At 63.9% G+C, this 57,270-nt stretch carries 50 protein-coding genes (2 of these 50 running past the window's edge); 24 read left to right on the top strand and 26 right to left on the bottom strand.

The window, feature by feature from the left end:
* Positions 1-1,473 carry the 3' portion of a TonB-dependent receptor gene (locus HWE04_RS07010; protein ID WP_241811951.1) on the top strand. Its footprint begins 699 nt before the window's first position, so only the last 1,473 of its 2,172 coding nucleotides appear in the window; the start codon falls outside the window, past its left edge; its stop codon occupies positions 1,471-1,473.
* A 36-nt stretch (positions 1,474-1,509) separates the two neighbouring features.
* Here the strand turns inward: HWE04_RS07010 and maiA are convergent, their stop codons facing one another.
* From maiA to HWE04_RS06995, 3 genes are read right to left on the bottom strand one after another with little or no spacing between them, the layout of a single operon-like run.
* Positions 1,510-2,145 (bottom strand): maleylacetoacetate isomerase, encoded by a 636-nt coding sequence (maiA, locus tag HWE04_RS07005; RefSeq protein ID WP_182994247.1) that lies wholly within the window; start codon positions 2,143-2,145, stop codon positions 1,510-1,512.
* Between the two features lie 51 nt (positions 2,146-2,196).
* Positions 2,197-2,358, bottom strand: coding sequence for a hypothetical protein (locus HWE04_RS07000; RefSeq protein WP_241811950.1), 162 nt, complete (start codon positions 2,356-2,358; stop codon positions 2,197-2,199).
* Between the two features lie 53 nt (positions 2,359-2,411).
* A complete protein-coding gene (locus tag HWE04_RS06995; RefSeq protein WP_241811949.1) occupies positions 2,412-4,187 on the bottom strand; it encodes a cytochrome c biogenesis protein DipZ in 1,776 nt (591 codons plus the stop codon).
* 393 nt (positions 4,188-4,580) lie between these two features.
* Between HWE04_RS06995 and HWE04_RS06990 the strand changes: the two genes are divergently transcribed.
* The 4 genes from HWE04_RS06990 (at position 4,581) to HWE04_RS06975 (ending at position 8,718) form a co-directional block, all read left to right on the top strand.
* Positions 4,581-5,321: a response regulator gene (locus tag HWE04_RS06990; protein WP_234295891.1), complete on the top strand. Its 741-nt coding sequence runs from the start codon at positions 4,581-4,583 to the stop codon at positions 5,319-5,321.
* Positions 5,318-6,667, top strand: a complete 1,350-nt coding sequence (locus HWE04_RS06985) for a sensor histidine kinase (protein ID WP_446719211.1) — start codon at positions 5,318-5,320, stop codon at positions 6,665-6,667. The genes HWE04_RS06990 and HWE04_RS06985 overlap by 4 nt, the downstream gene beginning before the upstream one ends.
* Positions 6,668-6,863: 196 nt before the next feature.
* Complete coding sequence (locus tag HWE04_RS06980; protein WP_241811948.1) at positions 6,864-7,931, top strand: alpha/beta fold hydrolase; 1,068 nt, start codon at positions 6,864-6,866, stop codon at positions 7,929-7,931.
* A gap of 40 nt (positions 7,932-7,971) precedes the next feature.
* The gene (locus tag HWE04_RS06975; protein WP_241811947.1) at positions 7,972-8,718 is read left to right on the top strand and encodes a 3-oxoacyl-ACP reductase family protein; all 747 of its coding nucleotides are present in this window, start codon (positions 7,972-7,974) and stop codon (positions 8,716-8,718) included.
* A 26-nt stretch (positions 8,719-8,744) separates the two neighbouring features.
* Here HWE04_RS06975 and rsgA read toward each other — a convergent pair whose 3' ends face one another.
* Genes rsgA through HWE04_RS06960 form a run of 3 tightly spaced genes read right to left on the bottom strand, consistent with a single transcriptional unit; the run spans position 8,745 to position 11,389 of the window.
* Positions 8,745-9,686: a ribosome small subunit-dependent GTPase A gene (gene rsgA / locus HWE04_RS06970; RefSeq protein WP_077237827.1), complete on the bottom strand. Its 942-nt coding sequence runs from the start codon at positions 9,684-9,686 to the stop codon at positions 8,745-8,747.
* Positions 9,686-10,042 carry a 4a-hydroxytetrahydrobiopterin dehydratase gene (locus tag HWE04_RS06965; protein WP_077237828.1) on the bottom strand — a complete coding sequence of 119 codons (357 nt, stop codon included), beginning with the start codon at positions 10,040-10,042 and terminating at the stop codon, positions 9,686-9,688. The genes rsgA and HWE04_RS06965 overlap by 1 nt, the downstream gene beginning before the upstream one ends.
* Before the next feature lie 57 nt (positions 10,043-10,099).
* A complete protein-coding gene (locus HWE04_RS06960) occupies positions 10,100-11,389 on the bottom strand; it encodes a M48 family metallopeptidase (RefSeq protein WP_077237829.1) in 1,290 nt (429 codons plus the stop codon).
* On the opposite strand from HWE04_RS06960, the gene HWE04_RS06955 reads away from it, so the two are divergent.
* Together HWE04_RS06955 and orn are read left to right on the top strand one after the other, a co-directional pair.
* Positions 11,358-11,627: a hypothetical protein gene (locus tag HWE04_RS06955; protein WP_241811946.1), complete on the top strand. Its 270-nt coding sequence runs from the start codon at positions 11,358-11,360 to the stop codon at positions 11,625-11,627. The two genes, HWE04_RS06960 and HWE04_RS06955, sit on opposite strands and share 32 nt — an antisense overlap.
* Entirely contained in the window at positions 11,585-12,154 is a 570-nt protein-coding gene (gene orn / locus HWE04_RS06950) for an oligoribonuclease (protein WP_006465640.1), read from the top strand. The genes HWE04_RS06955 and orn overlap by 43 nt, the downstream gene beginning before the upstream one ends.
* A 106-nt stretch (positions 12,155-12,260) precedes the next feature.
* Here the strand turns inward: orn and HWE04_RS06945 are convergent, their stop codons facing one another.
* Positions 12,261-12,968, bottom strand: a complete 708-nt coding sequence (locus tag HWE04_RS06945) for a UPF0149 family protein (protein WP_006465639.1) — start codon at positions 12,966-12,968, stop codon at positions 12,261-12,263.
* A 135-nt stretch (positions 12,969-13,103) separates the two neighbouring features.
* Here HWE04_RS06945 and HWE04_RS06940 point away from each other — a divergent pair, with 135 nt between their 5' ends.
* The 3 genes from HWE04_RS06940 (at position 13,104) to HWE04_RS06930 (ending at position 17,904) form a co-directional block, all read left to right on the top strand.
* Positions 13,104-14,123 (top strand): serine/threonine protein kinase, encoded by a 1,020-nt coding sequence (locus HWE04_RS06940; RefSeq protein ID WP_241811945.1) that lies wholly within the window; start codon positions 13,104-13,106, stop codon positions 14,121-14,123.
* 42 nt (positions 14,124-14,165) lie between these two features.
* A complete protein-coding gene (locus tag HWE04_RS06935) occupies positions 14,166-14,735 on the top strand; it encodes a DNA-3-methyladenine glycosylase I (protein ID WP_077237832.1) in 570 nt (189 codons plus the stop codon).
* A gap of 160 nt (positions 14,736-14,895) precedes the next feature.
* Positions 14,896-17,904, top strand: a complete 3,009-nt coding sequence (locus HWE04_RS06930; protein WP_241811944.1) for a DNA translocase FtsK — start codon at positions 14,896-14,898, stop codon at positions 17,902-17,904.
* Positions 17,905-18,032: 128 nt separating this feature from the next.
* Here HWE04_RS06930 and HWE04_RS06925 read toward each other — a convergent pair whose 3' ends face one another.
* Positions 18,033-19,466, bottom strand: coding sequence for an NAD-dependent succinate-semialdehyde dehydrogenase (locus HWE04_RS06925; RefSeq protein WP_241811943.1), 1,434 nt, complete (start codon positions 19,464-19,466; stop codon positions 18,033-18,035).
* 323 nt (positions 19,467-19,789) lie between these two features.
* On the opposite strand from HWE04_RS06925, the gene HWE04_RS06920 reads away from it, so the two are divergent.
* The gene (locus HWE04_RS06920; RefSeq protein WP_241811942.1) at positions 19,790-21,304 is read left to right on the top strand and encodes a YihY/virulence factor BrkB family protein; all 1,515 of its coding nucleotides are present in this window, start codon (positions 19,790-19,792) and stop codon (positions 21,302-21,304) included.
* Here HWE04_RS06920 and HWE04_RS06915 read toward each other — a convergent pair.
* The 4 genes from HWE04_RS06915 to HWE04_RS06900 all read right to left on the bottom strand — a co-directional run bounded on the left by HWE04_RS06915 (position 21,268) and on the right by HWE04_RS06900 (position 24,467).
* Complete coding sequence (locus tag HWE04_RS06915; protein WP_241811941.1) at positions 21,268-21,981, bottom strand: glycosyltransferase; 714 nt, start codon at positions 21,979-21,981, stop codon at positions 21,268-21,270. The genes HWE04_RS06920 and HWE04_RS06915 overlap by 37 nt on opposite strands.
* A 61-nt stretch (positions 21,982-22,042) precedes the next feature.
* Positions 22,043-22,627, bottom strand: a complete 585-nt coding sequence (locus HWE04_RS06910) for a methyltransferase domain-containing protein (RefSeq protein WP_241811940.1) — start codon at positions 22,625-22,627, stop codon at positions 22,043-22,045.
* A complete protein-coding gene (locus HWE04_RS06905; protein WP_241811939.1) occupies positions 22,624-23,418 on the bottom strand; it encodes a PIG-L deacetylase family protein in 795 nt (264 codons plus the stop codon). The genes HWE04_RS06910 and HWE04_RS06905 overlap by 4 nt, the downstream gene beginning before the upstream one ends.
* Positions 23,406-24,467, bottom strand: a complete 1,062-nt coding sequence (locus HWE04_RS06900; RefSeq protein ID WP_241811938.1) for an acyl-CoA dehydrogenase — start codon at positions 24,465-24,467, stop codon at positions 23,406-23,408. The genes HWE04_RS06905 and HWE04_RS06900 overlap by 13 nt, the downstream gene beginning before the upstream one ends.
* 316 nt (positions 24,468-24,783) lie before the next feature.
* Here HWE04_RS06900 and HWE04_RS06895 point away from each other — a divergent pair, with 316 nt between their 5' ends.
* The 4 genes from HWE04_RS06895 (at position 24,784) to HWE04_RS06880 (ending at position 28,931) form a co-directional block, all read left to right on the top strand.
* The gene (locus HWE04_RS06895) at positions 24,784-27,105 is read left to right on the top strand and encodes an FdhF/YdeP family oxidoreductase (protein WP_102661321.1); all 2,322 of its coding nucleotides are present in this window, start codon (positions 24,784-24,786) and stop codon (positions 27,103-27,105) included.
* A 155-nt stretch (positions 27,106-27,260) separates the two neighbouring features.
* Positions 27,261-27,515: a type II toxin-antitoxin system RelE family toxin gene (locus HWE04_RS06890; RefSeq protein ID WP_241811937.1), complete on the top strand. Its 255-nt coding sequence runs from the start codon at positions 27,261-27,263 to the stop codon at positions 27,513-27,515.
* On the top strand, positions 27,499-27,831 hold the full coding sequence (locus HWE04_RS06885; RefSeq protein WP_241811936.1) for a helix-turn-helix domain-containing protein: 333 nt from the start codon (positions 27,499-27,501) through the stop codon (positions 27,829-27,831). The genes HWE04_RS06890 and HWE04_RS06885 overlap by 17 nt, the downstream gene beginning before the upstream one ends.
* Before the next feature lie 164 nt (positions 27,832-27,995).
* Positions 27,996-28,931, top strand: a complete 936-nt coding sequence (locus tag HWE04_RS06880) for a LysR family transcriptional regulator (protein ID WP_274620067.1) — start codon at positions 27,996-27,998, stop codon at positions 28,929-28,931.
* A gap of 55 nt (positions 28,932-28,986) precedes the next feature.
* Here the strand turns inward: HWE04_RS06880 and HWE04_RS06875 are convergent, their stop codons facing one another.
* The 12 genes from HWE04_RS06875 to folD all read right to left on the bottom strand — a co-directional run bounded on the left by HWE04_RS06875 (position 28,987) and on the right by folD (position 41,814).
* Complete coding sequence (locus HWE04_RS06875) at positions 28,987-29,694, bottom strand: SDR family NAD(P)-dependent oxidoreductase (protein WP_241811934.1); 708 nt, start codon at positions 29,692-29,694, stop codon at positions 28,987-28,989.
* Between the two features lie 61 nt (positions 29,695-29,755).
* Positions 29,756-30,475 (bottom strand): carboxymuconolactone decarboxylase family protein, encoded by a 720-nt coding sequence (locus HWE04_RS06870; RefSeq protein WP_241811933.1) that lies wholly within the window; start codon positions 30,473-30,475, stop codon positions 29,756-29,758.
* 5 nt (positions 30,476-30,480) lie between these two features.
* The gene (locus tag HWE04_RS06865) at positions 30,481-30,885 is read right to left on the bottom strand and encodes a nuclear transport factor 2 family protein (RefSeq protein WP_241811932.1); all 405 of its coding nucleotides are present in this window, start codon (positions 30,883-30,885) and stop codon (positions 30,481-30,483) included.
* 116 nt (positions 30,886-31,001) lie between these two features.
* Complete coding sequence (locus tag HWE04_RS06860) at positions 31,002-31,712, bottom strand: SDR family NAD(P)-dependent oxidoreductase (protein ID WP_006465315.1); 711 nt, start codon at positions 31,710-31,712, stop codon at positions 31,002-31,004.
* A gap of 414 nt (positions 31,713-32,126) precedes the next feature.
* The gene (locus tag HWE04_RS06855; RefSeq protein ID WP_077237844.1) at positions 32,127-33,197 is read right to left on the bottom strand and encodes an asparaginase; all 1,071 of its coding nucleotides are present in this window, start codon (positions 33,195-33,197) and stop codon (positions 32,127-32,129) included.
* 275 nt (positions 33,198-33,472) lie between these two features.
* Positions 33,473-34,540 (bottom strand): GGDEF domain-containing protein, encoded by a 1,068-nt coding sequence (locus tag HWE04_RS06850; RefSeq protein WP_006465313.1) that lies wholly within the window; start codon positions 34,538-34,540, stop codon positions 33,473-33,475.
* A 550-nt stretch (positions 34,541-35,090) separates the two neighbouring features.
* Entirely contained in the window at positions 35,091-35,990 is a 900-nt protein-coding gene (lpxO, locus tag HWE04_RS06845) for a lipid A hydroxylase LpxO (RefSeq protein WP_006465312.1), read from the bottom strand.
* A 346-nt stretch (positions 35,991-36,336) separates the two neighbouring features.
* Positions 36,337-37,647 carry a D-amino acid dehydrogenase gene (locus HWE04_RS06840; RefSeq protein WP_006465311.1) on the bottom strand — a complete coding sequence of 437 codons (1,311 nt, stop codon included), beginning with the start codon at positions 37,645-37,647 and terminating at the stop codon, positions 36,337-36,339.
* A 191-nt stretch (positions 37,648-37,838) separates the two neighbouring features.
* On the bottom strand, positions 37,839-38,276 hold the full coding sequence (locus tag HWE04_RS06835) for a hypothetical protein (RefSeq protein ID WP_241811931.1): 438 nt from the start codon (positions 38,274-38,276) through the stop codon (positions 37,839-37,841).
* Positions 38,277-38,292: 16 nt separating this feature from the next.
* On the bottom strand, positions 38,293-38,712 hold the full coding sequence (locus HWE04_RS06830) for a DNA polymerase III subunit chi (RefSeq protein WP_241811930.1): 420 nt from the start codon (positions 38,710-38,712) through the stop codon (positions 38,293-38,295).
* Between the two features lie 121 nt (positions 38,713-38,833).
* On the bottom strand, positions 38,834-40,909 hold the full coding sequence (locus HWE04_RS06825; RefSeq protein ID WP_241811929.1) for a M3 family metallopeptidase: 2,076 nt from the start codon (positions 40,907-40,909) through the stop codon (positions 38,834-38,836).
* A 59-nt stretch (positions 40,910-40,968) separates the two neighbouring features.
* Positions 40,969-41,814: a bifunctional methylenetetrahydrofolate dehydrogenase/methenyltetrahydrofolate cyclohydrolase FolD gene (gene folD / locus HWE04_RS06820; RefSeq protein ID WP_077237849.1), complete on the bottom strand. Its 846-nt coding sequence runs from the start codon at positions 41,812-41,814 to the stop codon at positions 40,969-40,971.
* 294 nt (positions 41,815-42,108) lie between these two features.
* Between folD and gshA the strand changes: the two genes are divergently transcribed.
* From gshA to lpdA, 4 genes are all read left to right on the top strand, one after another.
* Entirely contained in the window at positions 42,109-43,704 is a 1,596-nt protein-coding gene (gene gshA / locus HWE04_RS06815; RefSeq protein ID WP_241811928.1) for a glutamate--cysteine ligase, read from the top strand.
* Positions 43,705-44,228: 524 nt separating this feature from the next.
* Entirely contained in the window at positions 44,229-46,925 is a 2,697-nt protein-coding gene (gene aceE, locus HWE04_RS06810; protein ID WP_241811927.1) for a pyruvate dehydrogenase (acetyl-transferring), homodimeric type, read from the top strand.
* A 190-nt stretch (positions 46,926-47,115) separates the two neighbouring features.
* Positions 47,116-48,777 carry a dihydrolipoyllysine-residue acetyltransferase gene (aceF, locus tag HWE04_RS06805; protein ID WP_241811926.1) on the top strand — a complete coding sequence of 554 codons (1,662 nt, stop codon included), beginning with the start codon at positions 47,116-47,118 and terminating at the stop codon, positions 48,775-48,777.
* A 41-nt stretch (positions 48,778-48,818) separates the two neighbouring features.
* Complete coding sequence (lpdA, locus tag HWE04_RS06800; protein ID WP_241811925.1) at positions 48,819-50,615, top strand: dihydrolipoyl dehydrogenase; 1,797 nt, start codon at positions 48,819-48,821, stop codon at positions 50,613-50,615.
* 102 nt (positions 50,616-50,717) lie between these two features.
* Here the strand turns inward: lpdA and HWE04_RS06795 are convergent, their stop codons facing one another.
* Positions 50,718-52,133: an FAD-binding oxidoreductase gene (locus tag HWE04_RS06795; RefSeq protein ID WP_241811924.1), complete on the bottom strand. Its 1,416-nt coding sequence runs from the start codon at positions 52,131-52,133 to the stop codon at positions 50,718-50,720.
* Positions 52,134-52,141: 8 nt separating this feature from the next.
* Positions 52,142-52,828, bottom strand: a complete 687-nt coding sequence (locus tag HWE04_RS06790) for an aspartate/glutamate racemase family protein (protein WP_241811923.1) — start codon at positions 52,826-52,828, stop codon at positions 52,142-52,144.
* Between the two features lie 128 nt (positions 52,829-52,956).
* Between HWE04_RS06790 and HWE04_RS06785 the strand changes: the two genes are divergently transcribed.
* From HWE04_RS06785 to HWE04_RS06765, 5 genes are all read left to right on the top strand, one after another.
* Positions 52,957-53,901, top strand: a complete 945-nt coding sequence (locus tag HWE04_RS06785; RefSeq protein WP_180670724.1) for a LysR substrate-binding domain-containing protein — start codon at positions 52,957-52,959, stop codon at positions 53,899-53,901.
* A 132-nt stretch (positions 53,902-54,033) separates the two neighbouring features.
* Complete coding sequence (locus HWE04_RS06780) at positions 54,034-54,975, top strand: dihydrodipicolinate synthase family protein (protein WP_077237856.1); 942 nt, start codon at positions 54,034-54,036, stop codon at positions 54,973-54,975.
* Positions 54,976-54,985: 10 nt separating this feature from the next.
* Positions 54,986-55,765, top strand: coding sequence for an SDR family oxidoreductase (locus HWE04_RS06775; protein WP_241811922.1), 780 nt, complete (start codon positions 54,986-54,988; stop codon positions 55,763-55,765).
* Between the two features lie 30 nt (positions 55,766-55,795).
* Complete coding sequence (gene hydA / locus HWE04_RS06770) at positions 55,796-57,268, top strand: dihydropyrimidinase (RefSeq protein ID WP_241812070.1); 1,473 nt, start codon at positions 55,796-55,798, stop codon at positions 57,266-57,268.
* On the top strand, positions 57,265-57,270 hold the beginning of the coding sequence (locus HWE04_RS06765) for an N-carbamoyl-D-amino-acid hydrolase (protein WP_241811921.1). Its footprint extends 957 nt past the window's final position; 6 of the gene's 963 nt are visible here — the first part of the coding sequence; the start codon lies at positions 57,265-57,267; its stop codon lies beyond the right edge, outside the window. Before hydA ends, HWE04_RS06765 begins: the two co-directional genes overlap by 4 nt.

Here is a 57,270-nt window from a genome sequence, read left to right as displayed (position 1 = left end):
ACCCGCCAGTATTTCGCGCCGTCGCTGAAGTGGGAATCCGGCCGTGACAGCTGGCTGCTGCAGGCCGAATACCAGGAGTTCCTGCGCACCCCCGACCGCGGCGTGCCGGCGCGAGTGACCGCGCTCTCCGCGCGCAATACGGCCACCGCCTATGCCTTGCCGGTGGCCGATGATGGCAAGTTCTTCGGTGCTGCCGGACGCGACGTGCTGCGCGATACCACGCTGGCCCTGCGCTCCACCCTCACGCGCGCCGTGGCGCCGGACTGGAGCATCCGTTACGGCGTGAGCCTGTTCGAACTCGATAGCGACTTCGACAACAGCTTCGTCTCGCAATCCTTCGTCAGCAGCACCCGCAACCTGCAGCAGGTCCAGCGTAGCCGCTTCCAGCAGGACCTGCATCAGCGCAACCTGCAGACCAATCTGGAGGTGCTGGGCAAGCTCGCCAGTGGGCCGTTGCAGCACGAGTTGCTGGCTGGCGTCGAATATGCCTGGCAGAAGCGCGACCCCCGGCTGTGGATGGGGTCGGCCACCCCGGTCTCCATCGACAATCCCGACAATCGCGACAACAAAGGCATTGTTCCCCAGCCGTGGCAGATGAACTATCACAAGGCCAGCAACCTGGGCATCTATGTGCAGGACCAGATCGATCTGGGCGGCCGCCTGAAAGGCCTGTTCGGCCTGCGCTGGGACGACTTCGACATCGATTCGCGCAACCAGTTGAAAAATCTGCGCAGCGAGCGCTCCAGCCATGCCCTGAGCCCGCGCGTGGGGGCAGTGTGGGAGGCCATCCCCGACCAGCACCTGTACCTATCGTGGAGCAAGAACTACGCCCCGGTCGGAGGGGACGTGATCGGCATCACACCCGGCGCCGAGGGCAACGCCAACGACCTCGGCCCGCAGTACAGCCGCCAGGTCGAAACCGGCCTCAAGAGCGACTGGCTCGATCGCCGGATCAGCACCACCCTGGCCTGGTTCCAGCTGGAGCTCTACAACCGCACCGTAGCCGATTCCCTCAAGCCGGGTACCTTCTACCAGACCGGGCTGGAGCGCAATCGCGGCGTCGAGTTCAGCGTGGCCGGAGAAGTGGTGCGGCATTGGTTCCTGCGTGCCGGCTGGACGCAGCAGAACGCCAAGGTGCTGCAGGCCGAACCGCAATTCACCGGCAAGCGCGCCAGCGGCGTATCGGCCCGCAATGGCAGCCTGTTCGTCTCCTACGCGCCGCCACTGGGGTGGTTCGGCGAGACCGGCCTGATCGTCGAGGGCGCGCGTTTCGCCGACCGCGACAACCTGGTCGAGTTGCCCGCCTATCCCCGGCGGGATGCCATGGTGGGTTATCGCCTGCAGCGTGCCGATTTCACCCTGGCCGCGACCAATCTGGCCGGCCGCCGCTACTACGCCAGCGCCACCGGAGCCTCCCAGATCATCCCGGGGGCGCCAAGGACGCTGTCGTTCACGGCGACCTACAGGTTCTGAACCCGAGGTCGCCCATGCCCTGGCGCGTACCCGCTGTCATGTGCGCGGGGCCGGGGCATTTTCCGCAAAGGCGGGCATGCCCGCCAGCCGCGTATGGATGCCCGCCAGCGTCGGCCATTGCGACAGGTCGATGCCCATACGTTCGGCATTGACCGTCTGCGGGAACAGCAGGATGTCACCCAGCGAAGCTTGCTGACCACCGACGAACGGCCCGGCCTGGTGGCTCTGCAGCAGGCGGTCGATGGCCTGCAGACCTTCCATCACCCAGTGCCGGTTCCAGTCGGCGATCTCCGCAGCCGTCACCCCGGGCAGGGTCGACAGCCGGCGCGCCACCCGGGGCGGGACCAGCGCATGGATTTCGGCGGCGATGGCGATGGCGACCGAGCGCGACAGCGCGCGCTGTTCCAGTCCCTTGGGCAGCAGCGGCGGCTCCGGATGCAGCTCGTCCAGGTATTCGATGATGGCGATGGATTGCGTGATCAGCCCGCCCTGATCCGTCACCAGGGCCGGCACCAGACCTTGCGGATTGATGCGCAGGTAGTCCTCGCGGCGGTTTTCCGGATCGTCGCCGAGGATGGAGACCGGCAGCACGTCGACCTCGATCTGCTTGATGGCCAGGGCAATACGCACGCGCGAGGCGGCCGAGGAAATGTCGTTGAGATACAGTTTCATGTCGGGTCCTTTTAAAGTGATGAATTGATGAAGCGATGAAGCGATGAAAAATCAGGGGGCAGGTAACCCCGCCGATGGCGCGGGCTTCCCGGCAGCGGTGGACAATGCCGCCAGGGCGGCTGCGGCCTGCGCCTGCTCCGGTGCGTGGGTATCCCAGGCACAGGGACTGGCCGAGATGGCCAATGCGGTGATCCAGCCGATCATGGTGCGCATGGTGTCTTCCTTTCTCTTGAAAACGATGTGAGGGTTCAGGCCAGCTCGGCAACTCAGCCGAAGGTGAAGGCATAGGCAGTGGCGCCGGGGTCGAGGAAGCGCACCTCGAAACGACGCGGCTTGACCCCGCCACGCTGGCGCACCAGCTGGAACAGCCGGGTGCGGCTGACCGTGCCGTTGCCGGCTGCATCGATGTCGGCACCATGCAGTTCCCCCGGCGCCTGGCCATCCACGCTGACCACGAAGCGCACCGGCCGGCCGTCTTCCCCGGGGCCGAGCACCAGGTGCAGGTCGCGTGCCGAAAAACGGTAGGCGATGCTGCCGTCGGCCTGCTGCAGGCTCACCGCTTCGGCACCGACCTTCCAGGTGCCGCTCAGGCTCCATTGATTCAGTTGCAGTGGCGCGGCGCTGTAGTGCATCGCCACATCGGGCCGCAGCCGTTCCGGCGAGACCATGCCGGTGGCCTGGCGATAGCCCAGATAGCTTTCCTGCGAAGCCAGCCGGGCCAGGTCCGGCGCGGCCTGGATGTCGGTGGCGTTGGGCTTCACGGCAGCATCTCCGTCACTGCCTTTCGCGCTCTGGCCGGCCTCCTTGAGCAGGGCCCGGATGGCCTCTTCGGTGCTCTCGTAGCGCCCTTCGCCGAACTGGTGGTAGCGCAACTTGCCCTGGGCATCGGCCAGGTAGATCGCCGGCCAGTAGTTGTTGTCGAAGGCGCGCCACAGGCGGAATTCGCTGTCGACCGCGACCGGGAAGTCGAGCTTGAATTCGTTCACGGCCTGGCGCACGTTGTCCACCTTGCGCTCGAAGGCGAACTCGGGGGTATGCACCCCGATCACCACCAGGCCCTGATCACGGTATTTCTCGGCCCAGGCCCGGATGTAGGGCAGGGTGCGGATGCAATTGATGCAGGAATAGGTCCAGAAATCCACCAGCACCACCTTGCCGCGCAACTGTTGCGCCGATAGCGGGGCCGAGTTCAGCCACTGCACGGCACCGTCCAGGGCCGGCAATGCGCCTTCGACCGGCAGGGTGCTGCGGTAGGGGCGCCTGGCCGTCTCCGCCGGATGATCGATTGCGCCGCCAGCCATGGCTGCGGCAACTGGCCCGCGTGGCGGTGCCAGCAGCTCGAGCAGGCGGGTCTCAAGACCTTCGGTAGCGCTGGCCTTCGCCGCCAGCGGCAGGCTCGCGCCCACGGCAATGCTGGCGACCCCGGCCAGCACGGCTACGCCCAGCAGCCGGCGCAGCCACTCACCCATCCCCAGCCGACGGCGCAGAACAGCCATCACACCGGCCCCAGCGGACAGGACCACGGCCAGCATGCAGGCCGCCCCGCTGGCGTAGGCCAGCAGCAGGGTGGCAGTGTGCGGCGTCGGGCCGGCCCAGGCGGCGGCCGACAGCACCAGGCCCAGGATGGGGCCGGCGCAGGGTGTCCATAGCAGGCCGGTGGCCGCGCCCAGCAGCACGGCTGCGGCTACGCTCTCGCGCCCGCCCCGTGGCGTCCCACCGCGCTCGGCCAGCGCATTGCCCAGCAGTACGCCCGGGCGCGCCAGTAGTGTGGCCAGCGTGGGCGACATCAGCGTCAGACCGAACAGGGCCAGCACCAGCATGGCAGCGACGCGACCCGCTTCATTGACATGGACGGCCCAGTTGGCGCCCACCGCAGCCAGCGTGGCCACGGCAGCAAACACCAGCGCCATGCCCGCCAGCAGCGCCAGGCGCAGCCGCCATGGCTGGTCGGCGCGGGCCAGCAGGAAGGGCAGGACCGGCAGGATGCAGGGGCTCAGCAAGGTGAGCGCTCCGCCGAGGAAGGCGGCAAGATAGAGGGTCATGATGTACAGGCCGGCAAGGGCGGTGTGATTGGCGACCCGTGCATGAGACCGCGCCGGTGTATCTGTCATGTGTAGGCCAGGGCCGGCTTGTGTATCCCTGCGTGTCCGACGACGGCGCAGCTACACGGGCTTACAATTCTTGCCAACAGCGGCGGGCTGGTAGGCTCGCGGCCTCTCAATCCGGTTGGCGGGTGGTTTTGTCGTCGTCTGTGTCCGGCATACGGCCGGATACATTGAGGTACAAATCTCCCGCCGGCAGCCCTTGCAGGGGAGGCTTGCAAGACGTAAAAGACAGGGTCGCGCACTTTCACTCGAGCCAGTTCCGCCTCCGGCCGGCTGCAAGCTCAAAGCTGAAAGCGACAACACTGAACACAACAAGGGAAGGGCAGGCAGGTGGAACACATCGATCACATCCTCATCGTCGACGACGACCGCGACATCCGCGAACTGGTGGCCGACTACCTGAAAAAGAACGGTTTGCGCGTGGACGTGGCCGGCGATGGTCGCCAGATGCGTGCCTTCGTCGCCAGTAACGCCGTGGACCTGATCGTGCTGGACATCATGATGCCCGGCGACGATGGCCTGGTCCTGTGTCGCGAGCTGCGCGCCGGCAAGCACAAGGCCACCCCCATCATCATGCTCACCGCCCGTTCGGAGGAGACCGATCGCGTGGTCGGCCTGGAAATGGGCGCTGACGATTACCTGGCCAAGCCGTTCGCCGCCCGCGAACTGCTGGCGCGCATCAAGTCGGTGCTGCGCCGGACCCGCATGCTGCCGCCCAATCTGCAGGTCAGTGAAGCCGGCCGGCTGCTGCGCTTCGGTCCCTGGCGGCTGGATACCTCGGAGCGCCACCTGCTGGCGCCTGATGGCATGGTGGTCACCCTCAGCGGCGCCGAATACCGCCTGCTGCGGGTGTTCGTCGATCACCCGCAGCGGGTGCTCAATCGCGACCAGCTGCTGAGCCTGACCCAGGGGCGCGAAGCCGAGATCTTCGACCGTTCCATCGACCTCCTGGTCAGCCGGCTGCGCCAGCGGCTGGACGATGACGCGCGCGAACCGCGCTACATCAAGACCATCCGCAGCGAGGGTTATGTGTTCTCGATGCCGGTCGAGATCGAGGAAGCCCGCCCGTGACCACGCGTTCAGCTGATGCCGGCGTACCCAGGCGCGTGCTGCGCATGCCCCGCACCCTGGGGGCGCGCCTGTTCCTGATCTTCCTGGCGGCGCTGGCGCTGGCCCATATCCTGTCCTTCGCCGTGCTGTTCCTGGAGCGCTATACCGCAGCGCGCGCGGTCATGCTCGATACGCTGGAAAACGACGTGGCCACCTCGGTCGCCATTCTCGATCGCCTGCCCGCCGCCGAGCGGCCGCAGTGGCTGGCGCCGCTGCAGCGTGATACCTATGGCTATGTCATCGGCGAAGGTCGCGCCGGCATCCCCGAACTGTCGCCCCGGGCGCAGCAGATCGCTGCGCGCATCCGGGCCGCACTGGGTGGCCGCTATCCCTTCACGATGCAGACCGTTCCCGGTCCGCGTGAACATCTGCAGGCGCATCTGCGCCTGTCCGATGGCAGCGCACTGACGGTGGATCTGCATCCGGCCATGAAGCCGCTCACCCAGTGGCTGCCCTACGTGCTGGTGGCGCAATTGCTGTTGCTGGTGCTGTGCAGCTGGTTCGCGGTGCGATTGGCCTTGCGTCCGCTGGCCGACCTCGCCGCCGCTGCCGACCGCCTCGACCTGGGCCGTCCGGGCCCGCCCCTGCAGGAGGACGGTCCGGCCGAAGTCGCCCACGCCGCGACTGCCTTCAACGCCATGCGCGAGCGCATCGCCGATCACCTGCAGGAACGCATGCAGATCCTGGCGGCGGTCTCGCACGACCTGCAGACGCCGCTGACGCGCATGCGGCTGCGTGCCGAGATGGCCGATCCCAGCAGCGAGCGCGACAAGCTGCTCAACGACCTGGCCGAAATCCAGCGTCTGGTGCAGGAGGGCATCGCCTATGCGCGCAGCGCCCACGGCAATGACGAGGCCGCCGTGCGCATCGACCTGGCCTCGTTCCTGGAGAGCATGGTCTTCGATTATCAGGACAGCGGCCAATCGGTGACGCTGGCCGGCACCCTGCCCACGCTGGCCCTGATCACCCGCAGCCATGCGCTGCGTCGCATCCTCACCAACCTGATCGACAATGCGCTCAAGTTCGGTGGGGCCGCCGAGGTGCAAGCCAGTATCCTGCCCGCCGGGCAGTTGCGCATCGCAGTGCGCGACCATGGCCCGGGTATCCCCGAGGACCAGCTGGAGGCGGTATTCCAGCCCTTCGTCCGCCTGGAAGGCTCGCGCAACCGCAGCACTGGCGGCACCGGCCTGGGTCTGGCCATCGCCCGCCAGCTGGCGCTGGCCCTGCAGGGTAGTCTGGTGCTACGCAACCGGTCGGATGTGCCGCAGGGGCTGGAGGCGGAACTGGTGATCAGTTCCCTTTCCTGAGTCGGCGGGGACCTGGGCCGGTGGCTGTTGGTTGTTGGTTGCTGGTTGCTGGTTGCTGGCGCAGGATTGCGTATCCCAATGTATCCGGCGTGGCCGCCGCTACACCGGCTTGCAAAACCAGGCTTGGCCGTACACAAGGGCGATACATCGGCGCGGCATTCTCCTTCATGTCCCATCCACATGAACGGAGAACCCGATGACACAGGAAATCAATCTTCAACGCCGCCGCCTGTTCGGTGGCGCCGCGGCCACCGCCGGCACTGCCATGGTCGCGCAACTGGGCCTGTCGGCCACGGCGTGGGCGCAGTCGCCCGGCCTCGATGAGGGCGCCCTCGGCAAGGTGATGCCGGGCGTGCACACTTCCTTCGGCCAGATCAGGCAGGTGCAGGCCGGCCTGCTCGATGTCGGCTACGCCGATGTCGGTCCGGCCGATGGTCCTGTCGTGATCCTGCTGCATGGCTGGCCCTACGACATCCATAGTTTCGTCGACGTGGCCCCGGCCCTGGCGGCGGCCGGTTATCGCGTACTGGTCCCTTACCTGCGTGGCTACGGCAGTACCCGCTTCCTGTCGGCGTCGACCGTGCGCAATGGCCAGCAGGCGGTCGTGGCACTGGACATCATTGCGTTCATGGATGCACTCAACGTTGATCGCGCCATCTTCGGCGCCTTCGACTGGGGTGCGCGCACCGCCTGCATCATCGCCGCCCAGTGGCCGCAGCGCGTCAAGGCGCTGGTCTCGGTGAGCGGCTACCTGATGACCAATGTCGATGCCGGCCGCCAACCGCTGCCGCCGCAAGCCGAGCTGGACTGGTGGTACCAGTTCTACCTGGCCACCGATCGCGGCGTGGCCGGCTATGAAAAGTACCGCAAGGCTTTTAACCGACTGATCTGGCAGACGGCCTCGCCGCGCTGGCATTTTGACGACGCTACCTATGCCCGCAGCGCCGCCGCGTTCGATAATCCGGACCATGTCGCCATCGTGGTGCACAACTACCGCTGGCGTCTGGGCCTGGCACCGGGCCAGACGCAGTACGACGCGCTGGAGCAGCGCCTGGGCAGCTTCCCCGTGATCACGGTGCCCACCATCACCCTGGAAGGGGACGCCAACGGCGCCCCGCACCTCGAGCCGGCGCTCTATCGCAAGCGCTTCGCCGGGCCGTATGCGCACCACACCTTGACCGGCGGCATCGGCCACAACCTGCCGCAGGAAGCTCCGCGCGAGTTTGCGCTGGCCGTCGTCGAGGCCGATCGCTTGTCGGCCTGATCGCTGGCCTCATCCCAACATCCAGATAAAAGGAAACATCATGCAACGTAGTCTCAACAAAAAAATAGCCTTCGTTACCGGAGGTTCGCGCGGCATCGGCGCGGCCGTTGTTCGCAAGTTGGCGCGCCAGGGCGCGGTGGTCGCATTGACCTTTGCGGGTAGTCATGACAAGGCCAGTGCATTGGTTGCCGAGATTCATGCCGCAGGCGGCCGGGCGCTGGCGATCCAGGCCGACAGTGGTGACCCGGCGGCGCTGCAGGCCGCCATTGCGCAGGTCGTCTCCGAGTTCGGACGCATCGACATTCTGGTCAATAGCGCCGGGCTGTTGCTGCGTGGGGAAGTGGAAGACTTCGCGCTGGAAGATTTCAACCGCATGTTCGAAGTCAATGTGCGCGCAGCATTTGTCGCGGTTCAGGCCACCTTGCCGCACATGGCCGCTGGTTCGGCCATCGTGTTGATAGGCAGCGTGGTGGCCGAACGCGCCGGCTTCCCTGGCAGTGCGGTGTATGCGATGACCAAGGGAGCGCTGGCATCACTGACTCGCGGACTGGCGCGCGACCTGGGGCCTCGTGGTATTACGGTGAGCAATGTGCAGCCGGGGCCGACCGTGACAGATATGAGTCGGGGCGGCGAACCGGAGATGGCCGCCTTGCTGACACCGATGATGCCCATTGGTCGCCTTGGACAGCCGGAGGAAATCGCCGATTTTGTAGCCTTCCTGGTATCGGAGGAGGGGCGCCTCATCACCGGCGCCAGTCTCACTATTGACGGCGGTTTCCTGGCCTGAACCTGATCCCCTCCGAAACCTCGCTTTCAATACAGCGTCTGTGAAGACTCATGCACCAGCTGTGCATACAGCTGATGGCGCAGGCCGGCGATCTCGCCGGCCTGAACCGCTTCCAGCACGGCGCAGCCGGGTTCGTTGAGGTGATGGCAGTTGTAGAAGCGGCACTTGCCCAGGTAGGGTGTGAAGTCACGGAAGGCGCGTTCCAGCATGCCTTCGGAGAGCTGGTACAGGCCGAATTCCTGGAAGCCCGGGGAGTCGATGATGCTGGCCCCGCCCTCCATCTGGTACAGGCGGGTGAAGGTGGTGGTGTGCTTGCCGGTGTCGAGCGCGGCCGAGATTTCGCGGGTGGCGATGTCGGCGTCCGGCACGATCAGGTTGATGATGGAGGACTTGCCCATGCCGGACTGGCCGATCAGGATGGTGCTCTTGCCGGCCAGCAGCGGCATGAAGGCGGCGCGGGTCTCGTCCGGGTGGGCCTTGGCCGAAACCTCGTGTACCGGATAACCCAGGCGCGCATAGACCTGCAGGCGTTCGCGGGTCTTCGGCAGGGCCTCGGTGATGTCGGTCTTGTTCAGGATCAGGTGGGCTGACACGCCCGCCGATTCGGCCGCCACCAGCGCGCGCGAGACCAGGTCGTCGGTAAAGCTGGGCTCGGTCGCCACCACGATGAACAGCTGATCCACATTGGCCGCCAGCAGCTTGGACTTGTACTGGTCGGAGCGGTACAGCAGGGTCTTGCGCTCGTCGATGGCCTCGATCACGCCCTGGTCCGGCGAAGTGCGCGCCAGGCGGATGTGGTCACCCACGGAGACGTCGCTCTTCTTGCCACGGGTGACGCAATGCAGTTTCTGTTCCCCTGCCTGCACAAGATAATGCCGCCCGTGGGCGGCGATCACCAGACCGGATTCCAGGTCGGCCTTGGCGGCCGGTCCGGCGCCGCGTGCTGCGGCTTGCTTGCGGCCAGCCATCAGGCGTTGGCGCGCTGGGCGAAGATGGCGTCGACCTTGGCCGCGCAGACGAAGTCGTTGGCCGAGAGACCGCCACGGCCGTCGTTGACGCTATGGGTATCGAAACGCACGCTGCAGCGGTTGTAGCTCACGCCCAGGTCGGGGTGATGGTCTTCGGCATGGATCACCCAGGCAATCGCATTGACGAAGGCCAGGGTCTCGTAATAGTTGGCGAAGGCGAAGCTGCGCGCCAGCTTGCCGCCTTCGATCTTCCATTCGGGCAGGGCGGCCAGGTGGCTGGCGAGGGCGGCGTCATCCAGGGCCTCGATGGGCTGGACGCAACGGGAAGCGGCGAGGGTGCTTGCGGTAATGCTCATGGGGTTCTCCAACGGTCAGGAAGCTGCATGCCCCTGACCTGTATGCAATGAAAGAAATCAGTGATTGCCAGCCGGCGCAGGTGCTGCCATGGCGCCATGCAGGTGCCGGATGCGCAGCGATGCAGGCGGATGCGAATCGTAGAAGGCCGAGTGCAGCGGGTCGGGGGTGAGCGTGGAGGCGTTGTCCTCATACAGCTTGACCAGCGCCGAGACCAGGTCCTGCGCATGGGTATGCTGGGCGGCAAAGGCATCGGCCTCGAACTCGTGCTTGCGCGAGGACAGCGACGACAGCGGCGAGAGCAGGAAAGTGAAGATCGGCAGCACCAGCATGAACAGGATCAGCGCCATCGCGTCGTTGCTGCCCAGCAGCAGCGGGTCCACGCCCAGCCCGGTATAGAACCAGGCCTGGCCTTTCAGGTAGCCCAGCAGGGCCAGCAGCGCCAGCGACATGGCAAACATCACCACCACCCGCTTGACGATGTGCTTGAGCTTGAAGTGGCCCAGTTCGTGGGCCAGCACGGCCTCGATCTCGTGCGGGGCCAGGCGCGCCAGCAGGGTATCGAAGAAGACGATGCGCTTGCCCGAGCCGAAGCCCGAGAAATACGCATTGCCATGCGCGCTGCGCTTGGAACCATCCATCACGAACAAGCCCTTGGAAGCGAAGCCCACGCGCTGCATCAGACCCTCGATGCGGCTGCGCAGGCTGTCGTCTTCCAGCGCGGTGAACTTGTTGAACAGCGGGGCGATGAAGCTGGGATAGATCACCAGCATCAGCAGCTGGAAGGCGCACAGCACCACCCAGGTGTAGAACCACCACAGCGCGCCGGCCTTGTCCATCAGCGTCAACACCACCCACAGCAATGGCAGGCCGATCACTGCGCCCACCAGGCTCTGCTTGATCATGTCGCTGAAGAACAGGGCGCGGCTCATCTTGTTGAAGCCGAAACCGGCCTCCAGACGGAACTGGCGGACATAGTCGAAGGGAAGGTCGACCAGGCCGGAGATGATGCCGAAGCCGGCCACCAGGGCGATCTGGTAGAGCATCCCGGGGCCGCCGGTCCAGCCCAGCAGCAGGCTGGAGAGCCACTGCAGCCCGCCCAGCAGGGTGAAGCCAATCAGTACCGCCGCATTGACCAGCAAGGTCACCAGCCCGAACTTGGTGCGCGCGACGGTGTAGTCGGCCGCCTTCTGGTGGGCCGACAGGGGAATCTTCTCGGCGAACTCGGGCGGCACGGCGGCGCGATGCGCGATCACATGGCGGATGTGGCGCGACGCCAGCCAGAACCGCACCCCCAGGCTGATCCCCAGGAACACGATGAACAAAACGGAAAACGAAAGTGAAGACATGCGTACCCTGTGCGAAAATATGAAGATTCGTATCGAAATTCGTCAAGAAGTTCGTAGCCCGACTCAAATGCTCGCCGCCGCACTGTTGGCAAGACATCGAGTCATGACGCCCGGCGTGTGCCGGGCGAGCGAACCAGGCAATGGAACCATGCAGCAGATGGGGCCAGATCCCCATCCCGTCAATAAGGAAGAATTATGTCACAAGCCCCCGCCGCGCCCGTCCGGCCCAATGAAATGAACCTGATCTGGGTCGATATGGAAATGACCGGACTGGACCCGGACAAGGATCGCATCATCGAAGTGGCCGTGGTGGTTACCGATGCAGAACTGAACATCCTGGGCGAAGGCCCGGTGCTGGCCGTCCATCAGTCCGACGAACTGCTGGACGGCATGGATGCCTGGAACAAGGGAACCCACGGCCGCTCGGGCCTGATCGACCGCGTCAAGGCTTCCACCGTCACCGAAGCCGATGCCGAGCAGCAGATCATCGCCTTCCTGAAGCAATACGTCCCGGCCGGCAAGTCGCCCATGTGCGGCAATTCGATCTGCCAGGACCGCCGCTTCATGGTGCGCGGCATGCCCAAGCTGGAAGAATTCTTCCACTATCGCAACCTGGATGTGTCGACCCTGAAGGAACTGTGCAAGCGCTGGAAGCCGGAAATCGCCACCGGTTTCAAGAAGCGCCAGATGCATACGGCCCTGGCCGATATCCTGGAGTCGATCGAAGAGCTCAAGTATTACCGCGAGCACTTCATCAAGGAATGATGCGCAGGGCAGCCATGTTGCCCGCAATGCAATAAAAAGGCGCGCCGGCTTCCCGGTGCGCCTTTTTCGTTATGGCCGGAAATGCTTGCCCCGGTGACCTTCTGGCTTATTCGGTGCCGTCTGTGCTGCTGTCCGCGCCACAGCATTTCTTGTACTTCTTGCCACTGCCGCAGGGGCAGGGATCGTTGCGGCCGGTCTTGGGCGCTTCGCGCTGCACCTGTTCCACGGCCGACTTGCGCTTGGGCGCCCAGTAGCGGTGGATGTGAGGAATGGCAGCCTCGATCTCGATGGCCAGCTTGTGGGTCTTGACCGGGTCATCGATGAGCTTGGTTTCTTCCTCTTCCAGCTCTTCCGAGCCCAGCAGGTAGATCGGGCGCATCAGCGGGGCCAGGTTGGAATGGAAGATTTCGTCCCATTGCTCGGCGCGCAACTGGATTCCTTCCCAGAAGCCCCAGGCCCAGGCCTCGGCGTCCAGCAGCGGCTTGCCTTCATGTTCACGTTCGCAGAACAGGGGCTCGTACTCCTTGGGCGCCACTTCGAAGGTGATGGCGATTTCGTTCATGCTGCGCGCGATCAGGCTGGTGATGCGCTCGGCTTCCTTGCCGTTCTTGAACTTGGGCGTGTCTTCCGGACGGCTGCCCCAGACCCGCGGCAGCCATTCGGCCATCAGCACTTCCTGCGGACCGATGGCCAGCGCCGTCAGGTAGCCGTGCAGGGTGTCCATGGTCATCACATCGTCGGCGCAGCGATCGGAGAGGAGAAAATCGTCGAGTTCGTCGAATTCGGCGTCGGAAAGGGGCTGGTCGAGTTGCATGATGGGTCCGGTTGCTGAAGATTGCTATTACCAAAGGCAGGAGTGTAAAGGCATTCAGCCAGGGGCGCGAGCATTGTCGGCGTTGGCTGCCGCAATCTGCTGCGGCGCGGGCGCCGTGGACAGTACAATAGCCGGATGAATCAAGCCGCCACTGCTGACATCCCTGACGTCCCCGACGCCACCTCCTTCGCCACGCTCTCGCCCGATACCGTGCTCGATGCCCTCGACGCCCTGGGCCTATATGGCGACGGCCGCCTGCTGGCATTGAACAGCTATGAAAACCGGGTCTACCAGGTCGGCATGGAAGACGGCCCGCCGCTGGTGGCCAAGTTCTACCGGCCTCTGCGCTGGTCGGATGCGCAAATCCTCGAAGAACATGATTTTTCGCAGGAGTTGGCCGACGAAGAGGTCCCGGTAGTGCCGGCCATGCGCCTGGACACCGGCGCCACCCTGCATCGCCATGCCGGGTTCCGCTTTGCCGTGTTCCAGCGCCATGGCGGCCGCGCCCCTGAGCTGGACGATGCCGACACCCTGGAACGCCTGGGCCGCTTCATCGGCCGCATCCATGCGGTGGGTATGCGCCGTCCCTTCGTCGAGCGCCCCGCGCTGGACCTGGCCAGCTTCGGCCATGAGCCGCGCGACTGGCTGCTGGCGCATGACTTCATTCCCATGGATGTGGCCACCGCCTGGCGTACCACGGTCGAACAAGCCCTGCAGGGCGTGCAACGCTGCTACGACCGCGCAGGCGACATCCGCAGCCTGCGCCTGCACGGGGATTGCCATGTCGGCAATGTCCTGTGGACCGATGCCGGCCCGCATTTCGTCGATTTCGACGACAGTCGCAGTGGCCCTGCCGTGCAAGATCTGTGGATGCTGCTTTCCGGCGAGCGACGCGAGATGGTCGGGCAACTGGCCGACCTGCTGGCCGGGTATGAAAGTTTCTGCGAATTCGAACCGCGAGAACTGTACCTGATCGAAGCGCTGCGTACGCTGCGGCTGATTCATTATTCCGCCTGGCTGGCGCGCCGCTGGGACGACCCGGCGTTTCCGGCCGCCTTCCCCTGGTTCAACACCCAGCGCTACTGGCAAGACCGCATCCTGGAATTGCGCGAGCAGATCGCGCTGATGGATGAGCCGCCCCTGTGGCCGGTGTGAACCGGCACCGATGAACCGCCTGACCTGTTTCCCCCATCTTCCATGAGCCAATCCCTTACCCGCTGCGGCTGGGTCAACCTTGCCAACCCTCGCTACGTCGAGTACCACGACCACGAGTGGGGCCTGCCCTGCCACGACGAAACCCGACTCTTCGAAATGCTCAACCTGGAAGGCGCCCAGGCCGGGCTGTCCTGGGAGACCGTGCTCAACAAGCGCGAGACCTACCGCGCTGCCTTCGACCAATGGGATGCCGAGAAGATCGCCCGCTACGACGAGCGCAAGGTGGCGCAATTGCTGGCCGACCCCGGCATCGTGCGCAATCGCCTGAAGGTGGCCGCCACCATCGGCAATGCCCGCGCCTACCTCAAGCTGCGCGAGGAAGTGGGCGGGCTCGATCCCTATCTGTGGGGCCAGGTCGATGGCCAGCCCATCGTCAACCGCTGGGCCTCGCTGGCCGACTGCCCGGCCAAGACCCCGCTGTCGGACGCCATTTCCAAGGACCTCGCCAAGCGCGGCTTCAAGTTCGTCGGGTCCACCATCATCTACGCCTATCTGCAGGGCGTGGGCGTGATCAACGACCACGTGCGCGATTGCCATTGCCACGGTCGCTGAGTCGACCTGTACCAAAGGGTGGCATGAAGACGGAATGAGGACGGGCGGCCGTGGTCGGGTTTGGTTTACACTCGCAGCCTGCGGCGGTGCATCAGGACTGCCGGGATAGATTCACGAGGCCGGCTGGCGCCATGCCAGGCCGGTGAAGTATGGGAGTAGCATGATTTTCGTCAAATGGTTTGGCTGGTCGGTCCTCTGGCTGCTGCCGCTGCTGCTGCGCACGGTGGCGCGCGCGCTCGGCCGCAAGTCCATCTTCGGCGGCCGCGGCGCCATCCGCCTTTGGTGTGGCAGCCTGTTGCTGCTGGCCGCCAGCGGCGCGCTGGAAGCGCTGGTGCGCGCACAACTGAGCAACAGTGATGATGGCCCCAGCGGCGACCTGGTCGGCGCGGCCCTGATGGAAGCCCTCGGCGGCAAGATCAGCAAGGGCATCGCTGCCGTGGTCTTGCTGGCGTTGCTGGCGCTGGGCCTGAAGTGGTTGCTCGGTGCCATCTTTGGTCGTAACGATGCGCAGAGCCGCGACGATCACCCGGAGCTGGACCTGGGACCACCCCGACGCGGCAGCATCGAGAGCGAACGCGTACGCCTGAGCAGTCAGCGCAGCAGTTTCCCGGCGGGCGCCGAGCGTCGCACGCCAGCGGTGCGCCCGCCCGTGCCGCCTCGCACAGCGGCCCATGCATCTGGCCATGCCGCGAACCGCTCGCCGGTGGGTTCGCCCTTCGAGCCGCGCCCGCGTCCGGCCCGCCTCACGCCGACCCCCGCCAATGAGCGCCCGCACGAGGGTGCTGCCCGTGACGACTGGAAGGTACCGCTGTCGGCCCTGACCGGCGGCCAGTCGCGCCATGCCCAGGCAGGGCAGGGCGGCCAAGGCGGGCAAGGGGGCAAATGGCCTTCGCTCAATCCCCGTCCGTCCGGCCCCGCCGCCAAGGCGCGCCCGGAATCCGAATGGGCCGCTTTCGAAACCCTGCGCCCGACCGAAGCCATGCTGGCCCGCGCCGCCGCCAGCCGCGCCATCTCGGCCGCCAGTGCCGCCGCCGACGCCAGCCTCTCGCGGGCGGCCAGCCCGGCGTTACCGATCCGCCCGATTCCGTCCTCGATTGCCCGTTCCGCCAGTGACCAGCAGGCAACGCCGTCCCCGCTCAATCCGACCCGCAGCATCCGCATCAGCAGCGTAGGCCGTGCCGCGCCGCAGGCTGCAGCGCCGACCGGGCCGACACCGCGTGCCGATGTGATTCCGACCCGCCTGATGCGCTCCCTGCACGAGGCCGATGGTCTGCAGGGGCCGACGCCACCGGCCGCGCCCATCGTGCCGATGGCGCCGATAGTGTCGATGCAGCCGCCTTCGCCACTGCCTTCCGCGCTGCAGGAGCCACTCATCCCCGACCTGCCGACCGTGCCCGAGCTGCCGCTGGCGGGGGCAAGCTGGGCACCGGCCGAACCCGCACAAGCGCCCGTCGCGCCCGCGTCGGAGCCGGAAGCGCTCTCGCCCGCCGACGACGAACCGATCGACCTCGGCACCTTCAATGCGCCCTGGTTCGACATGCTGCCCGATCCGGCATCGCCAGCATCGCCGGCGTCCCAGCAGCCGGCCTTCACCGTGCGCATGCCCGAACCGCAGCCGGCCGTGGCCGCGCCGGTGGCCAGGGTCTATCCCGAGCACGAGGACGAGCCCCGGGTGGATATCCCGCTGCCCTCGCTGGACCTGCTGGACGAAGTCCCCGAGTCGCGCATCGAGATCGATCCCGAGCAACTGCAGGAAACCGGCCGCCTGATCGAACAGCGTCTCAAGGAATTCAAGGTCCCCGTGACCGTGCTGGGCGCCGAAGCCGGCCCGGTGATCACCCGCTTCGAAGTGGAACCGGCGCAGGGCGTGCGCGGCGCCCAGGTGGTGAATCTGATGAAGGACCTGTCGCGGGCGCTGGGGCTGACCTCCATCCGGGTGGTCGAGACCATCCCCGGCAAGACCTGCATGGGCCTGGAACTGCCCAATGCGCGCCGGCAGATGATCAAGCTCTCCGAGATCGTCCATTCCCAGGCCTACCGCAAGTCGTCGTCGCACCTCACCATTGCCATGGGCAAGGACATCACCGGCACGCCCGTGGTGACCGACCTGGCGCGGGCACCGCACATGCTGGTGGCCGGTACCACCGGCTCGGGCAAGTCGGTGGCCATCAATGCCATGATCCTCTCGCTGCTCTACAAGGCCACGCCCGAGGAAGTGCGCATGATCATGATCGACCCCAAGATGCTGGAGCTGTCCATCTATGAGGGTATCCCGCACCTCCTGGCACCGGTGGTGACTGACATGCGCGAGGCCGCCCATGCCCTGAACTGGGCGGTGGACGAGATGGAGCGCCGCTACAAGAAGATGTCCAAGCTGGGCGTGCGCAACCTGGCCGGCTACAACCAGAAGCTGGACGAAGCCGCCGCCCGTGGCGAGAAGATTCCCAATCCCTTCAGCCTCACGCCGGACGCTCCGGAACCGCTGGAAAAGCTGCCCACCATCGTGATCGTGATCGACGAACTGGCCGACCTGATGATGGTGGTCGGCAAGAAGGTCGAAGAGCTGATCGCCCGCCTGGCGCAGAAGGCGCGGGCGGCCGGCATCCACCTGATCCTGGCCACCCAGCGTCCTTCGGTGGACGTGATCACCGGCCTGATCAAGGCCAACATCCCGACCCGCGTGGCCTTCCAGGTGTCTTCCAAGATCGACTCGCGCACCGTGCTGGACCAGATGGGTGCGGAATCCCTGCTGGGCCATGGCGACATGCTGTTCCTGCCGCCAGGCTCGGGCTACCCGCAGCGCGTGCACGGCGCCTTCGTGTCCGACGAAGAGGTGCATCGCGTGGTGGAATACCTGAAGTCCTTTGGCGAGCCGCGTTATATCGAGGAAATCCTGGCCCCGCCGATGTCCGAGGACACGGCCCAGGCCGACATGTTCGCCGGTGGCGAGGGGGGCGATCCGGAGTCCGATCCGCTCTACGACGAGGCCGTGGCCTTCGTGCTCAAGACACGGCGCGCCTCGATCTCGTCGGTGCAGCGGCAATTGCGCATCGGCTACAACCGTGCGGCGCGGCTCGTAGAACAGATGGAGACAGCCGGCGTGCTCTCGGCCATGTCGCGCAACGGCAGCCGCGACATTCTGGTCCCGCCCTCTGGCGGCGAGGAATAGAGGCAACGGCATCGGTGCCAGCGCCATCGCGAATATCCGGCGGCACAAGACAAAACGGCGAACCCTTGCAGGTTCGCCGTTTTGCTTGAACGCCGTCTCGGGCGATCAGACCATCAGAGCGCCAGTCCTCAGATATCCAGCTGGGTCACCAGCTTGGTATTGATGTAGGCCTCGATGGCTTCGGTACCGCCTTCGGAACCATAGCCACTGTCCTTGACGCCGCCGAAGGGCAGTTCCGGGAAGGCCAGGCCCAGGTGGTTGATGGTCAGCATGCCGCTTTCCACACGTGCGGCCAGTGCGTGCTTGGTCTGTGCCGACTTGGCGAAGGCATAGGCCGCCAGGCCGAAGGGCAGGCGATTGGCTTCGGCGATGACTTCATCGAGGGTCTCGAAGGAGTTGATCAGTGCCAGCGGACCGAAGGGCTCTTCATTCATCACGCGTGCGCTCAGCGGCACGTTGGTCAACACGGTGGGCTGGAAGAAGTAACCCTTGTCACCGATGCGCTTGCCACCGGTGCGCAGTTGCGCGCCGTTGGAGACGGCATCGTCGATCAGCGCTTCCAGTGCAGGAATACGGCGCTTGTTGGCCACCGGACCCATGTTCACGCCAGCTTCCAGGCCATTGCCGACCTTCAGTTGTTCGGCATAGGTGACGAACTTGTCGACGAAGGCGTTGAACACGCCCTTCTGCACCAGGAAGCGGGTCGGCGACACGCATACCTGACCGGCATTGCGGAACTTGGACGTCGCCAGGGTCTTGGCGGCCAGGTCCACATCCACGTCATCGAACACCATGGCCGGCGCATGGCCGCCCAGTTCCATCGTGGCGCGCTTCATGTGCTGGCCGGCCAGCGCCGCCAGTTGCTTGCCCACCGGAGTGGAACCGGTGAAGGAAATCTTGCGGATCACCGGATGCGGGATCAGGTATTCCGAAATCTCCGCCGGCACGCCATAGACCAGGTTGATGACGCCGGCCGGCACGCCTGCATCGGCGTAGGCACGGATCAGTTCAGCCGGCGAAGCCGGAGTTTCCTCGGGGGCCTTGACGATGATGGAACAGCCTGCCGCCAGCGCGGCCGACATCTTGCGTACCACCTGGTTGATCGGGAAGTTCCAGGGCGTGAAGGCAGCCACCGGGCCGACCGGTTCCTTGATCACCATCTGGTAGGCGCCCGGGGTGCGGGCCGGTACCAGGCGACCGTAGGTGCGGCGGGCTTCTTCGGCGAACCAGTCGATGGTGTCGGCGGCGCCCAGGGTTTCCATCTTGGCTTCGGCCAGCGGCTTGCCTTGTTCCTGGGTCATCAGGCGGGCGATCTCGTCGACGCGCTCACGCAGCAGGTCGGCTGCCTTGCGCATGATCTTGGAGCGATCGAAGGCGGACATGTTGCGCCAGATCTCGAAACCCTTTTTGGCGGCCTCCAGGGCGCGGTCCAGGTCGGCGCGGTCAGCGTGGGCGATCTTGCCGATCACTTCCTCGGTGGCCGGGTTGACGACATCGATGGTGCGACCGGAAGCGCTGGCGGTCCATTCGCCGTTGATGAAAAGCTGTACGTCCTTATACATGGGCAATCCTCGTTCGTCAGGTTGGGGGAAGGGCCGGCGCTGCCCGGTTCAGCCCAGCGGGCCGGAACCGGTGGCACGCGCTGCGGCCAGGGGGAATTCAGACAGACCGGATGCTGCCGATCTGGTTCATGCGCGATGTTGCCGACGAGGGCAGTGGCCGCTGCACGAAAGACTGTCTTTATACCATGCGCCCTGTTTTCGCGTCGCCTGCCGGCACGCCGACAGCGGCTTCCTACAAGGCCGGACGGGCCGATAAGGCGAAGGAACATTACTTCACGCGCATCGGTCACAATGGCATAACAATATGCCCAGCCGAGGTCCCCATGAGCAGCTCTCCCGCCCCATTGCATCCGGCCCGCCATGCTGCCGCCGCTCCCGCTGACGATTCCCCTGATGCGATGCCCTCCAGCGATGCCAGCCAGCACGCCGATGGGGCAACGCGCGCCGTTGGTTCTGGCAGGCAGAGCCCAGCGGCCGGCGCCACCGGCGGCGTCATCGCCGGTGCGTTGCTGAGTGCCGGCCTGGGTATCTGGCTGGGCCGCAAGCGGCGCCAGCGCCGCACGTCGGTGACACCAACGCCAACGCATGCAACGCCCCGCCCGCAGCCGGCCGCGACCACGCGGCGTGCCACTGGCGCGCACGCTGCTCATGACGCCATTCCGCAAGGCCTGGAGCAGGCCTTGCGCCTGATGACCCTGGCTACGCCATTGATCGCCGCCTGGCGCAAGGGGTCGGCGCGCGCCAGCGTGGCCAGGGCCCAAGCCAAGGCCAAGGCCAAGGCGGACGAGGCCTTGCCGCCGGATGCGCCAGCCCGCATGGACATCGTCAAGGCACGTCTGGAACCGGCGCCGTCGGACTATCTGGACCCGGCCGCCGAGGTCAAGATGATCAAGGGCGGCACGCGGCCCCAGCAGGCCTGGCAGATGACGGTGGCCGCCATCAATGCGTGGCTGGATGACTTCGCCCCCAGCATGGGGGCGGCGATCGCCTACTACACCATCTTTTCCATTGCCCCCATGCTGGTGATCGCCATCGCCGTGGCCGGCATGCTGTTCGGTCACGATGCGGCGCAAGGCGAGATCGTCAACCAGATCCGCGATATCGTCGGCACCGAAGGGGCTTTTGCCATCCAGGGCTTGCTCAAGTCGGTCAGCCAGCCCCGCGAGGGCATGATCGCTGCCGGCATTTCGGTGGTGACTCTGGTCATCGGTGCCACGGCGGTGTTTTCGGAATTGCAGAGCGCGCTGGACCGTATCTGGCGCATCCCGGCCGTCAAGCGCAAGAGCGGGGTATGGCAATTGGCCCGCACCCGTCTGCTGTCGTTCGGGCTGATCCTGGGGCTGGGCTTCCTGCTGATCATCTCGCTGGTGGTCAGTGCTGCGCTGGCAGCACTGGGGCGCTGGTGGGGCGGCTGGTTCGAGGGCTGGCAACTGATGCTGCAATTGCTGAACTTCGTGCTGTCCTTCGTGGTGTTCTCCACGCTCTTTTCGATGATCTACAAGTTCATGCCGCGGGTGACCTTGTCCTGGCGCGATGTCTGGATCGGCGCGGTCGCCACCACGGTGCTCTTCATCATCGGCAAATACCTGATCGGCCTGTACCTGGGCAGCACCGGCATGACCTCCGGCTTCGGTGCGGCCGGTTCGTTTGCGCTGCTGCTGCTGTGGATCTACTACTCGGCGCAGATCTTCCTGCTGGGCGCCGAGTTCACCTGGATCTATGCCAACAATTTCGGCTCACGTGCGCGCCGCCAAAAGCTGGTCAGTACCATCGAAGATCATCATGTGAGCCTGGAACAGGCTCAGCAGGTGGTGCGCGGCAACGACAAGCCGCGCTGAGGAGACAGCGCCAGTGCCGGACATTCTTCCACGGCCCACTGGCGCAAGGTGTCGCCGAAACCGCCACGGGCCTTGCTCTGCGGCCGGGTGCTGGTGCTCACACGGGGACGCGCACTCCAGGCGATATGGGCACCCATGGCCTGCAGTGCCTGGACCAGCGCGACATCTTCATGGCAGGACAAAGGCGGGAAGCCGCCCGCCTGGCGATAGGCCCGCGCACAGACGCCGAAGTTGGCACCGTGGATGTGGCGATGATCATCGCGATCCAGATAGTCACGGGCGAAGCGGTGCCGCACCTCCGGCGGATGGCCGCGCCAGTCATCGGGCATCACGGTGCCGCAGACGGCATCGGCCTGTAGCCCCAGCTGCGCCACCAGCCAGTCCGGGGCAACTTGCGTGTCCGCATCGGTAAAGGCCAGCCAGCGTGCTCCCTGGGCCAGCAGTTGATCGGCACCCAGCGCGCGTGCCACGCCGACCTTGCGCGCCTGTATCGGCAGCACGCTCACCGGGTGGCGGCGGGCAATGCTCTCGGAGCCATCGCTGCAGGCATCCAGCACCACCACGATGCGCACTTCCTCGCCCCGCAGATCACCATGCGCGGCGGCCTCGCGCACCGCTTGCAGGCAGGGCTCCAGCAGGGCTTCTTCATCGTGGGCGGGAATGACGATGCCTATCATGACGTGCTCCTCTCCTCGTTGTTTTACCGTCCGATCAATGAGATCAATGCGTCGGACGGATTCAGGTCTTGCGCCACAGGTCGACCAGGATGTCCTCGTCTTCATAGCAGGCCTGGCGTTTGAGCCGCGCATGGGCGTCGATCAACTGGTGCATGGGACGGGTGGCGAGCAGCCGGTCATCGAAATCCTTCTTCCAGTGGCAGGCCAGCAGATGGCCGCCGGGTGCCAGGCTGCCCGCGGCGAGCGTGGAGATCTCGGCCATCTGCGGCGCATCGAAGTAATAGCAGAGCTCGGAAAACAGGATCAGCTCGAACTCCGGCATGTCCTGCGCCGGTGCCGGCCATTGCTCGGGCAAGGCTTGCCGACGCACGTGGACATGCGGCAGATGCGCCGTCTTGTCGCGGGTGATGCGCACCGCATCTTCACAGAAGTCGGACGCCACCAGATGCCCGCAACGTTCGGCCAACTGCAAGGTCAGTTCGCCACTGCCGCAACCTGGCTCGAAGATGGCCGTGCAGTGCTGGCGCGGCAGCATCGCTGCGACGATGGCGCGCTTGCGTTGCTCGTACCAGCTGGTCCTGGTGTTCCAGGGATCGGTACTGGCCGCATACAACTGGTCGAAGTGTCCGCTGTCGCCGCTCCTCATAGGAAGAACACCTCGTAGGGACGCACGAAGTGCGCCAGCACGCCGGCCGGCAGCACCGGATCGCGCTCGCCATCGCGACCGATCTGGCTGTGGTAGCAACGCAGGGCGCGGCGCTTGCGCAGGGCGGTGTCGGCATCGAAGCCCAGCTTGTGTGCCCGGCCCCAGGGGAAGTCGCCCGACAGCGGCTGCGCCCAGTGCCAGCCCCAGATCGGCACTTCGACCAGCTTGCAGCCCAGTTCATGTTCCAGCTCGGCGGCGATCTCGCCCACCGTCTCATGGTCGGGATGGCCGTCCAGGCGCCACGGGGCAAAGACGATATCCGTGTGGCGCAGCTGCGCGATCAGCCAGGCTTTCAATTCCAGCCGGTGCTGGCGGATCTGGCCGTCCGGGATGCGGGCGCGCAGGATCTGGGCCTGCCCCGCGCCCAGACATTCCAGCGCGGCCATGCTCTCGGCCGGCCGCAGCAGAGGCAGCCGCTGCGCCAGGGGGGATGAAACGGGATGGCTGCGCTCACCATCGCTGACGGCCACCACCGCGATTTCCCGCATCATGCCCGCCAGCTGCGCGATCAGACCGCCGCAGCCCAGCGTTTCATCATCCGGATGCGGCGCCAGGATCACCGCCCGTGAGCGGGGTGGCACCAGCTTGCACAGTTCGATCTCGGGCAGCGCATGCAGACGCTGGCAGGATTGCCAGACCTCTTCGGCAGTGCCGTGGACGACATCGATATGGCGTGCGTGGTGTGCGGCGGCGCCGCGCCGTACGGGCGCAGGGGTATTCACAATAAGCATGGGGCGGACTCCTCTTGCAGGCAGGATGTGGCCAGGGCGGCCAGGTCGCGTTCGGCATGGCTCTGGCGCAGCCACACAGGCAGGTCGGCCAGCAGGCGCGCACTGCGCCGCTGGCCACAATAAGGATGGGGGCCCAGCGCAGCGCCCAGGTCGCTGATGATCTGCGTGCAGGCGCGTTCGACGATGAGGCGGGACCGCAAGGCATGACGCATGGCGTTCTCGCCCGGGAAGGCATCGATGCGCGCCGCGCTTTCGCGCAGCGTGGCTGCCGAGGTGGACAGCGCGCATTCGGCACTGCCCAGGCGTGCCAGGGCATGTGGGTCGGCACGTTGCGCCAGTTGCTCGCGCAGCAGCGCCACCAACGCCGCCGCCGCACCATGCCAGCAGGCCGCAATGCCGATGCCCCCCTGCCAGAAGCCGGGGCGGTCCAGATAGAAACCGGGCCCGCCCACCCGTTGGGCGCTGGCATTGTGCAGACGCAGGCGAGCGGTGCGCGTGGCGGACATGCCCACGGCCGCCCAGTCGTCCTCGATGATCTCGACCCCGCGCTGCCCCAGTTCCAGCGCCAGCAGCCAGGTCTGACCGGCGTCGTCGCGATGGCTCAGCAGCGCGTGCGTGACCGAGGCGGCGCCGGAGCACCAGGGCTTTTCTCCGTCCAGCAGGACATGCTCTTCCGCTGCCGGTGTGCGCATGCCAAGGCTGCCGGGACGGCCCTGGGCGCACCAGACGCCCCAGATGGAACGAGCCGGGCGCGCGTGTCCGGCTTCAGCCAGGATGGCCAGCGCATCGGTATGGGCTTCGTAGAGCTTGGCCAGCGACAGATCATGCGCGGCCACCGCTGCCAATGCCTGCCAGCGCGCCAGCGTTTCACCGTGGCCGGGCAGGGGGAGGCGATCCAGCCCCGCCGTCACCAGCTGGCGCAGCAGCCGCGCATCCAGCGTGGCCACTTGTTCGTGCGCACAAGCAGCCAGGGCGGGCGCGATGAATTGTTCCAGCTGCGCCGGCAGGGAAGGGCAATCGGGCAGATCAGCGAGGGCAGGGCGATTCATGATGACCGGGCCAGGTTCAGGGGATTCAGGCAGCCCGGGACGGGCCGCAACGATACCGAGTATGCGCGGCGCTGCGGAGGCCCGATGTCGGCGTGCAGCTGTGTTTGTCGTAGGACTTCATTAGGCCCGGCCAGGATCGGACCGTTTCTGTAGGAATCGTGCGCGCTGTAAATCCGTGCATCACCTACAGCCAAACCGGCCGGCAAATTCCATCATTGCTGCTATCCACGCAGCACCCATGCAAGCCAGCGCAACAGACACCCGTGCCAGCACCCGTGCGAAGGCCGCTGTCGCACGCAACGCTCAGAGAGACGATATGAAAACCAAGGACATTCCCGAAGACGCCAGATTCGATGAATACAACAATGCCGCCGGTGGTTGGGGCTCGGTCAAGGCACTGGGCGCCATCCTGCAGCAGGAACATGTGATCGCCACCGGCACCCGCATCCTGATGAAGCAGAACAAGCCCGACGGCTTCGCCTGCGTCAGCTGTTCCTGGGCCAAGCCGGCCGACCCGCACCTGTTCGAGTTCTGCGAGAACGGCGCCAAGGCCACCGCCTGGGAAATCACCGGCAAGCGCGCCACCCCGGCGTTCTTCGCAAGCCACACGGTGAGCGAGATGGAAAGCTGGAACGACCTCGAACTCGAATCCACCGGCCGCGTCACCGAGCCCATGAAATACGACCCGGCCAGTGACCGCTATCTGCCCGTCACCTGGTCAGAGGCATTCGACGACATCGCCGCCCGGCTGCGCGCGATGGATCCGAAGAAGGTGGTGTTCTATGCCTCCGGCCGGGCGTCGCTGGAGACCTCCTACCTGTACCAGTTGATGGCCCGCATGTATGGCTGCAACAACCTGCCCGACAGCTCCAACATGTGCCACGAATCCACTTCCGTGGCCTTGCCGCAGACCATCGGCGTGCCGGTCGGTACCGTCAGGCTGGAAGACTTCGAGCACACCGACTGCATCCTCTTCTTTGGCCACAACACCGGCACCAACGCCCCGCGCATGCTGCATCCGCTGGAAGAGGTGCGCAAGCGCGGGGTCCCCGTGATCACCTTCAACCCCTTGCGCGAGCGCGGTCTGGAGCGCTTCGTCAATCCGCAATCGCCCAAGGAAATGATCACGCCCGCGCATACCGACATCAGTTCGCAATACGTGCAGATCCGCATAGGTGGCGATACGGCGGCCGTGGTGGGCATGGCCAAGCGCATCCTGGAGCGCGATGACCGGGCCCAGGCCGAAGGTTTGCCGCGCCTCCTGGACCAGGCATTCATCGATGAGCACACCAGTGGCTTCGACGAATTCGCAGCCGCCGCCCGGGCTGCCTCGTGGAGCGAGATCGAGCGGCATGCCGGTGTGTCGCGCGCCGAACTGGAACTGGCCGCCGACACCTATGCCGGCGCCGGGCGGGCCATGCTCATGTATGGCATGGGCGTGACCCAGCACCGGGAAGCGGTGCGCACCATCCACATGCTGACCAATCTCTTGCTCATGCGCGGCAACATCGGCAAGCCCGGCGCCGGCATCTGCCCGATCCGTGGCCACTCCAACGTGCAGGGGCAGCGCACCGTCGGCATCACGGAAAAACCGGAGATGGTCCCCAATGACAAATTGCGCGCGCTGTATCACTTCGAACCCCCGATGGAGAAGGGGCTCAACACGGTCGAAGCCTGCGAGAAGATCCGCGATGGCGAGCTGTCGGCCTTCTTCATGCTGGGTGGTAATTTCGTGCGCGCCATCCCCGACCATGGCGTCATGGAGCCGGCCTGGCGCAACCTCCCCCTGACCGTACAAGTGGTGACGCACTTCAACCGCTCCTGCGTGATCCACGGCAAGACGGCCTACCTGCTGCCCTGCCTGGGCCGCATCGAGATCGACCGCCAGCGCGGCGGTGAGCAGGCCGTGGCGGTGGAAGACAGCACCGGCTGCATGCACGGTTCACGCGGGCGCGTCGAACCGGCCTCGCCGCATCTGCTTTCGGAACCGGCCATCATTGCCGAGCTGGCCAAGCGGCTATTGCCCTTCAACCCGCAGGTGGACTGGGACGGCTGGGTGGGCGACTATGCCCGCATCCGCGACGCCATCGAAGCCACCTATCCCGACATCTTCCGCGACTTCAACGGCCGCATGTGGACCCCAGGCGGTTTCCCGCGCCCGCTGGCGGCGCGTGAACGGCAATGGAAGACGCCCAACGGCCGCGCCAACTTCAAGACCTTCGACAGCTTCGAGCCCGACCCCGACATGCCCGCCGATGCCCCTGGCGTACTGCGTCTGATGACCACCCGTGGCGACAGCCAGTTCAACACCACCGTCTATTCGCTGGATGATCGCTTCCGTGGTGTATGGGGGACTCGCCGCGTGCTGTTGCTGAACCTGCGCGACATGCAGGCCCAGGGCCTGGTGCCGGGTGATTTCGTCACGGCCGAGACGGTCTCCGACGACGGCGTGGAGCGTCGCGTGGATCACCTGCGGGTGGAGCCTTTCGATATTCCCGTCGGCTGCGTGATGGGTTACTTCCCCGAACTGAACCGCCTCATTCCGCTGTTCCACCATGCGCGCGGCAGCAAGGTGCCGGCGGCCAAGTCGATTCCGGTGCGCTTGATTGCAGAGGTGAGTGAGCCGGTGTTGTCCTAGCTGCCCCGCGACATTATTCGAGACCAGTCCGGTTGATCGAGGGATGTGCTGGCGGGGAGCGAGAGAAGCAGGCAAGCTGCGCCTTCGGCTCTGGAAATAAGTCCAAGTCTAATAAATTCTGAATTTACTAATAATTGGACTTATAATAAAAACGCATGAACTCGATTCAGTGGCATCCACGGGCGATCAAGCAGCTCCTGAAAATCAACCGACCCGATCAGGTGAGGATCAAGGATGCCGCCGCAGGTTTGGCACTGATGCCTTATTGCCAGCAGGTGAAGGCGCTGACTCGCCACCGTTCGCAATATCGACTTCGGGTTGGCCACTATCGGATTTTCTTCAACTTTGACGGAAATGTCCGTATTGTTTCCATTGAGGAAGTGAGCAAGCGCGATGAACGCACCTACTAACATCCAGATCATCCACGGGCAGGACGGAAAGCCGGCCTTCGTCGTCATTCCTTATGCCGACTACCTCAAGGAGCATCCGTCCCAGGATGAGCAGTATGTTCCACATGAAGTGGTGGCGATGATGGTGGAGCATCAATGGACGCCCATCCGCAGCTGGCGCGAACATCTGAAGCTGACGCAGCACGAAGTGGCTGACCGTCTCGGTATTTCACAGTCGGCCTATGCGCAGCAGGAGAGCAGCATCAGGCTACGTCCGAGTTCTTTGGAAAAGATTGCCGTGGCATTGGGTGTCAGCGTCGAGCAGCTGGACTTCTGAGGTCGGGTTCGTCCAGCAATCGAAAGCTTGCGAGAGTGCGTTAAATTCCGTCCCTCCGTTGTTCGAGCTGGCCGGTGCCGGGCGCCCATGCTCGTCCTGCGAGGGTGGCGCTCATACGCCTGCCAGGGAAGGGTAAAATCCGGGAATTAGCCACAAGGTCAGGTATGCACGTCCAGACATTACGATATTTCATGATGGTCGCCACGACCGGCAGTTTCCTGGCAACGGCACGTCATTTTGAGGTGCCAGCATCGTCGGTCTCTCGTGCGATCTCATCACTGGAAACAGAACTCGGGCAGCAGCTTTTTTACCGTAGCACACGCGCGGTGCGCCTAACCGAGCAGGGGCAACGGTACTATTCGAACGTTCGACAGGCCGTAGAACTTCTTGATTCCGCGTCCGACCAGTTCGAGGACAAGAATAAAGGTATCCGCGGGCTGCTGAAGATCAATGCGCCCGATTCGCTGGGCAGACTTCATGTCTGTCACCTGGTCAACCAGTTGCAAACCAGGTATCCGGATTTGTTGGTCGAACTGACTCTGACCAATACCTTCATCGATCCGGTGCTGGAAGGCGCGGACGTCACCATCCGTGTTGGACGACTTGTCGATTCCGGTTTGATCGGAAAGAGCGTGTGCGCCCTGCGCTACGTGCTCGCCGCAAGCCCGGAGTATCTGGAGGCGCGCGGTATCCCCGAAACTCCGGAAGACCTTCTGCAGCACAATTGCCTGCTATACAAAGGCCTGCGGGAACCGCAGCGATGGCACTTCAGGCGCTCATCCAGCGAAGCATTCGAGCCATTGGTCGTGGGTGGTCCGTTACGAAGCAACAATTCCGAGGTGCTGATCAATGCCGCACTCGCGGGACGCGGAATCGTGCTGATGCCGACATGGCTTTATTCGCCGGCCAGTTTCACGGAAGGACGACTGGTGGTTTTGCTTCCAGATTGGGAGATATCGGCCTATGCCGACCCCCACTACATCCAGATTCTCTCGCCGGAAAACCGACTACGATCGCAAAAGGTACGCGAGGTATCGGCCTTCCTCGTTGAAGCAATCGGGTCGCCGCCTTATTGGGACCGCGTTTTCCCCTTCGGCTAGGCATTGCAGCGATTGCAGATCTTGCGGTCGATGCGCGACCACGCCCTCCAGCGGCTCAACGACCTGCGTGTCGACCGCCATCTACATGCAGAACTTCGCCGGTGACGAAAGTCGCCAACTCCAGAAACGTAATCGCATCGGCAATTTCGCCGGCTTCGCCGATGCGGCCCAGCGGATGAAACTTGCCTAGCATGGCGTGATCTTTCCCTGCTTGCATCGGCGTTCTGGTGGCGCCGGGTGCAACCGCATTGAAGCGAATGCGCTTTTCCGCATACTCGATCGCCAACACCCGTGTTGCCGCGTTGAGACCGCCTTTGGTCAGTGCCGCCAATCCGGAGTAGGCCCCTTTGATGCCGTTGTCGATACTGCCGGTAACGGTGACGACGTGACCGCCTTCCTGCTTTTCGATCTCGCTCAACGACAGCTGCGTGATGTGGAAAAAGCCCGCCATGTTCACGTTCATGATGGCGTTGTAGTCTTCCACCGTGTTCTCCGTGAATGGCTTGCCGATGTAGATGCCGGCATTGTTGACCAGCGTATCGATGCGACCGAAGCGAGCAAGCGCTTCTGATACGACGCGCTCTGCCGTTGAGCGGTCACCGATATCGCCGGCGACGGTGACGATGTCGGCGTCGTCTGACGGCTTGATGGTGCGCGAGCTTGCAAGCACGCGATAACCGAGCTTGCGATACGCCTTGACGATTTCGGCACCGATGCCTTGGGATGCGCCGGTAACGATGGCTACCTTTTGTGTTGACTTCATGATCTGTACCTCGAGTGAGTGGAAAGCGATTAACCAATGCAATTGGTCTTGATGAGCGCCGTCAATCCGGCCGGCTCTCAAAGACATCCTTTACTACGGCAAGCGCTGTGTATGCACTCGACCAACCCGAATAGAAAGCAACATGCGTCAAGAGCTCCGACAGCTCAGCCCGCGTCACTCCCTGATCCATCGCTCGATTGACATAAAAGGCGAGTTGCGCTGTCTGCGCGGTTGCAATGACCGAGCAAATGGTGATCAGGCAACGGTCCCGCAGCGATAGCTCAGGGCTGCGCCATACGTCTTGAAACAGGATGTCTCTGGTGAGCTGCACCAGGCCTGGGGCGACCTGGCCAAACTTGCGCATGACCACGGCATGGCGCCGCTCTTCGACCATATCATCGATGGGATGTGGTCTGGCATTGATCGGCCGAAGCTGGGCGGTATCCAGCCCGCGTAGATCGAAAACAGCGCGCACCACGTCGATCGCAGCCACTGCATTTGCCCAGCCGGAATAAAACGCAAGATGTGCCACCATTCCAGAGACTTCGGCTGGGGTCACGCCGTGATCAAGCGCAACGTTCAGGTAGTGCGGCATTTGAGCGCTCTGGTTGCGCGCAATTAATACCGACAGGGTGATGATGCTGCGGTCACGCACCGACAACGGAGAACGTTGCCATAGATCGCCCAGCAAGACCTCTTTCGTATAACGTTCGAACGAAGGCGAAACATCCTCTGCACTGCTTAATGGGGCGTCGTTTGACAGCAGGCTTGCGTTGACCATGATGTTCAGATTGCCGGAACGAGACGCATGGCCTGGAAGCCCAGCTTGCTGGCGAAGATCTCCTGAATCAGCACGGCATCGGGAAGGGGGCGCCATGCTACCTCGATATGATCGATAAGGCCGTTCTCATCAAGGTGGAGATGTTCATTTCCCTTCACGGTAATGTCATTGCACGTAAAGCTGAAAAATACGGCGACATCACGATCCGAGGCGAAGCTCAGATTAACTTCAAGCGAGTCGATGGTCGCCAGAAACCCGCCCAGGATCTGGATTACAGCCTCTTTTCCGACCGTAGGGTCGGGGAAGATCGGTCCATGCAAGACGATGTCTTCTGACAAGTGCGGAATGATTCCATTCGTATCCTTGTTGGCCAGGGCCTTGAAGTAGTCGGCTACGTGTGTGGTGTGCATTTGATAGATTCCTTGTAGAACATGGGGATTGCCATCCACCATGAGAAATATCTGGCTGTCCAGCGGAGTGGCATCGAGCCACGCGCATGGCGCGGGCCCTTCATCCGGATGGCCGCTTACCGGCCGGCATGCTGGCCGCCGTCCACGTGGATGATTTCCCCGGTGATGAACTCGGCGGTCTCGAGGAAGGTGATAGCGCTTGCGACTTCACCGGCTTCGCCAATGCGCCCCAGCGGATGATATTTACCGAAGAACTTGAGATTTTCTTCCGCGTGCATCGGCGTCTTGATGACGCCTGGTGCAACGGCATTGAAGCGGATGCGCTTTTCCGCATACTCGATGGCGAGCGCCCGCGTTGCCGCGTTCAGGCCACCCTTCGTCAGGCCGGCCAATCCGGTGTACACGCCGCCGCTCATGCCATTGTCGATGCTGCCGGTAACGGTGACGACGTGACCACCTTCCTGCTTTTCGATTTCGGTCAGGGCCAGCTGGGTGATGTGGAAAAAGCCCGCCATGTTCACGTTCATGATGGCGTTGTAGTCTTCGACAGTGTTTTCGGTAAATGGCTTGCCGATGTAGATGCCGGCGTTGTTGACCAGCGTATCGACGCGGCCGAAGCGTGCAACCGCTTCCGATACGATGCGTTGCGCGGTCGATCGGTCGCCGATATCGCCGGCGACGGTGATGATATCGGCATCATCCGATGGCTTGATCGTACGCGAGCTTGCAAGCACGCGATAACCGAGCTTGCGGTACGCCTTGACGATTTCCGCGCCGATACCTTGCGATGCGCCGGTGACGATGGCTACTTTTTTTGCTGCACTCATGATTTACCTCTTCAGGAAATGTTGTGATCGATACGAACTCGACAGGGGGAATGATAGGAGCGCCCCTGCCCGACAACAATCCGCCAGCGCGGCAATTCATTTTTGCGAAAACAGCATTCGAAGCACCTCCGGCCATGCCGGGAGAGGTGCGCCCAGAGAGAGCAAGCTGACGAAAGAGCGTCTGCACAAGTCTTGTCCAACGTATTTGTGCGAACGGAAAAAGCCGCTCTATCGCCACGACAAGGAACAGACGACCGGATTCTCGTTTCACTGCGCCAGAAAAAAAGGCCCCGCCTAAGCGGGGCCCGGAGCAACAGAAGCAGTTGATATCCTGAATCGAAAAATGATTTATATCGTTTTCAAATATCGGGGCAGTGCAATGCGTCTGCTTCAAACTCTTTTCAGATCCGTAGATCAATACTTCCACATGATCTTCTGCAGTTCCTTGGGATCGTTGGTCCTGGTCAGTGCCAGTTCGGCCAGGATGCGTGCCTTCTGGGCGTTCTGGTCGTCGGTCACTACCCAGTCGAACTTGTCGTCGGGCTGCTCGCCGTTACGGATCACCACGCCACTGCCGGTGCGCGAGGCGCGGATCACCTGGACGCCCTTGCTGCGCACTTCCTGCAAGACCGGCACGATCTGTTCGGCCACGCTGCCGTTGCCGGTGCCATCGTGGATGATGGCCTTGGCGCCGGCCGCGACGAAGGCGTCATAGGCGGTGCGGCTCACGTTGCCGTAGTTGTAGACGATGTCCACCCGCGGCAGGCTGCTGATCTTGTCGATGTCGAACTCGGTCTGCGTGGTGTGCGGGCGGGCCGGCAGGCGGTAGAAGCTCAGCTTGTTTTCCACCACGTAACCCAGCGGGCCGTAGGGCGAGCGGAAGGTCTCGACCTTGAAGGTGTTGCTCTTGGTGACGTCGCGGCCGGAGTGGATTTCATCGTTCATCACCACCAGCGTGCCCTTGCCGGCGGCTTCCTTGCTGCCGGCCACCAGCACGGCGTCATACAGGTTCAGCGCACCGTCTGCGCCCAGCGCTGTGCCCGGACGCATGGAGCCGACCACCACCACCGGTTTTTCGCTCTTGAGGACCAGGTTCAGGAAGTAGGCGGTCTCTTCGATGGTATCGGTGCCGTGGGTGATGACGATGCCATCCACGTCGCCCTGCTTCAGCAGTTCGGAGACGCGCTTGCCCAGCTTGATCAGGCGCTCGTCATTGAAGCTCTCGCTGCCGATCTGGAAGATCTGCTCGCCGCGCACATTGGCGATCTTGGAAATCTCCGGGACGGCTGCAATGATCTTGTCCACCGGCACCACGGCCGATTGATAGGCTGCAGTGTTGACGCTGGAGGCGCCCGCGCCGGCAATGGTGCCGCCGGTGCCGATGACGACCACGTTGGGCTTCTTGTCCTGGGCCTGTGCCGCGAAGGCGCAGGCCAGCGAGAGGATCAGGACGGCGCCGGTTTTCTTGAAGTGTGTCTGCTGCATTTTTATAGGTCTCCTGGTACGCGTGGGGTAGCGACTGGCGATCACGCTTCTGTTTCGTTTCTGATGCTTGTCTGCAAGCGGATCGCGGGATGAGTTCGTCCGGTGAGCATCGAACGTTGGCGATCATACGAAAGCGCTGCCGTGCTGTCTCATGCTTTTAAAACATGAGCGGATGCGCACTATGCATGAACTTTTCGACTGCCTGTGCCGCCGGTGCGAGGCGAAAAAAAGGCCGCTTGCGCGGCCGGCTGACAAGGGTGTTGTCGAGTGAGGCCCTAGAAGAATTCCACCGTATCGTTGGTGGTGATGCCGGAACGCAGCACGCCCGAATTGACCAGTTCCTGGTAATAGCAGATGCGGTTGCGGCCACTTTTCTTGGCGTGATACAGGGCCTGGTCGGCATGGCCCAGGATCACCACCGGCGTCTCGCGGGCGATGTTGACGAAGCCCAGGCTGACGGTGACCTTGCCCACCTGCGGGAAATCGTATTCCTGCACGTTCTGGCGGAAGCGATCGAAGATCTTGCGGGCGTCCGAAAGCGTGGTGGCGCGTAGCAGGATCACGAATTCCTCGCCGCCGAAGCGGAAGATGCGGTCGTGCGCGCGGAACGAGGCGCGCAGGATGTTGGCCACCAGGATCAGCACTTCGTCGCCGTAGAGGTGGCCGTAGCGGTCATTGACCTGCTTGAAGTGATCGATGTCCACCACAGCCAGCCAATGGCCCTTGGGCTCGTCGTTGCTGTCGTGGCGACGCTCGTCCTTCTCCATCGAGTGTGCCTCGTGCGGGGCGATGGCGAAGGCGTAGCGGGTGAATTGTTCGTCGAAGGTCTTGCGGTTGAACAGGCCCGTGAGCGCATCGCGCTCGCTGTAGTCCAGCAGGCTCTGGTAATTGCAGTAGATGTGGAAGACGCCGTGGATCACTTCCATCGTCGCCGGTGCCAGCACGTGCTCGCTGCGCAGTTCCAGGCAGGAGTTCATCTTCCCGTGCAGCCACACCGGCAGCCACAGCACATGCGTGCCGTCGGACGTGGTTTCCTGGTATTCGTTCAGATGATTGCGGATGCAGGCCATCATGGCCGGATAGGAGGACAGGGCTTCCTTGGGATCGTCGTTGGTGTGCTCCGCAATGGTATGGACGATGCCGTCGCGGATGACCATCTTCTCTTGCACGTAGTGCTCGTCGCGCATGGTGAAGATTTCCAGCATGCGGATGCTTTGCACGCCGGTGAGCTGGTACAGCGCGGAGATGACCGAGATGGCCAGGCGGGAATGCTCCCGATGGGCCGTGATCTCTACCAGATGCTTGAGCAGCGGTTTTTTCATCTCGTCGTCGATGTCCTGCATGAGCCCATTGTTCTATGTATGGTCGGTACTCGGCTTGCGCTTGGTCCGCGAGGTCGGCAGCGGACGCTTACATGCGATCAATGAGTACGAGGCGAGTGTTGGCAGCAGCCGGTCGCAATACCTCTCCCCGAGGAATGCGGCCCAGCCAGGATGCAAGAATCACGCCATGAAGCTAGCACGGAAGCAGAAAGATTTTACACGCTGGTATGCGCTCGGATGAAGCAGTTTCTACAATTCATCATCGAAAAATACCGTTTCATTTCCGCATGGAAATTTTATGCTGTATTTGATTTTTACTTACGTAGGCGGTTGCGTGACTTTTGATTTTTCCTTTTCGACCAGGTCTCCATGCTGCACTGCGGAGCCATACGGGAGGCGGGCTTGCGACGGATGATGCAAAGCTCGGCATTAGTCGGCTCAGCTCTCATCAAGTGACAATCGCAGTCGACATTTTGCGAATCCACGATAAAAAAATCGCCGGTCAAATGGCCGGCGATTTCGTTTATATCATTTGCGCATTGGCAGGCCTGTCCTGCCGTCGTTCTGTGCCTCAGGCATAGATGATCAGCAGCGCCACTGCGATGATGAGACCGAACTTGGTGATCTTGTAGACGGTCTTGTTCCAGTTCTTGAAGCGGCGGCGATATTGCCCGGCCAGCCAGACGAAACGGAACAGCTTGTTCACGCGTCCGGTCTGGTCGCCGGTTTCGTTGGGAGAGGCCGCAGCGGTCATCATGGTGCGACCGAGGAAGCCGTTGATGGCTTCTGCCCAGCGATAGCGCAGCGGACGCTCGACGTCGCAGAAGAGGATGATACGGTTCGTCTCGGAGCCGTTCTGTGCCCAGTGGATGAAGGTCTCGTCGAACACCACGCTCTGGCCGTCGCGCCAGCTGTAGCGCTGGCCGTCGACCTCGATGAAGCAGCGGTCGTCGTTGGGCGTGACCAGGCCCAGGTGATAGCGCAGCGAACCGGCAAACGGGTCACGGTGCGGATTGAGCGTGCCGCCCGGGGCCAGTTCGGCAAACATGGCCGCCTTCACGCTGGGAATGCGCTTGAGGATTTCCACCGTCTTGGGGCAGAACTTTTCGGCCGACGGATGGCTGGCGTTGTACCACTTCAGGTAGAAACGCTTCCAGCCGGCCTTGAAGAAGGAGTTGAAGCCGGCATCGTCATTCTTTTCGGCGGCCTTGATCTTGGCCATTTCACGCAGGGCCACGGCCTCGTCGCGGATCACTTCCCAGTTCTGGTCGATGAGGGCCAGGTCCTGGAACTCCTTCACCGCGGGGTACGGCACCGCCGGCACGCGCGAAAAGGCGTACATGAAGAGATTGATCGGCGACATGATCGACGAGTGGTCGAAGAACTGGCGCAGGAAGGGCAGGCGCACGCGTCCACGGAAGTGGATGAACAGGATGGAAAAAATATAGATGAAGACTATTGCCCACTTCATTGCAGGGTCCTTTGATGTTGCCTGCCTTTCCAAGTGAAGGAAAATGCAGTGACGGATGTTGGTCCAGATGGGGCCGATTCGGGAAGGATCAACGGCAAAGGCAGCCGAAAGGCGCTAGATGCGTGCTGATGAGCTGAAATCCCCGAGGCTGCACAAACTGCGGCCAAGCCGCAGCGACGCAGAGCAAGCGGGGATTCTACACCAAGGGGAAGTTCATATTTGTAAGCGCCCCGCGCGGCTATATATGAATGTTCCTTCATGCCGGGGTGGCGATGCGCCAGATCAAATGCGCATGAAAAAAGGACCGGAAATTCCGGTCCTTTTGCGGGCAGGTGAAGCTTTGTGATCAGGCGGCCTGGGTCACCACCTGGCGTGCACGGTTCCAGCGCGGCAGGCCGGTGAAGGCGAAATCGATCTCCGGCACGCGGCCGGCGACGATCTCGGCGATGGCGCGGCCGGAGCCGCAACCCATGGTCCAGCCCAGGGTGCCGTGACCGGTGTTCAGGTACAGGTTGGCGAACCTGGTCTTGCCCACGTAAGGCACGTTGGACGGGGTCAGCGGACGCAGGCCGGTCCAGTAGGTCGGGTTCTCGTAGTCGCAGCCGTCGGGGAACAGTTCACGGGTGCGGCGGGTGATGGCCTCGCAGCGGGTAGTGTTGAGCTCGCGGCCATAGCCGTTGAGTTCGCAGGTACCGGCCACGCGCAGGCGGTCGCCCAGACGCGAAACCACCAGCTTGTAGCCGTCGTCGGTGAGCGAGACGCTGGGCGCAGCATCCGGGTTGATGACCTTGTAGGTGGCCGAATAGCCCTTGCCTGGGTAGAGCAGCAGGTCGATGCCCAGTGGCTTGACCAGTTGCTGCGAGAAGCTGCCCATGGCGACCACGAAGGTATCGGCCGTCAGGACTTCATGGCGGCCATCCGGGTTGATGATCTCCACGCCGGTCACGCGGGCGGCGGCGCCGGCCCCTTCGGTGATCAGGCGGGTGATGGTGGTGGAATAACGGAACTCGACGCCGGCTTCCTCGCTCTTCTTGGCCAGGCCCGTGGTGAGCTTGAAGACGTCGCCCGATTCATCGGTGGCGGTGAAGTCGCCGCCGACGATCTTGTTGCGGATCGAGGCCAGTGCCGGCTCGATGCGGATCACTTCGTCGGCGCCGATGGACTCGCGCGGGCAGCCCAGGTCGCGCATCAGCTTGGCGGCCGGCAGGGAGTCCTGGAATTCCTTTTCTTCAGTGTAGAAGTGAAGGATGCCGCGGGTCAGGTGATCGTACTGGATACCGGTTTCGGCGCGCACCGCCTGCAGGGTCTGGCGGCTGTACTCGCACAGGGCGACGATGTTGCGGATGTTCTCGTCGGTACGGGCGGCGGTGCATTCGCGCAGGAACGCCACGGCCCATTTCCATTGCAGCCATTCGGGGCGGAAGCGATAGAGCAGGGGGGCGTCTTCCTTGCCCAGCCACTTGAGCACCTTCATCGGGGCGGCCGGGTTGGCCCAGGGTTCGGCGTGCGACACCGAAATCTGGCAACCGTTGGCAAAGCTGGTTTCCTGCGCCGCGCCGGGCTGGCGTTCGATGACGGTGACGTCGTAACCCTGCTTCTTCAGGAACCAGGCGGAAGCGGTTCCGATAATGCCTGCGCCCAATACGATCACTTTCATCCCACTCTCCCGGTTTTGCATGAACTTGCTGGTGTTTTTCGGACTTCACACCGCCATTGGACGATGCGAACAATGCAAGCATTGTAAGAAAAGCGTGATTGCCGATGTAATCAATACTGGGCAGAATTTTTGTGAATCAAAAGCCGAATGCAGATGGTTTATTCAAAATGAAAAGAAAAATCCATCAGGATTTACTTTTTTGAAGACGAGAAGCGCGCCATCTCTTCGGCTACGGCGCGCTCCACCGTTTCTGCCAGGGCGTCGCGCAGGCCTTCTCTGACGCGCTGCATCACGATATCGGAAAGATGGTCCAGCGCCAGCGCCATCTGGTCCTGCAGATGCTGGTGCAGCACGGTATCGACGCGCTCCAGCAGGCTTTGCAGGACGTTTTCGCGGATTTCCTGTTCCCACTGGCGGTACTGCTCGGCGGCCGGCGTGACCTGAGGCGGCGGGGCCATGGGCGACATTACGGGCGTTGCAGCCGCGGGCGCCTGATAGTGGGTGGCCGCAGGTTGCGTGTGAAAGGCACCCGGTTGCATTGGCGCGGCGTAATCCTGCGCGGCCGGGGCAGCCGGCGCCAGCGGGATGATCTCGGTGAGGAGGGGGATGCTGTTGTCGTCGTGGTTCATGTCTGGAGCGTGGGCCTCAGGCCGCCACATGGTGCGACAGCGGATAGCCGCGTTCCTTGTAGAAACGGTAGCGGTCGCGGCCGGCGGCCTTGTCGGCGTCGTCGGCGGAAATGATTTCCAGCAAGCGTTCGAAACGGGCGAAATGGGCCGGCGTATCGGTGCCGAGGTTGATCAGTATCTGGTGATGCGGCAATTCGGCGGCGTCGTCGCCGGTGAGGATGATGGGCGTCTGTGATGCCAGCGGATCGCCGGCCATCACGTGAGGCAGGAAATCCTGCTCGGAAAAGCTCCAGAGCGCCTGGTCCAGTTGTTGCAGTTCGGCGCGGTCGGGACTGCGCAGCACCAGCATGGCGCCGGACGCACGCGCCTTGCGCACCAGTCGGCAGACGTAGGCGATCTTTTGCGGGACGTTGCTGTGGAAATCGATTCGGGTCATCCCGCCAGTATAGTGGCTCGCGCTGCAGCATGCCATCCGCGGCGGCGGCCAGGCCAAAGAAAAACGGCCCGCCATCGGGGCGGGCCGTGCTGGCCGTCTTGCGAAGCCGTTCGTCAGCGACTCAGGCCGCCATGCCACTATGCCGCAGCAAGGCATCGATGCTGGGCTCGCGGCCACGGAAGGCCTTGAAGGACTCGATGGCCGGACGGGAGCCACCGACAGCCAGGATTTCCTGCTGGAAGCGACGTCCGGTTTCCAGCGAGATCACGTTGCCGCCGGTCACCGCGGCTTCTTCAAAGGCGCTGTAGGCGTCGGCAGACAGCACCTCGGCCCACTTGTAGCTGTAGTAACCGGCTGCATAGCCGCCCGCAAAGATGTGCGAGAACGAATGCTGGAAGCGGTTGAACTCGGGCGGGCGGATCACGGCGATGCGGTCGCGCACGCTGTCAAGCACTTGCTGCACGCTCTGGCTGCCACCGACTTCATATTCATGGTGGATCAGCATGTCGAACAGCGAGAACTCCACCTGGCGCAGCATCTGCAGGCCGGACTGGAAGTTCTTGGCGGCGATCATCTTGTCGTACAGCGCACGGGGCAGCGGTTCGCCGGTCTCGGCGTGGGATGTCAGCTGCTGCAGCACGTCCCGTTCCCAGCAGAAGTTTTCCATGAACTGCGAGGGCAGTTCCACCGCGTCCCATTCCACGCCGGAGATGCCGGAGACACCCACTTCATCGACTTGCGTGAGCATGTGATGCAGGCCGTGGCCGAACTCGTGGAACAGGGTGATCACTTCGTCATGGGTGAACAGGGCCGGCTTGGCCACGCCATCGACCACCGCCGGTTCGGTGAAGTTGCAGACCAGATAGGCGATCGGGGTCTGCACGCCTTGCGCGGTGAGGCGGCGGGCGCGGGCGTCATCCATCCAGGCGCCGCCACGCTTGCCGGAGCGGGCATACAGGTCGAGGTAGAACTGGCCGACCAGCTGGCCGTCGCGTTCGATGCGGAAGAACTTCACGTCCTTGTGCCAGACCGGGGCCGTATCGGGCTTGATCTGCACGCCGAACAGTTGCTGTGCAACCTGGAACAGGCCGACCACCACCTTGGGCTCGGGGAAATATTGCTTCAATTCCTGCTCCGAGAAGGCGTAGCGCTGTTCGCGCAGCTTTTCCGAGGCATAGGTGCTGTCCCAGGCCTTCAGCTCCTCCAGGCCCAGTTTTTCGCGGGCGAAGGTCTTCAGTTCTTCGTAATCCTTCTGGCCGAAGGGGCGAGCGCGCTGGCCCAGGTCTTCCAGGAAGGCGATCACTTCCGAGGGCGACTTGGCCATCTTGGCCACCAGCGACACCTCGGCGAAGTTGGCGTAACCCAGCAATTGCGCTTCTTCCTTGCGCAGCTGCAGGATCTGGTCGATGTTGCCGCTGTTGTCCCATTCCGGCTTGGCGCCCAGCTCGGAGGCCTTGGTGGCGTTGGCGCGGTAGATCTTCTCGCGCAGGGCGCGGTTGTCGGCGTATTGCAGCACCGGGAAATAGGACGGGAAGTGCAGCGTGAACTTGTAGCCGGGCTTGCCATCCTTCTCGGCCGCGGCGCGGGCGGCCTGCTTGACGTCGGCCGGCAGGCCGGAGAGTTCGGCTTCGTCCTCGACGAAGAGGCCGAAGTCATTGGTGGCGTCCAGCACGTTTTCCGAGAAACGGGTGGTCAGCATCGCCTGCTTTTCCTGGATCTCGGCGAAGCGTTCCTTCTTCTCTTCCGGCAGTTCGGCGCCGGAAAGGCGGAAATCGCGCACCGCATTGTCCACCACCTTGCGGCGTGCAGCCGACAGGGAGGCGAAGGCCGGACTGGCCTGCAGCGCCTTGTACTTCTCGAACAGCGCCAGGTTCTGGCCCAGCGAGGTCCAGAATTCCACCAGGCGCGGCTGGTTCTCGTTGTAGGTGGCGCGCAGGGCCGGAGTATCCATGACCGAATTCAGGTGGCCCACTACGCTCCAGGCGCGGCCCAGTTTTTCGGTAGCGGACTCCAGCGGTTCGACGAAATTGTCCCAGGTGACCTCGGCCATCGGCGCTTCCAGTTCGGTGACCAGGCGGCTGGCATCGGCCAGCAGCTTGTCCAGGGCCGGGGTGACGTGCTCGGCGGCGATGGCGTCGAACTGGGCGTAGCCCGAGAAGTCGAGCAGGGGATTGGCGGCGATGTCGGTGGTGGTCATGGATTCTCGTTTCTCTGAAGCCTCCCGCCGGCGTGGCGCCCACGGGAGGTGATGCGGTTTTAGGTACGTTCTGCAGCTTCGATGGTGTTGACCAGCAACATGGTGATGGTCATCGGACCCACGCCACCCGGCACCGGGGTGATCCAGCCGGCGACTTCGCGGGCATTGGCGAAATCGACGTCGCCGCACAACTTGCCGTTGTCATCGCGGTTCATGCCGACGTCGATGACGACGGCGCCGGGCTTGACCATGTCGGCGGTGACGATGTTGCGCTTGCCGGTGGCGACCACCAGGATGTCGGCCTGGCGGGTGTGGTGGCCGAGGTCACGGGTCTTGGAATTACAGATAGTGACGGTGGCGCCGGCTTGCAAGAGCAACATGGCCTGCGGCTTGCCGACGATGTTGGAGGCGCCCACCACCACGGCATTGGCGCCGCGGACCGGGTAGTCGATGGATTCCAGCATCTTCATGACGCCATAAGGGGTGCAGGGGCGGAACAGCGGCTGGCCCGTCATCAGGAGGCCGGCATTGCTGACGTGGAAACCGTCCACGTCCTTTTCCGGCGCGATGGCTTCGATCACCTTGTGCGAATCGATGTGGGCCGGCAGCGGCAGTTGCACCAGGATGCCGTTGATCTTGGGGTCCTGGTTGAGGGCGTCGATGCGGGCCAGGAGTTCGGCTTCCGTCATCGTGGCTTCATATTTTTCCAGCACGGAGTGAAGACCATTGTCCTGGCAAGCCTTGACCTTGTTGCGCACGTAGACCTGGGAAGCCGGGCTGTCGCCCACCAGGATCACGGCCAGGCCGGGTTGCTTGCCTTGGGCGGTGAGGGCGGCGGCGCGCTTGGCGACATCGGCGCGCAGTTGTTGGGAGAGCAGGTTTCCGTCGATCAGTTGGGCAGACATGGCAATGAAGGCAAAAAAGGCAGGGCTAGGAAGAAAGCTCCCGGTCGAGCCGGGGCGACTGGGGCGCGGTGCGCCGGAACCCGTGATTATAAAGCCAGGCCGGGGACGGAGTGACATGCGCGCTGCTGGTCACATGTTGTTTGTTTTGAAATAAAAGCCGATGGTTTTGGGCGACAATCGCTTTTGGGGCAGCGTACAACGGGAATGTTCAATTTCGGTTATGCTCCCGCAACCAAACGCAGCAGCCTCACCGCAGCAGCCTCACAGTTCCCCTTTAGTTACAAGGATTTGCGCATGACCGATCTCCTCACCCGCCGCCTGCAACAGCTTTCCCAGCCGCAACATCTTGCGTTGCTGAGTCAGGGCTTGCGCGGTGTGGAGCGGGAGACGCTGCGGGTGGACGAGCAAGGCAATCTGGCCCGCACGCCGCATCCGCCGGCGCTGGGTTCGGCCCTCACCAATGATCTGATCACCACCGACTATTCGGAATCGCTGCTGGAGTTCATCACCCCGGCCATGCCCGACATCGCCGATGCGCTGCAGCGCCTGGATGAAATCCATCGCTTCGCCTATACCAAGCTGGAGGGTGAGCTGCTGTGGAATGCCTCCATGCCCTGCGTGCTGCCGCCGGAAGACGAGATTCCCATCGGCTGGTATGGCAGTTCCCACATCGGCATGTTGAAGCATGTCTACCGGCGCGGCCTGGCGCTGCGCTATGGCCGCACCATGCAATGCATCGCCGGTATTCACTACAATTTCTCGGTGAGTGAAGACCTGTGGGAAGTGCTGCGCGACGAGGACGACACCGTCGACCCCACGCTGTCGCGTCGGGATTACCAGTCCGAGCGCTATATCGCCCTGATCCGCAACTTCCGTCGCTACAGCTGGCTGCTGATGTATCTGTTCGGTGCCTCGCCGGCGGTGGCCACCAACTTCCTGCGCGGTCGTGCGCACCAGCTGGAGACGCTGTCCGAGGACACGCTCTTCCTGCCCTACGGCACCAGCCTGCGCATGAGCGACCTGGGTTACCAGAACCACGCCCAGGCCAACATCACGCCGCACTACAACAACCTGCCGGCCTACATCCGTAGCCTCTCGCATGCGGTCAGCGAACCGTATCCGCCCTATGAAGCCATCGGCACCAAGCGCGATGGCGAGTGGGTGCAGATCAATACCAACATCCTGCAGATCGAAAACGAGTTCTACTCTTCGATCCGCCCCAAGCGCGTCATCAACAGCGGCGAACGCCCGGTGCAGGCCTTGTCGGCGCGTGGTGTGCAGTATGTGGAAGTGCGCTGCATGGACATCGATCCCTTCAACCCGCTGGGCATCGGCCTGGAGGCAGCGCGTTTCCTGGATGTGTTCCTGCATTTCCTGGCGCTGGAATCGAGCTGCCTGACTTCGGACGAGGAGGGCGTGGAAAACCGCGCCAACTTCCTCGCCACCGTCAAGGAAGGCCGTCGTCCCGGCCTGCACCTGCAGTTCAAGGGCGAATCCATCCTGCTCAAGGACTGGGGCGAGCAACTGCTGGACCGCATGGCACCGGTAGCCGAACTGCTGGATCGCCAACTGGGCGGCAGCCAGCATCGCGACAGCCTGGCCGTGCAGCGCGGCAAGCTGGCCGATCCCGATGCCACCCCGTCGGCCCAGGTGCTGCGTGAAATCCGCGCCGCCGGCAACTCCTTCCCCGGTTTCACCCTGGCCAACAGCCGCCGCCAGGCCGAGCAACTGCGCGCCCGGCCGCTGTCGGCCGCCAAGACGGCTGACTTCGTGGCCATCGCCCAGGCCTCGCTGGATGCGCAGCGCGACATCGAGCGTACCCAGATCGGCGACTTCGATACCTTTGTCGCCGCCTATCGCGCCAGCACACTGGGCAATATCGCGATCTGAACATCGCTTCATTTATATAGAGCAAGTTCTGTAGCGTAATTCTGCTACGGCCGGCGACCGGGCTGGTCGTGGCGGAATGTGATTGCCGCTGGCAAGCTCAGCACGTGAATCCATTTGCTTCACGTCAACACGGCCAACCCTGATTTTTCAGGTAGTTCAGGCCACTTTGCCGCATTGCAAACAGGGCAAGAAAACCCCTCTCCCAAGGCGATACAGTAAAAATACGAGGCCCGCAAAGCGCCTATTCATGCCGCTTTGCAGCATATTTTCGTATTATGAAATCGATTATCGTAATTTGAAAATCGAAAATTCCCTGATAAAATTCGTCGTCCACACGGCTGGAAGACCGTACATTTAAGCCTGTTCCGCCTCCAAAGCCTTGCCCCACGGGCTGGGAAGGGTTGTAGCACAGGCAACGGAATGGTCTTCCTGCATCACTTGCCGGCGGCAGCGTACCGAATGAACCGACCGACCCGCCAGGTCTATCCGACCGGACGGATCTCTCAACAACCAGGAGACATGACATGTCAGCCCAAATCGATCAAGTTCTGGCGCAGGCCGCCAACGATCCCGATGTGATGGAAACCCAGGAGTGGCTCGACGCCCTCGAAGCAGTGATCGAAAAGGAAGGCCCGGATCGCGCCCACTACCTGATGGAACGCATGGTCGATCTGGCCCGCCGTCGTGGTGCCCATATTCCCTTCTCCAGCAATACCGCCTACGTCAACACCATTCCGGCCGACCAGGGCGAGCACTGCCCGGGCAACCTGGAATACGAAGAGCGCCTGCGCTCGTGGATGCGCTGGAACGCCATGGCCATGGTGGTCAAGGCCAACCGCGTGGACGGCGACCTGGGTGGTCACCTGTCTTCCTTCGCCTCGCTGGCCAACATGCTGGGCATCGGTTTCAATCACTTCTGGCACGCTCCGACTGAAGATCACGGCGGCGACCTGCTCTACATCCAGGGTCACTCCTCGCCCGGCATCTATGCACGCGCCTTCCTGGAAGGTCGCCTGTCCGAAGACCAGCTGATCCACTTCCGCCGCGAAGCCGATGGTCATGGCCTGTCGTCCTACCCGCACCCCAAGCTGATGCCGGAATTCTGGCAGTTCCCGACCGTCTCCATGGGCCTGGGCCCCTTGATGGCGATCTACCAGGCACGCTTCCTGAAGTACCTGCACGCCCGCGGCATCGCCAAGACCGACAACCGCAAGGTCTGGGCCTTCTGCGGTGACGGCGAGATGGACGAACCGGAATCGATGGGCGCCATCGGCATGGCCGGTCGTGAAAAACTGAACAACCTGGTCATCGTGGTGAACTGCAACCTGCAGCGCCTGGACGGACCGGTGCGCGGCAACGGCAAGATCATCCAGGAACTGGAGTCCGACTTCCGTGGCGCCGGCTGGAACGTGGTCAAGGTCATCTGGGGCAGCGGCTGGGACGAGCTGCTGGCCAAGGACAAGGACGGCATCCTGCAGAAGGTGATGATGGAAACCGTCGACGGCGAGTACCAGAACTACAAGGCCAAGGACGGCGCCTTCGTGCGCAAGCACTTCTTCGGCAAGCATCCCAAGCTGCTGGAAATGGTCTCCAAGATGTCGGACGACGATATCTGGCGCCTGACCCGTGGCGGTCACGACCCGCACAAGATCTACGCTGCCTTCAAGGTCGCGCAGGACTCCAAGGACCAGCCCACCGTGATCCTGGCCAAGTCCATCAAGGGCTATGGCTTCGGCAAGGCCGGCGAAGCGCGCAACACCGCGCACAACACCAAGAAGCTGGACGACGAAGCCATCCGCGCCATGCGCGACCGCTTCCAGCTGCCGATCTCGGACGCCGAGCTGCCCAGTATCCCGTTCTTCAAGCCGGCCGACGACACCCCGGAAATGCAGTACCTGCACGAGCGCCGCAAGGCCCTGGGCGGCTACCTGCCGCAACGTCGCCCGCACGCTGACGAAAAGCTGCCGGTGCCGGAACTGTCGGCCTTCCAGGCCATGCTGGAGCCGACCGCCGAAGGTCGTGAAATCTCCACCACCGCTGCCTACTCCCGCGTGCTGACCGCGCTGCTGCGCGACCCCAACCTGGGCCCGCGCGTGGTGCCCATCATGGTCGACGAGTCCCGTACCTTCGGTATGGAAGGCCTGTTCCGCCAGATCGGCATCTTCAGCCAGGTCGGCCAGCTGTACGAACCGGTCGACAAGGACCAGGTGATGTACTACCGCGAAGACAAGGCCGGCCAGATCCTGCAGGAAGGCATCAACGAAGCCGGTGGCATGAGCTCGTGGATCGCTGCGGCGACCTCGTACTCGACCAACAACCGCGTGATGATCCCGTTCTACACCTACTACTCGATGTTCGGTCTGCAGCGTATCGGCGACCTGGCATGGGCAGCCGGTGACATGCGCGCCCGTGGCTTCCTGATCGGCGGCACCGCCGGTCGTACCACCTTGAACGGTGAAGGTCTGCAGCACGAAGACGGCCACAGCCACGTGTTCGCTTCGGCCATCCCGAACTGCATCCCCTACGACCCAACCTTCGCCCACGAAGTCGCCGTGATCATCCATGACGGCCTGCGCCGCATGGTGGCCAACCAGGAAGACGTGTTCTACTACATCACCGTGATGAACGAGAACTACGCCCACCCTGGTATCAAGGCAGGCCAGGAAGAGGGCATCTTGAAGGGCCTGTACCTGTTGAACGAAGGCGGCAAGGAAAACAAGCTGCGCGTGCAACTGCTGGGCTCCGGCACCATCCTGCGCGAAGTCATCGCCGCCGCCGAACTGCTGCGCGACGACTGGAAGGTCGACGCCGACGTCTGGTCCGCACCTTCCTTCACCCTCTTGGCCCGCGAAGGCCAGGACGTGGAACGCTGGAACATGCTGCACCCGGCCGACACCGCCAAGAAGAGCTACTTCGAGCAATCGCTGGAAGGTACCGAAGGTCCGATCGTGGTCTCCACCGACTACATGCGCACCTACGCCGAGCAGGTCCGCGCCTTCGTGCCCAAGGGCCGCTCCTACAAGGTGCTGGGCACCGACGGCTACGGCCGCTCGGATACCCGCGCCAAGCTGCGCGAGTTCTTCGAGGTGAACCGCCACTTCGTCGCCGTGGCTGCCCTGAAGTCGCTGGCCGATGAAGGCAAGATCAAGCCCGAAGTGGTGGCCCAGGCCATCGCCAAGTACGGCATCGATCCCAACAAGCCCAACCCGGTGACCGTGTAAGGACCGCTCGACCGACCATCCCCGCCTCAGCCTGCTGATCGCGGGGATGTGTCGTGTCCGGCACTGCCACAAAAACGGGAAGGGCCGCAGCCAGATCGCTTAAGATGCAATGGCTTTGCGGCAGCACCTTCCCTACTGCGAATATCCCTCCCGGCCCTGGGCCAGGGAACAGAACAACGGAGCGCATCAGATGAGTCAAGTCGAAGTAAAAGTCCCGGACATCGGCGATTTCAAGGAAGTCGAAGTCATTGAGGTGATGGTCAAGGTCGGCGATACCATCAAGGTCGATCAGTCCCTGATCACCGTCGAATCCGACAAGGCCAGCATGGAAATCCCCTCCACCCAGGCTGGCGTGGTCAAGGAAATCAAGGTCAAGGTCGGCGACAAGGTCGCCGAAGGTTCGTTGCTGCTGATCGTCGAAGGCGAGGGCGCTGCGGCAGCACCACAAGCCGCCGCCCCGCAAGCCGCCGCCGCTGCGCCGGCTGCCGCCCAGGCCTCTGCCCCCGCACCCGCGCCAGCCGCTGCGGCTGCTGGCGCCGGTGGTACGGTCGAGATTGAAGTCCCCGACATCGGCGACTTCAAGGAAGTGGAAGTCATCGAAGTCATGGTCAAGGTCGGCGATACCGTCAAGGCCGAGCAGTCCCTGCTGACCGTGGAATCCGACAAGGCCAGCATGGAGATTCCCTCCAGCCACGCCGGCGTGATCAAGGAACTGAAGGTCAAGCTGGGTGACAAGGTCGCCAAGGGCAGCATCATCGCCACCATCGAAGCCGTCGGTGGCGCACCTGCCGCCGCTGCTGCACCTGCCCCTGCTGCCGCCGCAGCTGCCCCTGCCGCGCCCGCAGCGTCGGCCCCGGCTGCTGCTGCCCCTGCTGCCGCCGCACCGGCCATCGCCACCGCTTCGGCCACCAGCACCGGCGGCAAGGCCCACGCTTCGCCGTCCGTGCGCAAGTTCGCCCGCGAACTCGGTGTGGACCTCTCGCGCGTGCCGGCCACCGGCCCCAAGGGTCGCATCCTGCAGCTGGACGTACAGAACTTCGTCAAGGGCGTCATGGCCGGTTCCACCGCGGTCGCCGCCGCCCCAGCCACCAATGGCAGCGGTACCGGCATGAACCTGCTGCCGTGGCCGTCGCTGGACTTCAGCAAGTTCGGCGAGACCGAACTGCTGGCCCTGTCGCGCATCAAGAAGATCAGCGGCCCCAACCTGCATCGCAACTGGGTGATGATCCCGCACGTGACGCAATTCGACGAAGCCGACGTCACCGAGCTGGAAGAATTCCGCAAGACCTCCAACGATGCCTTCGCCAAGTCCAAGTCGCCGGTCAAGCTGACCATGCTGGCCTTCGTGATCAAGGCCAGCGTCTCGGCTCTGAAGAAATTCCCGGCCTTCAATTCCTCCCTGGATGCCAAGGGCGAGAACCTGATCCTCAAGAAGTTCTACAACATCGGTTTCGCCGCCGATACCCCGAACGGCCTGGTGGTTCCGGTCATCAAGAATGCCGACCAGAAGAGCATCGGCCAGATCGCCATCGAAATGGGCGAACTGTCCGCGCAAGCCCGTGACGGCAAGTTGAAGCCGGCCGACATGCAAGGCGCGACCTTCACCATCTCCTCGCTGGGTGGCATTGGCGGCACCGCCTTCACGCCCATCATCAATGCGCCGGAAGTGGCGATCCTGGGCCTGTCCAAGTCCATCATCAAGCCGGTATGGGACGGCAAGCAGTTCGCCCCGCGCCTGATGCTGCCGACCTCGCTGTCCTATGACCACCGCGTCATCGACGGCGCCATGGGCGCGCGCTTCTCGGCCTACCTGGCCGAGGTGCTGGGTGACCTGCGCAAGTCGCTGCTGTAAGCCGCCACTAGCGAACCACAGAACATTACGGAGCCAGGACAATGAGTCTCTCTGAAGTCAAGGTCCCCGATATCGGGGATTTCAAGGAAGTCGAAGTCATCGAGGTGATGGTCAAGGTGGGCGACACCATCAAGGTCGATCAGTCCCTGATCACCGTCGAATCCGACAAGGCCAGCATGGAAATCCCGTCTTCCTCGGCCGGCGTGGTCAAGGAAGTCAAGGTCAAGGTCGGTGACAAGGTCGCCGAAGGTTCGCTGCTGCTGCTGGTGGAAGCCAGCGGCGAAGCTGCCGCAGCGCCGGCGCCTGCCGCCGCGCCTGCACCGTCCGCCGCAGCGCCTGCTGCCGCTCCAGCCGCTTCTGCTGCACCCGCTGCCCCCGCAGCCGCCCCGGCCGCTGCCAGCTTCGGCGGCAGCGCCGACGTGCAGTGCGACGTCATGGTGCTCGGTGGTGGCCCCGGTGGCTACTCGGCCGCCTTCCGCGCCGCCGACCTGGGCCTGAACACGGTCATCGTCGAGCGCGAAGCCACCCTGGGTGGCGTCTGCCTGAACGTCGGTTGCATCCCCTCCAAGGCCCTGCTGCACGTGGCCGCCGTGATCGACGAGACCGCCGCCATGGCCTCGCACGGTGTCACCTTCGGCAAGCCCGAGATCGACATCGACAAGCTGCGCGGCTACAAGGACAAGGTCATCGGCACCATGACCGGCGGCCTGGCCGGCATGGCCAAGGCGCGCAAGGTGGCGGTGGTCAATGGTGACGGCCAGTTCGCCGGCCCCAACCACATCGAAGTGACCGCCGCTGACGGCAGCAAGAAGGTGGTGCAGTTCAAGCACGCCATCATCGCCGCCGGTTCCTCGGTGGTGAACCTGCCCTTTGTGCCGCAGGATCCGCGCATCGTCGACTCCACCGGCGCGCTGGAACTGCGCCAGGTGCCCAAGCGCATGCTGGTCATCGGTGGCGGCATCATCGGCCTGGAAATGGCCACCGTCTATTCCACCCTGGGCGCGCGCATCGACGTGGTCGAGATGATGGACGGCCTGATGCAGGGCGCTGATCGCGACATGGTCAAGGTCTGGCAGAAGTTCAACGAAAAGCGCTTCGACAACGTCATGGTCAAGACCAAGACGGTGGCCGTGGAAGCGCTAGCCGAAGGCATCAAGGTGACGTTCGAAGCCGCCGAAGCCGGCGCCACCGCCCCCGAGCCGCAACTGTACGACCTGGTGCTGGTGGCCGTGGGCCGCAGCCCCAACGGCAAGAAGGTCTCGGCCGACAAGGCGGGCGTGATCGTGGGTGATCGCGGCTTCATCCCGGTGGACAAGCAGATGCGCACCAACGTCCCGCACATCTTCGCCATCGGCGACCTGGTGGGCCAGCCCATGCTGGCGCACAAGGCCGTGCATGAAGGCCACGTCGCTGCTGAAGCGATTGCCGGCGAGAAGAGCTTCTTCGACGCCAGCGTCATCCCCTCGGTGGCCTACACCGATCCGGAAGTGGCCTGGGTCGGCGTGACCGAAGACGAAGCCAAGGCAAAAGGCATCAAGATCGAGAAGGGCCATTTCCCGTGGGCCGCCTCCGGTCGCGCCGTGGCCAATGGCCGTTCGGAAGGCTTCACCAAGCTGCTCTTCGACGCCGAAACGCATCGCGTGATCGGCGGCGGCATCGTCGGCACCCATGCCGGCGACATGATCGGCGAAGTGGCCCTGGCCATCGAGATGGGCGCGGACGCCGTGGATATTGGCAAGACCATCCACCCGCACCCGACCCTGGGCGAGTCCCTGGGCATGGCCGCGGAAGTGGCCGAAGGCCATTGCACGGACTTGCCGCCGCAGCGCAAGAAGTAAGCGCAGCCAGCAGCAAAGCAGCAACAAGAAAATCGGCGGACCATCTGGTCCGCCGATTTTTTTTTATCTGCCCTCCATGCCGCTCAAGCTGAATGGAACCAGCTAAAGCAACTTCCCCGGATTCATGATCAGGTTGGGATCGAAGGCCTGCTTGATACGCAGCATCAGCTCCATCTCCAGCGGCGACTTGTAGTGCTGCAGCTCGTCGCGCCGCAACTGTCCCACGCCATGCTCGGCGCTGATGCTGCCCTGCAGGTCGGTGACCAGGTCGTGCACCAGGCGGTTCAGCAGCAGCGTGGCCTGCTTGACGTCTTCATAGGTCGAGGACAGCGGGATCATCACGTTGAAATGCAGGTTGCCATCGCCCAGGTGGCCGAAGTTGATGATCTGCGCGGCCAGGCCGCAATCGGCGATGCGCGCCTCGGCCTGCGCCACGAAGCCGGCGATGGCCGAGATCGGCAGGGCGATGTCGTGCTTGATGACCTTGCCGGCGCGTACCTGCGCCTGCGAGATACCTTCGCGGATTTTCCACAAGGCTGCGGCTTGCGTGCCGCTGGTGCAGAACATGGCATCGCTGATCGTTTCGTCCTCCAGGGCCTGGCCCAGTACCTCTTCCAGCATCGCCTGCAGGCCCAGGTCTTCGGTATCGGCCAGTTCGATCAGGGCGTTGTAGGGCGTCGCCCGGGCCAGCGGGGCGCGGGTGTCGGTGACGTGCTGCAGTACCAGTGCCAGTGACGCAGCCGACATCATTTCAAACGCCACCAGACGGTCGCCGCAACGGGCGCGGGTACGTGCCAGCAGGTCGGCCAGTTGTGCCGGCGAGTCGGCACCGACCCAGGCAGTGGCACGGGCGTGCGGCTGCGAGAAGAGCTTCAGCACCGCGCCGGTGATCACGCCCAGCGTGCCTTCCGAGCCGATGAAGAGATCCCGCAGGTCGTAGCCGGTATTGTCCTTGCGCAGGCCGCGCAGGCCGTTCCAGATGCGCCCGTCGGGCAAGACCACTTCCAGCCCCAGGGCCAGTTCGCGCATGTTGCCAAAGCGCAGTACGGCGATGCCACCGGCATTGGTGGCGAGATTGCCGCCGACCGTGCAGCTGCCCTCGGCACCCAGGCTCAGCGGAAAATAGCGTCCCGCGCCGCGTGCCGCCTCCTGCGCATGCGCCAGGATCACGCCGGCATCCACGGTCATGGTGTTGTTGATGGGATCGACCTCGCGCACACGGTTCATGCGGGTGGTGGAGAGGATCACTTGCGCGCCGCTGTCGTCCGGCGTGGCGCCACCGCTCATGCCGGTGTTGCCACCCTGGGTCACGATGGGAGTGTGGGTGAGATGGCACAGCCGCACCACCTCCGCGGTCTGCGCCGTGTCGGCCGGACGCACCACCACCGCCACGCGGCCCTGCCACTTGCCGAGCCAGTCCTTGAGATAGGGGGCCTGGGCCTCGGCCTCGGTGACCAGTCCGGCATCGCCGACGATGGCGTGCAGCTGGCGGATCAGTTCCTGGGTGTTCTCGCTCATGTCAGTCCTCATGCTCCATGCCAGTTCATCTTGATGCGGCCGATGGCCATGGCCGCAGCGGCCTGGCTGGGCTCGACCACGGGCAGGCCCAGCGCCTGCTGCAGGGGATCGCGATAGGCCGCCATGCCGGCGCAGCCCATGACGATGACATCGGCGCCATGTTCGTCGCGCAGGCGGCGGCCGACTTCGGTCATGCGCGCCAGGGTGCGTTCGTATTGCGCCAGTTCGGTCACGTTCAGGCCGATGGCCAGCTCGCCGGCCAGTCGTGCCTGCACCCCCATAGCGCCATAGGCGCGCAGGTGGCGCGGGATCGAGCCCGGCAGGATGGCGATCACGCCAAAGCGCTGGCCCAGCGTAAGGGCCGTCAGTACGCCGCTTTCCATGATGCCCAGCACTGGGACGTCCACCGCCTCGCGCACCGCATGCAGGCCGGGATCGGAGTAGCAGGCGATCACGAAGGCTGCTGCCCGGGGACGCAAGGAGCGCGCCAGCGCCACCAGTTGCGGTGCCACGCTGTCCACGTCCTGCTGGGTCTGGATCCCGGGTGGCCCGGACTGCAGCGACAGGCATTCGATGGCCGGTCCGCCCGCCATGCGCAGCGGCGCCATGGCGGCGTCGATGCCGCGCGTGACGGCGGCCATACTATTGGGATTGATGATGAACAGGGCAGGGCCGTCGGCGGGGGCAATGGACATGATGGTTTCTCGCGGGTTCTCGCAAAACAGGAGTCAGCACAGGCAAGGACTGTACCCCAGGCCGACGGGCATGCTCCTTGCTCATTTGTCGGTTCCCCTTAACATGCTGTTATGCGCGACGAGGATCCATGGCACTGAACCTGCGTCAGATCGAGGTATTCCGGGCGGTCATGACGACCGGCTCCATCAGCGGCGCCTCACAATTGCTGTTCGTCTCCCAGCCGGCGGTGAGCCGCCTGCTGTCCCATACCGAGCAACGGGTGGGCTTCGCCCTGTTCGAACGCATCAAGGGCCGGCTCTATGCCACGCCCGAGGCCAAGAAGCTGTTCCACGAGGTGGAGCACGTCTACCAGGCCGTGCAGCGCGTCAACGAGCTGGCCACCGACCTCTCGGAAAACCGCAGCGGCATCCTCAACATCGTCTCCAGCCCCAGCATCGGGCAGATGCTGATCCCGCAGGCCATCGCCCTGTTCCGCAACCGGCATCCGGATGTCAAGCTGACCTTCCACTGCCTCAATTACGGCTACCTGAAGGATCGCCTGCTGGCGCGCCAGGCCGACCTGGGCATCATCATCCTGCCCATGGAACACCCCAGCCTGCAGGTCACGCCCCTGTGCAGCAACCGGCTGGTGTGCGTGCTGCCCTACAACCATGAGCTGACCCGGCGCGGCACCCTGAGCCTGGCCGATCTGCGGCCCTTCCCGCTGATCTCCTACAACCGCGATTCCCCCTTCGGCGGCATCGTCGGCCGCTTCTACCAGTCCGAGGAAGAACCGCTGCGGCCCATCATGGAAGTGGGCTCGCCGCAGAACGCCTGTTCCCTGGTGCAGATGGGCGCCGGGGTGGCGCTGGTGGATGAATTCTCGGTGCGCAGCTGGGCCGGTACCAGCCAGATGGTGGTGCGTCCGGTGGCGCGCGCGCCCATCCTGCGGGCCAACCTGGTGCATGTGCGCACCGAGCCGCTGTCGCAGCTGACCCAGGCCTTCGTCGCCGAGTTGCAGCAGCTGGTGCGGGCCCAGGGCTACGGCCTGCCGCATGAAGAGGTGGTCAACGCTATCGATGGCGAGCATTAACGCCACGTTAAGGCGTGCGCACAAAAAGGCATGCGACAAGCACGGATGACTCCACGACAATCGTTTCCATCCTGTCCGGCCTGGCCCAGCGCCCGGTCGCCGCTGCCACCATCTCTTCATGGAATGTCGCGCATGTCTTCTTCGTCCACATCTGCTTCTTCGCTGGCCACCGCACGCGGTGTCTACACCATCTGCCCCACGCCCTTCCACGCCGATGGCGGCCTGGACCTGGGCAGCATCGCCACCCTGGTCGAGTTCCAGATCCAGGCCGGCGTCTCGGGTCTGGCCATCCTCGGCTTCCTGGGCGAGGCACACAAGCTCTCCAATGCCGAACGGCGAGCCGTAACCGCCACCTTCGTCAAGTGCGCCGCCGGTCGCGTGCCGGTCTGGGTCGGAGTGCGCGCACTGGGCCTGGCCGGTGCCATCGAGCAGGCCACCGAAGCCGCCGAGGCCGGCGCTGCCGCGGTCTTCGCCGCACCGCTGGACATGGCCTCGGACGCCGTGCAGTTCGATTACTACAAGTCGCTGGCGGCGGCCCTGAACATCCCGGTGGTGATCCACGATTTCCCCGACTCCTTCGGCACCGAGATCAAGGCTGAAGTGATCGCCCGCCTGGGCCGCGAAGGCGGGGTCAACTTCATCAAGATGGAAGAGCCGCCGGTGGGCCAGAAGATCAGCCGCATCCGCGACCTGGCGGGCGAATCCATGCGCATCTTCGGTGGACTGGGCGGCGTGTACTTCCTGGAAGAGCTGCAGCGCGGCGCGGTCGGCACCATGACCGGCTTTGCCTTCCCCGAAATCCTGGTGCGTATCTATGACCAGTTCGCCGCCGGCGACCTGGCCGGTGCCGCAGCCACCTTCGACAAGTATTGCCCGCTCATCCGCTATGAATTCCAGCCCAAGATCGGCCTGTCGCTGCGCAAGTATGTCTACCGCAAGCGCGGCGTGATCTCCAGCGACGCCATCCGCTCGCCGGGCATGCGCATCGATCCCGAGACCGAGCGCGAACTGGAAGCCGTGATCGCCCGCGTGGGCCTGGACCTCAACCAGCGCGGCGCGCTGGTCATCCAGTAAGGGGCCGCGCATGGACCTGGGAATCGCCGGACGTCGCGCACTGGTCTGCGCCTCCAGCAAGGGGCTGGGCCTGGCCTGTGCCATTTCTCTGGCGCGCGAAGGCGTGGCCGTGACCATGACCGCACGCGGCGCCGAGGCGCTGGAGGCGGCCGCACAGCAGGTGCGCGAGGCTGCCGGTGCCACCGTCATCGCTGTGGCCGGCGACATCACCACGCCCGAGGGCCGCGCCCTGGCGCTGGCGGCCTGTCCCGATCCGGACATCCTCATCACCAACGCCGGTGGCCCCAAGCCCGGCGACTTCCGCGAGTGGTCGCGGGAAGACTGGATCGCCGCCGTGGACGCCAACATGCTCACCCCCATCGAGCTCATCAAGGCCACCGTGGACGGCATGATGAAGTGCGGCTTCGGTCGCATCGTCAACATCACCTCCGGCGCGGTGAAGGCGCCCATCGACATCCTCGGCCTGTCCAACGGCGCACGCTCCGGGCTGACCGGTTTCGTCGCCGGCCTGGCGCGCAAGACCGTGGCCCACAACGTGACCATCAACAACCTGCTGCCGGGCCCGTTCGAGACCGATCGCCTGCTGGCCACGGCCGCCACCGCTGCCCGTGGGACCGACAAGAGCGTGGAGCAGGTCCTGGCGGCCCGCCGCGCTGCCAATCCGGCCGGACGTTTCGGCCAGCCCGGCGAATTCGGCGATGCCTGCGCCTGGCTGTGCAGCGCCCAGGCCGGCTTCGTCACCGGGCAGAACCTGCTGATGGATGGCGGCGCCTATCCCGGCACTTTCTGAACGCAGACTCCGATAAGGAAGGCAATGAGCATGGACTTCGACCTCACCATCCGCAACGGCCGCATCTCCACCGACCGTGACACCTTCGTGGCCGACATCGGCGTCAAGGATGGCGTGATCGTGCGCATCGCACCGGGCCTGTCGCCCGGGCGCGAAGACATCGACGCAGCCGGTCGCTGGGTGCTGCCCGGTGGCATCGACAGTCACTGCCACATCGAACAGCTTTCCGGCATGGGCATGATGTGTGCCGACGATTTCTATTCCGGCACCGTGTCGGCGGCCTTCGGCGGCACCACCACCATCATTCCCTTCGCCGCCCAGCATCGCGGCAAGCGCATTCCCGACGTCATCGCCGACTACGCGCAACGCGCCCGTGAAAAGGCGGTGATCGACTACGGCTTCCACCTGATCCTGGCCGACCCTGACGAGCAGGCGCTGCAACACGACCTGCCGCAGGCCATCCGCGACGGCATCACCTCGCTGAAGGTCTACATGACCTACAACGCCTTGAAGCTGGACGACTACCAGCTGCTGGACGTGATGGCGCTGGCCGGCAGGGAAGGGGCGCTGGTGATGATCCACGCCGAGAACCACGACATGATTCGCTGGCTCGCCTCGCGCCTGCTGGACCAGGGTCATACCGCACCCAAGTTCCACGCAGTGGCGCACGACCCGTTGGCCGAAGCCGAAGCCAGCAACCGCGCCATTGCACTGTCGCGCCTGATCGGCGTGCCGGTGCTGATCGTGCACGTGGCCGGCGCCGAAACCGTGCAGACCATCCGCAATGCCAAGCTGCTGGGCGCGCAGATCTATGCCGAGAGCTGCCCGCAATACCTGTTCCTTACCGCCGAGGATATCGACCTGCCCGGTGTGGAAGGCGCCAAGTATTGCTGCAGCCCGCCGCCGCGCGACGCCAATGCCCAGGAGGCGGTCTGGGCCGGACTCAAGGATGGCACGCTGGGCATGTATTCCTCCGACCATGCGCCTTACCGCTTCGACGAAAGCGGCAAGCTGCCGCGTGGCGAAGACACCACCTTCAAGGAAATGGCCAATGGCGTGCCCGGCATCGAACTGCGCCTGCCGCTGCTGTTTTCCGAAGGCGTGCTGGGCGGGCGCATCGACATCCACGAATTCGTGCGCCTGACTGCCACCAACCACGCCCACATGTATGGTCTGTCGCACTGCAAGGGCAACATCGCCGAGGGCCTGGATGCCGACCTGGTGATCTGGAACCCCGAACGCGAAACCACCATCACGGCCGACCTGCTGCACGACAACGTCGGTTACACCCCCTATGAAGGCCGGCAGATCAAGGGCTGGCCGGAAGTGGTCACCAGCCGTGGCCGGGTGGTGATCAGCGAGGGCGAACTGAAAGTGCAGCGCGGATCGGGCCGCTATATCGCGCGCCAGTGTCCGGAACCGGCCGGCATCGCGCAACGGCCATCGCGCAGCCATCTGCCGGGCTTGCTCGGCCTCAAGGGAAAAGCATGGGAGCAGCAATGAAC

Source organism: Herbaspirillum sp. C7C2, from assembly GCF_022627865.1.
GTDB lineage: Bacteria > Pseudomonadota > Gammaproteobacteria > Burkholderiales > Burkholderiaceae_D > Herbaspirillum > Herbaspirillum frisingense.
The sequence above is the reverse complement of the archived record's forward strand: the minus strand, read 5'-3'. Positions and strand labels throughout refer to the sequence as shown.

Bases quoted from the DNA above. Each gene is read 5' to 3' on its own strand.
- maiA (WP_182994247.1), bottom strand. From the start codon at position 2,145: ATGAAACTGTATCTCAACGACATTTCCTCGGCCGCCTCGCGCGTGCGT.
- HWE04_RS07000 (WP_241811950.1), bottom strand. From the start codon at position 2,358: ATGCGCACCATGATCGGCTGGATCACCGCATTGGCCATCTCGGCCAGT.
- HWE04_RS06995 (WP_241811949.1), bottom strand. From the start codon at position 4,187: ATGACCCTCTATCTTGCCGCCTTCCTCGGCGGAGCGCTCACCTTGCTG.
- HWE04_RS06980 (WP_241811948.1), top strand. From the start codon at position 6,864: ATGACACAGGAAATCAATCTTCAACGCCGCCGCCTGTTCGGTGGCGCC.
- HWE04_RS06975 (WP_241811947.1), top strand. From the start codon at position 7,972: ATGCAACGTAGTCTCAACAAAAAAATAGCCTTCGTTACCGGAGGTTCG.
- rsgA (WP_077237827.1), bottom strand. From the start codon at position 9,686: ATGGCTGGCCGCAAGCAAGCCGCAGCACGCGGCGCCGGACCGGCCGCC.
- HWE04_RS06965 (WP_077237828.1), bottom strand. From the start codon at position 10,042: ATGAGCATTACCGCAAGCACCCTCGCCGCTTCCCGTTGCGTCCAGCCC.
- HWE04_RS06955 (WP_241811946.1), top strand. From the start codon at position 11,358: ATGAACAAAACGGAAAACGAAAGTGAAGACATGCGTACCCTGTGCGAA.
- HWE04_RS06960 (WP_077237829.1), bottom strand. From the start codon at position 11,389: ATGTCTTCACTTTCGTTTTCCGTTTTGTTCATCGTGTTCCTGGGGATC.
- orn (WP_006465640.1), top strand. From the start codon at position 11,585: ATGTCACAAGCCCCCGCCGCGCCCGTCCGGCCCAATGAAATGAACCTG.
- HWE04_RS06945 (WP_006465639.1), bottom strand. From the start codon at position 12,968: ATGCAACTCGACCAGCCCCTTTCCGACGCCGAATTCGACGAACTCGAC.
- HWE04_RS06940 (WP_241811945.1), top strand. From the start codon at position 13,104: ATGAATCAAGCCGCCACTGCTGACATCCCTGACGTCCCCGACGCCACC.
- HWE04_RS06935 (WP_077237832.1), top strand. From the start codon at position 14,166: ATGAGCCAATCCCTTACCCGCTGCGGCTGGGTCAACCTTGCCAACCCT.
- HWE04_RS06930 (WP_241811944.1), top strand. From the start codon at position 14,896: ATGATTTTCGTCAAATGGTTTGGCTGGTCGGTCCTCTGGCTGCTGCCG.
- HWE04_RS06925 (WP_241811943.1), bottom strand. From the start codon at position 19,466: ATGTATAAGGACGTACAGCTTTTCATCAACGGCGAATGGACCGCCAGC.
- HWE04_RS06920 (WP_241811942.1), top strand. From the start codon at position 19,790: ATGAGCAGCTCTCCCGCCCCATTGCATCCGGCCCGCCATGCTGCCGCC.
- HWE04_RS06915 (WP_241811941.1), bottom strand. From the start codon at position 21,981: ATGATAGGCATCGTCATTCCCGCCCACGATGAAGAAGCCCTGCTGGAG.
- HWE04_RS06910 (WP_241811940.1), bottom strand. From the start codon at position 22,627: ATGAGGAGCGGCGACAGCGGACACTTCGACCAGTTGTATGCGGCCAGT.
- HWE04_RS06905 (WP_241811939.1), bottom strand. From the start codon at position 23,418: ATGCTTATTGTGAATACCCCTGCGCCCGTACGGCGCGGCGCCGCCGCA.
- HWE04_RS06900 (WP_241811938.1), bottom strand. From the start codon at position 24,467: ATGAATCGCCCTGCCCTCGCTGATCTGCCCGATTGCCCTTCCCTGCCG.
- HWE04_RS06895 (WP_102661321.1), top strand. From the start codon at position 24,784: ATGAAAACCAAGGACATTCCCGAAGACGCCAGATTCGATGAATACAAC.
- HWE04_RS06890 (WP_241811937.1), top strand. From the start codon at position 27,261: ATGAACTCGATTCAGTGGCATCCACGGGCGATCAAGCAGCTCCTGAAA.
- HWE04_RS06885 (WP_241811936.1), top strand. From the start codon at position 27,499: ATGAACGCACCTACTAACATCCAGATCATCCACGGGCAGGACGGAAAG.
- HWE04_RS06880 (WP_274620067.1), top strand. From the start codon at position 27,996: ATGCACGTCCAGACATTACGATATTTCATGATGGTCGCCACGACCGGC.
- HWE04_RS06875 (WP_241811934.1), bottom strand. From the start codon at position 29,694: ATGAAGTCAACACAAAAGGTAGCCATCGTTACCGGCGCATCCCAAGGC.
- HWE04_RS06870 (WP_241811933.1), bottom strand. From the start codon at position 30,475: ATGGTCAACGCAAGCCTGCTGTCAAACGACGCCCCATTAAGCAGTGCA.
- HWE04_RS06865 (WP_241811932.1), bottom strand. From the start codon at position 30,885: ATGCACACCACACACGTAGCCGACTACTTCAAGGCCCTGGCCAACAAG.
- HWE04_RS06860 (WP_006465315.1), bottom strand. From the start codon at position 31,712: ATGAGTGCAGCAAAAAAAGTAGCCATCGTCACCGGCGCATCGCAAGGT.
- HWE04_RS06855 (WP_077237844.1), bottom strand. From the start codon at position 33,197: ATGCAGCAGACACACTTCAAGAAAACCGGCGCCGTCCTGATCCTCTCG.
- HWE04_RS06850 (WP_006465313.1), bottom strand. From the start codon at position 34,540: ATGCAGGACATCGACGACGAGATGAAAAAACCGCTGCTCAAGCATCTG.
- lpxO (WP_006465312.1), bottom strand. From the start codon at position 35,990: ATGAAGTGGGCAATAGTCTTCATCTATATTTTTTCCATCCTGTTCATC.
- HWE04_RS06840 (WP_006465311.1), bottom strand. From the start codon at position 37,647: ATGAAAGTGATCGTATTGGGCGCAGGCATTATCGGAACCGCTTCCGCC.
- HWE04_RS06835 (WP_241811931.1), bottom strand. From the start codon at position 38,276: ATGAACCACGACGACAACAGCATCCCCCTCCTCACCGAGATCATCCCG.
- HWE04_RS06830 (WP_241811930.1), bottom strand. From the start codon at position 38,712: ATGACCCGAATCGATTTCCACAGCAACGTCCCGCAAAAGATCGCCTAC.
- HWE04_RS06825 (WP_241811929.1), bottom strand. From the start codon at position 40,909: ATGACCACCACCGACATCGCCGCCAATCCCCTGCTCGACTTCTCGGGC.
- folD (WP_077237849.1), bottom strand. From the start codon at position 41,814: ATGTCTGCCCAACTGATCGACGGAAACCTGCTCTCCCAACAACTGCGC.
- gshA (WP_241811928.1), top strand. From the start codon at position 42,109: ATGACCGATCTCCTCACCCGCCGCCTGCAACAGCTTTCCCAGCCGCAA.
- aceE (WP_241811927.1), top strand. From the start codon at position 44,229: ATGTCAGCCCAAATCGATCAAGTTCTGGCGCAGGCCGCCAACGATCCC.
- aceF (WP_241811926.1), top strand. From the start codon at position 47,116: ATGAGTCAAGTCGAAGTAAAAGTCCCGGACATCGGCGATTTCAAGGAA.
- lpdA (WP_241811925.1), top strand. From the start codon at position 48,819: ATGAGTCTCTCTGAAGTCAAGGTCCCCGATATCGGGGATTTCAAGGAA.
- HWE04_RS06795 (WP_241811924.1), bottom strand. From the start codon at position 52,133: ATGAGCGAGAACACCCAGGAACTGATCCGCCAGCTGCACGCCATCGTC.
- HWE04_RS06790 (WP_241811923.1), bottom strand. From the start codon at position 52,828: ATGTCCATTGCCCCCGCCGACGGCCCTGCCCTGTTCATCATCAATCCC.
- HWE04_RS06785 (WP_180670724.1), top strand. From the start codon at position 52,957: ATGGCACTGAACCTGCGTCAGATCGAGGTATTCCGGGCGGTCATGACG.
- HWE04_RS06780 (WP_077237856.1), top strand. From the start codon at position 54,034: ATGTCTTCTTCGTCCACATCTGCTTCTTCGCTGGCCACCGCACGCGGT.
- HWE04_RS06775 (WP_241811922.1), top strand. From the start codon at position 54,986: ATGGACCTGGGAATCGCCGGACGTCGCGCACTGGTCTGCGCCTCCAGC.
- hydA (WP_241812070.1), top strand. From the start codon at position 55,796: ATGGACTTCGACCTCACCATCCGCAACGGCCGCATCTCCACCGACCGT.